At 66.1% G+C, this 57,671-nt stretch carries 45 protein-coding genes, 1 tRNA gene and 2 pseudogenes (1 of these 48 only partly in view); 20 read left to right on the top strand and 28 right to left on the bottom strand.

Annotation, left to right across the window (positions count from 1 at the left end):
- Positions 1-347, top strand: the 3' portion of a protein-coding gene (locus ABE472_RS08940) for an HIT family protein (RefSeq protein ID WP_313208942.1). Its footprint begins 76 nt before the window's first position; the window shows 347 of its 423 coding nt (coding positions 77-423); its start codon lies off the left edge, out of view; the stop codon is at positions 345-347.
- A gap of 15 nt (positions 348-362) precedes the next feature.
- Entirely contained in the window at positions 363-530 is a 168-nt protein-coding gene (locus ABE472_RS08935; RefSeq protein ID WP_019182647.1) for a DUF5668 domain-containing protein, read from the top strand.
- A gap of 257 nt (positions 531-787) precedes the next feature.
- On the opposite strand, the gene dcd is transcribed toward ABE472_RS08935, so the two are convergent.
- Both dcd and apbC read right to left on the bottom strand, forming a co-directional pair.
- Positions 788-1,360 (bottom strand): dCTP deaminase, encoded by a 573-nt coding sequence (gene dcd / locus ABE472_RS08930; RefSeq protein WP_019182646.1) that lies wholly within the window; start codon positions 1,358-1,360, stop codon positions 788-790.
- Between the two features lie 184 nt (positions 1,361-1,544).
- Complete coding sequence (gene apbC / locus ABE472_RS08925; protein ID WP_313219000.1) at positions 1,545-2,402, bottom strand: iron-sulfur cluster carrier protein ApbC; 858 nt, start codon at positions 2,400-2,402, stop codon at positions 1,545-1,547.
- A 205-nt stretch (positions 2,403-2,607) separates the two neighbouring features.
- Here apbC and ABE472_RS08920 point away from each other — a divergent pair, with 205 nt between their 5' ends.
- The 5 genes from ABE472_RS08920 (at position 2,608) to ABE472_RS08900 (ending at position 16,609) form a co-directional block, all read left to right on the top strand.
- The gene (locus ABE472_RS08920; protein ID WP_346462999.1) at positions 2,608-5,409 is read left to right on the top strand and encodes a TonB-dependent receptor; all 2,802 of its coding nucleotides are present in this window, start codon (positions 2,608-2,610) and stop codon (positions 5,407-5,409) included.
- Between the two features lie 530 nt (positions 5,410-5,939).
- Positions 5,940-8,753: a TonB-dependent receptor gene (locus ABE472_RS08915; RefSeq protein ID WP_313219001.1), complete on the top strand. Its 2,814-nt coding sequence runs from the start codon at positions 5,940-5,942 to the stop codon at positions 8,751-8,753.
- A 219-nt stretch (positions 8,754-8,972) separates the two neighbouring features.
- Positions 8,973-11,081, top strand: coding sequence for a M13-type metalloendopeptidase (locus ABE472_RS08910; protein ID WP_346463061.1), 2,109 nt, complete (start codon positions 8,973-8,975; stop codon positions 11,079-11,081).
- A gap of 222 nt (positions 11,082-11,303) precedes the next feature.
- Positions 11,304-14,396, top strand: coding sequence for a TonB-dependent receptor (locus ABE472_RS08905; RefSeq protein ID WP_313219003.1), 3,093 nt, complete (start codon positions 11,304-11,306; stop codon positions 14,394-14,396).
- A 200-nt stretch (positions 14,397-14,596) separates the two neighbouring features.
- Entirely contained in the window at positions 14,597-16,609 is a 2,013-nt protein-coding gene (locus tag ABE472_RS08900) for a M13 family metallopeptidase (protein ID WP_346463001.1), read from the top strand.
- Between the two features lie 444 nt (positions 16,610-17,053).
- Here the strand turns inward: ABE472_RS08900 and ABE472_RS08895 are convergent, their stop codons facing one another.
- Complete coding sequence (locus ABE472_RS08895) at positions 17,054-17,419, bottom strand: hypothetical protein (RefSeq protein WP_346466032.1); 366 nt, start codon at positions 17,417-17,419, stop codon at positions 17,054-17,056.
- 682 nt (positions 17,420-18,101) lie between these two features.
- On the opposite strand from ABE472_RS08895, the pseudogene ABE472_RS08890 reads away from it, so the two are divergent.
- A pseudogene (locus tag ABE472_RS08890) lies at positions 18,102-18,524 on the top strand (IS30 family transposase); the annotation flags it as partial.
- Between the two features lie 33 nt (positions 18,525-18,557).
- Here the strand turns inward: ABE472_RS08890 and ABE472_RS08885 are convergent.
- The 7 genes and pseudogenes from ABE472_RS08885 to ABE472_RS08855 all read right to left on the bottom strand — a co-directional run bounded on the left by ABE472_RS08885 (position 18,558) and on the right by ABE472_RS08855 (position 24,183).
- Positions 18,558-19,232 carry a rhomboid family intramembrane serine protease gene (locus ABE472_RS08885; protein ID WP_121038514.1) on the bottom strand — a complete coding sequence of 225 codons (675 nt, stop codon included), beginning with the start codon at positions 19,230-19,232 and terminating at the stop codon, positions 18,558-18,560.
- 89 nt (positions 19,233-19,321) lie between these two features.
- The gene (locus ABE472_RS08880) at positions 19,322-19,684 is read right to left on the bottom strand and encodes an MGMT family protein (RefSeq protein WP_226956722.1); all 363 of its coding nucleotides are present in this window, start codon (positions 19,682-19,684) and stop codon (positions 19,322-19,324) included.
- Positions 19,681-20,601 carry a DMT family transporter gene (locus ABE472_RS08875; RefSeq protein ID WP_123730604.1) on the bottom strand — a complete coding sequence of 307 codons (921 nt, stop codon included), beginning with the start codon at positions 20,599-20,601 and terminating at the stop codon, positions 19,681-19,683. The genes ABE472_RS08880 and ABE472_RS08875 overlap by 4 nt, the downstream gene beginning before the upstream one ends.
- A gap of 260 nt (positions 20,602-20,861) precedes the next feature.
- Positions 20,862-22,217 (bottom strand): glutathione-disulfide reductase, encoded by a 1,356-nt coding sequence (gene gorA / locus ABE472_RS08870; RefSeq protein ID WP_346463002.1) that lies wholly within the window; start codon positions 22,215-22,217, stop codon positions 20,862-20,864.
- Positions 22,214-22,357 (bottom strand): annotated as a pseudogene (locus ABE472_RS08865) (amino acid dehydrogenase); the annotation flags it as partial. The gene gorA and the pseudogene ABE472_RS08865, both read right to left, overlap by 4 nt.
- 15 nt (positions 22,358-22,372) lie before the next feature.
- Positions 22,373-23,620 carry a DUF418 domain-containing protein gene (locus ABE472_RS08860; protein ID WP_313219012.1) on the bottom strand — a complete coding sequence of 416 codons (1,248 nt, stop codon included), beginning with the start codon at positions 23,618-23,620 and terminating at the stop codon, positions 22,373-22,375.
- 83 nt (positions 23,621-23,703) lie between these two features.
- Positions 23,704-24,183: a peptidylprolyl isomerase gene (locus ABE472_RS08855; RefSeq protein ID WP_088433264.1), complete on the bottom strand. Its 480-nt coding sequence runs from the start codon at positions 24,181-24,183 to the stop codon at positions 23,704-23,706.
- A 111-nt stretch (positions 24,184-24,294) separates the two neighbouring features.
- Here ABE472_RS08855 and ABE472_RS08850 point away from each other — a divergent pair, with 111 nt between their 5' ends.
- From ABE472_RS08850 to ABE472_RS08840, 3 genes are all read left to right on the top strand, one after another.
- The gene (locus ABE472_RS08850; protein ID WP_346463003.1) at positions 24,295-24,834 is read left to right on the top strand and encodes a C40 family peptidase; all 540 of its coding nucleotides are present in this window, start codon (positions 24,295-24,297) and stop codon (positions 24,832-24,834) included.
- A 146-nt stretch (positions 24,835-24,980) separates the two neighbouring features.
- Positions 24,981-25,742 (top strand): C40 family peptidase, encoded by a 762-nt coding sequence (locus tag ABE472_RS08845; RefSeq protein ID WP_313209012.1) that lies wholly within the window; start codon positions 24,981-24,983, stop codon positions 25,740-25,742.
- Between the two features lie 245 nt (positions 25,743-25,987).
- On the top strand, positions 25,988-27,325 hold the full coding sequence (locus ABE472_RS08840) for a sigma-54 dependent transcriptional regulator (RefSeq protein ID WP_346463004.1): 1,338 nt from the start codon (positions 25,988-25,990) through the stop codon (positions 27,323-27,325).
- Between the two features lie 35 nt (positions 27,326-27,360).
- On the opposite strand, the gene ABE472_RS08835 is transcribed toward ABE472_RS08840, so the two are convergent.
- The 7 genes from ABE472_RS08835 to ABE472_RS08805 all read right to left on the bottom strand — a co-directional run bounded on the left by ABE472_RS08835 (position 27,361) and on the right by ABE472_RS08805 (position 34,789).
- Positions 27,361-28,677, bottom strand: coding sequence for a hypothetical protein (locus ABE472_RS08835; protein WP_121038531.1), 1,317 nt, complete (start codon positions 28,675-28,677; stop codon positions 27,361-27,363).
- A 48-nt stretch (positions 28,678-28,725) separates the two neighbouring features.
- A complete protein-coding gene (locus ABE472_RS08830; RefSeq protein WP_346466031.1) occupies positions 28,726-29,490 on the bottom strand; it encodes a hypothetical protein in 765 nt (254 codons plus the stop codon).
- Between the two features lie 9 nt (positions 29,491-29,499).
- Positions 29,500-30,186 carry a C39 family peptidase gene (locus ABE472_RS08825; protein ID WP_313209011.1) on the bottom strand — a complete coding sequence of 229 codons (687 nt, stop codon included), beginning with the start codon at positions 30,184-30,186 and terminating at the stop codon, positions 29,500-29,502.
- Between the two features lie 156 nt (positions 30,187-30,342).
- Complete coding sequence (locus ABE472_RS08820; protein WP_346463005.1) at positions 30,343-31,806, bottom strand: adhesin; 1,464 nt, start codon at positions 31,804-31,806, stop codon at positions 30,343-30,345.
- A 56-nt stretch (positions 31,807-31,862) separates the two neighbouring features.
- On the bottom strand, positions 31,863-32,501 hold the full coding sequence (locus ABE472_RS08815; protein ID WP_313219018.1) for a hypothetical protein: 639 nt from the start codon (positions 32,499-32,501) through the stop codon (positions 31,863-31,865).
- Complete coding sequence (locus ABE472_RS08810) at positions 32,498-33,028, bottom strand: hypothetical protein (RefSeq protein ID WP_346463006.1); 531 nt, start codon at positions 33,026-33,028, stop codon at positions 32,498-32,500. The genes ABE472_RS08815 and ABE472_RS08810 overlap by 4 nt, the downstream gene beginning before the upstream one ends.
- A gap of 432 nt (positions 33,029-33,460) precedes the next feature.
- Entirely contained in the window at positions 33,461-34,789 is a 1,329-nt protein-coding gene (locus tag ABE472_RS08805) for a dicarboxylate/amino acid:cation symporter (RefSeq protein WP_070470968.1), read from the bottom strand.
- A gap of 149 nt (positions 34,790-34,938) precedes the next feature.
- Between ABE472_RS08805 and ABE472_RS08800 the strand changes: the two genes are divergently transcribed.
- The 5 genes from ABE472_RS08800 to ABE472_RS08780 all read left to right on the top strand — a co-directional run bounded on the left by ABE472_RS08800 (position 34,939) and on the right by ABE472_RS08780 (position 39,732).
- Positions 34,939-36,651, top strand: a complete 1,713-nt coding sequence (locus ABE472_RS08800; RefSeq protein ID WP_346466030.1) for an alkaline phosphatase — start codon at positions 34,939-34,941, stop codon at positions 36,649-36,651.
- Positions 36,651-37,211 carry a WG repeat-containing protein gene (locus ABE472_RS08795; RefSeq protein ID WP_346463007.1) on the top strand — a complete coding sequence of 187 codons (561 nt, stop codon included), beginning with the start codon at positions 36,651-36,653 and terminating at the stop codon, positions 37,209-37,211. The genes ABE472_RS08800 and ABE472_RS08795 overlap by 1 nt, the downstream gene beginning before the upstream one ends.
- A 66-nt stretch (positions 37,212-37,277) precedes the next feature.
- Positions 37,278-38,567, top strand: coding sequence for a tRNA lysidine(34) synthetase TilS (tilS, locus tag ABE472_RS08790; RefSeq protein WP_346463008.1), 1,290 nt, complete (start codon positions 37,278-37,280; stop codon positions 38,565-38,567).
- Between the two features lie 36 nt (positions 38,568-38,603).
- The gene (locus ABE472_RS08785; RefSeq protein WP_313219023.1) at positions 38,604-38,864 is read left to right on the top strand and encodes an exodeoxyribonuclease VII small subunit; all 261 of its coding nucleotides are present in this window, start codon (positions 38,604-38,606) and stop codon (positions 38,862-38,864) included.
- Positions 38,854-39,732: a farnesyl diphosphate synthase gene (locus tag ABE472_RS08780; RefSeq protein ID WP_346463009.1), complete on the top strand. Its 879-nt coding sequence runs from the start codon at positions 38,854-38,856 to the stop codon at positions 39,730-39,732. The genes ABE472_RS08785 and ABE472_RS08780 overlap by 11 nt, the downstream gene beginning before the upstream one ends.
- Before the next feature lie 103 nt (positions 39,733-39,835).
- Here the strand turns inward: ABE472_RS08780 and ABE472_RS08775 are convergent, their stop codons facing one another.
- Positions 39,836-40,213: a DUF4870 domain-containing protein gene (locus ABE472_RS08775; RefSeq protein WP_313208923.1), complete on the bottom strand. Its 378-nt coding sequence runs from the start codon at positions 40,211-40,213 to the stop codon at positions 39,836-39,838.
- A 78-nt stretch (positions 40,214-40,291) separates the two neighbouring features.
- Entirely contained in the window at positions 40,292-41,659 is a 1,368-nt protein-coding gene (gene pmbA, locus ABE472_RS08770; RefSeq protein WP_313208922.1) for a metalloprotease PmbA, read from the bottom strand.
- A gap of 68 nt (positions 41,660-41,727) precedes the next feature.
- Here pmbA and yjgA point away from each other — a divergent pair, with 68 nt between their 5' ends.
- Positions 41,728-42,342 carry a ribosome biogenesis factor YjgA gene (yjgA, locus tag ABE472_RS08765; protein ID WP_313208921.1) on the top strand — a complete coding sequence of 205 codons (615 nt, stop codon included), beginning with the start codon at positions 41,728-41,730 and terminating at the stop codon, positions 42,340-42,342.
- Between the two features lie 78 nt (positions 42,343-42,420).
- Here the strand turns inward: yjgA and tldD are convergent, their stop codons facing one another.
- From tldD to ABE472_RS08745, 4 genes are read right to left on the bottom strand one after another with little or no spacing between them, the layout of a single operon-like run.
- Positions 42,421-43,866 (bottom strand): metalloprotease TldD, encoded by a 1,446-nt coding sequence (gene tldD, locus ABE472_RS08760; RefSeq protein ID WP_346466029.1) that lies wholly within the window; start codon positions 43,864-43,866, stop codon positions 42,421-42,423.
- Positions 43,867-43,920: 54 nt separating this feature from the next.
- Complete coding sequence (locus tag ABE472_RS08755; protein WP_346463010.1) at positions 43,921-47,781, bottom strand: YhdP family protein; 3,861 nt, start codon at positions 47,779-47,781, stop codon at positions 43,921-43,923.
- A gap of 30 nt (positions 47,782-47,811) precedes the next feature.
- On the bottom strand, positions 47,812-49,299 hold the full coding sequence (gene rng, locus ABE472_RS08750; protein WP_123730583.1) for a ribonuclease G: 1,488 nt from the start codon (positions 49,297-49,299) through the stop codon (positions 47,812-47,814).
- On the bottom strand, positions 49,292-49,873 hold the full coding sequence (locus tag ABE472_RS08745) for a Maf-like protein (RefSeq protein ID WP_313212549.1): 582 nt from the start codon (positions 49,871-49,873) through the stop codon (positions 49,292-49,294). The genes rng and ABE472_RS08745 overlap by 8 nt, the downstream gene beginning before the upstream one ends.
- A 130-nt stretch (positions 49,874-50,003) precedes the next feature.
- On the opposite strand from ABE472_RS08745, the gene ABE472_RS08740 reads away from it, so the two are divergent.
- The 3 genes from ABE472_RS08740 (at position 50,004) to ABE472_RS08730 (ending at position 54,639) form a co-directional block, all read left to right on the top strand.
- Positions 50,004-50,738: an SIMPL domain-containing protein gene (locus ABE472_RS08740; protein ID WP_313212546.1), complete on the top strand. Its 735-nt coding sequence runs from the start codon at positions 50,004-50,006 to the stop codon at positions 50,736-50,738.
- 232 nt (positions 50,739-50,970) lie between these two features.
- On the top strand, positions 50,971-51,627 hold the full coding sequence (locus ABE472_RS08735) for an energy transducer TonB (protein ID WP_313212545.1): 657 nt from the start codon (positions 50,971-50,973) through the stop codon (positions 51,625-51,627).
- Between the two features lie 177 nt (positions 51,628-51,804).
- Positions 51,805-54,639 carry a TonB-dependent receptor gene (locus ABE472_RS08730; protein ID WP_313212544.1) on the top strand — a complete coding sequence of 945 codons (2,835 nt, stop codon included), beginning with the start codon at positions 51,805-51,807 and terminating at the stop codon, positions 54,637-54,639.
- A 124-nt stretch (positions 54,640-54,763) separates the two neighbouring features.
- On the opposite strand, the gene ABE472_RS08725 is transcribed toward ABE472_RS08730, so the two are convergent.
- The 5 genes from ABE472_RS08725 to holA all read right to left on the bottom strand — a co-directional run bounded on the left by ABE472_RS08725 (position 54,764) and on the right by holA (position 57,650).
- Positions 54,764-54,840 (bottom strand) — tRNA-Asn (locus ABE472_RS08725).
- Between the two features lie 57 nt (positions 54,841-54,897).
- On the bottom strand, positions 54,898-55,368 hold the full coding sequence (gene rlmH / locus ABE472_RS08720) for a 23S rRNA (pseudouridine(1915)-N(3))-methyltransferase RlmH (RefSeq protein ID WP_346466028.1): 471 nt from the start codon (positions 55,366-55,368) through the stop codon (positions 54,898-54,900).
- A gap of 84 nt (positions 55,369-55,452) precedes the next feature.
- Positions 55,453-55,884: a ribosome silencing factor gene (gene rsfS / locus ABE472_RS08715; RefSeq protein WP_121038588.1), complete on the bottom strand. Its 432-nt coding sequence runs from the start codon at positions 55,882-55,884 to the stop codon at positions 55,453-55,455.
- Positions 55,885-55,942: 58 nt separating this feature from the next.
- Complete coding sequence (gene nadD / locus ABE472_RS08710; protein ID WP_346463011.1) at positions 55,943-56,608, bottom strand: nicotinate-nucleotide adenylyltransferase; 666 nt, start codon at positions 56,606-56,608, stop codon at positions 55,943-55,945.
- A gap of 4 nt (positions 56,609-56,612) precedes the next feature.
- Entirely contained in the window at positions 56,613-57,650 is a 1,038-nt protein-coding gene (holA, locus tag ABE472_RS08705; protein ID WP_123730577.1) for a DNA polymerase III subunit delta, read from the bottom strand.
- Between the last annotated feature and the right edge of the window lie 21 nt (positions 57,651-57,671).

Genomic DNA, 57,671 nt, shown 5'->3' with positions numbered 1-57,671 from the left:
GATTGATGAACGATGAAAGGTATCCCTGGCTGATCCTGGTGCCACGCCTGAGTGGCGTGACCGAATGGATCGACCTGGATGGCGAGCAGCAGGACAAGCTGCGGACCGAGTTGAACCGGGCGTGCAAGGCGCTCAAGGGCACCGATGGGGTCGAGAAGATCAACATCGGCTCGCTGGGCAACATCGTGCGCCAGCTGCATTTCCATGTGATCGGGCGCCATGTCGGCGATCCGGCATGGCCGGGCCCGGTCTGGGGCCAGGGGCAGGCACACCATTTTGATCCACAGGTGCTGGCCGAGCGTGTCGCACTCTGGAAGGAACGGCTAGGATATTCGCCCCAGCCCTAGCGGACCCTGCCCCTGATGCGCTCCAACCTTGTCGCCGCCATTGTCCTGATCCTCGTCGGCCTGTTCCTGCTGGCCAGCAATCTCGGCTGGACCAACATGAACATGGGGAAGCTGATCCTCACCTGGTGGCCGGTCGTGCTGGTAGCGGTGGGCATCGGCCTGCTGTTCGGCCGCGGCAAGTAGAGCGGACCGTTGGTCCGCTGCTGTTCGGTCCGCTGCTGTTCGGTCCGCTGCTTTTGGGTGCGCTGCTTTTGGTCACCACGCCGCACGTCGGACCAAGCCACAAAAAAAGCGCGGAGTACTCCGCGCTTTTTCTGTGGTCGCCCCTTGATGGGTAACGGTAACCACAGAAGCAGCCGACCAACGGTCGGCTCTACCAGGCGCGGACGCGGCAGCACGCCCGGGGATCGATCAGGTGCGCCGCGCCACCCGCGTGATCATCAGGTCCGCGGCAGGGTCACGCCGGTCTGGCCCTGGTACTTGCCACCGCGGTCCTTGTAGGACGTCTCGCAGATATCGTCCTTGTCGGCCTGGAAGAACAGCATCTGCGCCACGCCTTCATTGGCGTAGATGCGCGCCGGCAGCGGCGTCGTGTTGCTGAACTCCAGCGTGACGTGGCCTTCCCATTCCGGCTCCAGCGGGGTCACGTTGACGATGATGCCGCAGCGCGCGTAGGTGCTCTTGCCCAGGCAGACCACGAGCGTGTCGCGCGGGATGCGGAAGTACTCCACGGTGCGCGCCAGCGCGAAGCTGTTGGGCGGGATGATGCACTCATCACCCACGATGTCCACGAAGCTGCCCGGGTCGAAGTGCTTCGGGTCCACGATGGTGGAGTTGATGTTGGTGAACACCTTGAACTCGCGCGAGCAACGGACGTCGTAGCCGTAGCTGGAGGTGCCGTAGCTGACGATGCGCTGGCCGTTGGCCTGCTTGACCTGGCCAGCTTCGAACGGCTCGATCATGCCGTGCTGCTCGGCCATCTGACGGATCCAGCGGTCACTCTTGATGCTCATGGGGGGTCCTGGGTGCGGAAGGAACAACGGCACCGCCAATGGGCGCCCGGGTGTCGATTCTAAACAGCGGCCCCGGCCGCGACCAGCGTCGACGCCGTCGCGGCAACTGCCTGGCCATTGCGGCCTGGAAACGAACAGGCCCGGCGGGGGCCGGGCCTGGAGGATACGGGGGAGGTTTTCGCGCTCAGATCAGCGACGACAGGATCGGAATGCTGGCCCGCGGCCGCTTGGCCACTTCCTCGATCAGCCGCTCGGCCGCGCGCAGATAGGCCTGGGCCGCAGAAGACGCCGGCGCGGCGGCGGTGATCGGCGTACCGGCATCGCCCTGCTCGCGGATGCCGATCTCCAGCGGCAGCGACCCCAGCAGCGGCACCCCGTACTGGGCGGCCATGCGCTCGCCGCCGCCCTCGCCGAACAGATGCTCGACCTGGCCGCAGTTGCTGCAGGTGTGCACGGCCATGTTCTCGACGATACCCAGCACCGGCACTTCCACCTTCTCGAACATCTTCAGCGCCTTCTTCGCATCCAGCGTGGCGATGTCCTGCGGGGTGGTGACGATCACCGCCCCGGCCAGCGGGATCTTCTGGGTCAACGTCAGCTGGATGTCGCCCGTGCCCGGCGGCAGATCGATCAGCAGGTAGTCCAGGTCGTCCCACAACGTATCGTTGAAGAACTGCGTCATCGCCGAGGTCGCCATCGGGCCGCGCCAGATCATCGGCGTCTCGTCCTCGATCAGGTAACCGATCGACATGGTCTCCACCCCGAACGCGCGCATCGGTTCGATCGACTTGTTGTCCGGGCTCTCCGGGCGACCGCTCAGGCCGAGCATTGCCGGTACGCTGGGGCCGTAGATATCGGCATCCAGCAGGCCCACGCGCGCGCCGAGCGCGGCAAGTGCGACAGCCAGGTTGACCGCGGTGGTGGACTTGCCGACCCCGCCTTTGCCTGACCCCACCGCGATCACGTTGCGCACGCGCGGATGCGGTGACAACCCCTTCTGCACTTGACTGGCGTGGGGACGACGCGTCTGGCTGGCACTCACTGCGGGCACTCCGGAAACACAACAAGGGGACGCAACACTATACAACCTTGACTGCACCTGACTGAGAATCCCAGTTGCTACGAAACCATGCAATTTTCGTTAAGTTCATGTTACGGTCGAAACGCACTACGTTGAGCGTTTTCCGCGCGTTTCGGGAGGGAATCATTGGCGTCAGTGCTTTTCTGTTTTGTTCTATGGACTATCAATGAATTACAGCACCACCGCACGTCGCAACACGCTCGCCGCTGCATTGTTCTCCGCCCTGATCGCCACTGCAGCCGCTCCGGCCATGGCACAGGATAAAGCCACGACGCTGGACAAAGTCACCGTCACCGGCTCGCTGATTCCGCAGACCGATATCGAAACCCAGACCCCGGTGATGTCCATCACCGCGCAGGACATCCAGACCCGCGGCTTCACCAGCGTGGCCGAAGTCCTGCAGCAGTCCTCGCTGACCACCGGCGGCCTCCAGGGCGGCCAGACCTCGGCGTCCTTCACCCAGGGCGCGGAAGCCTCGGGCATGTTCGGCCTGAATCCGGGCTACACCAAGTACCTGATCAACGGCCGTCCGATGATGTCGTACCCGGCGCTGTACAACGGCGGCGATACGTTCAACAACATCAGCGGCATTCCGATCGACATCGTCGAGCGCATTGAAGTCCTGCCGGGCGGCCAGTCGTCGCTGTACGGTTCGGACGCCATCGCCGGCGTGGTCAACATCATCCTCAAGGAACGCATGGACGGCGGCAGCATCTCCGTCCGTGGCGGCACCTACACCGAAGGCGGCGGCAACAGCGTGCGCTTCAGCGGCGCGCATGGTTTCAGCGCGTTCGATGACCGCTTCAACGCACTGGTCAACGTGCAGATCGAGTCGAGCAACCCGATCTGGGGCTACCAGCGCGACCTGACCCGCACCACCAATGCCAACGGCTACACCGCGCAGCTGCCGAGCAATGATTTCGCCGTCATCGACGCCGATACCAACCGCCTGTACATGATGGACCCGAACAACTGCGCCAACGTGGCCAGCCAGTTCGGTGGCACCACGGTGCTGGGCAATCGCCCGACCGGCCAGTCGTGCGGCACCTACTTCGGCGCCGGCTACAAGACGCTGAAGAACGGCAAGGACAGCGGCCAGTTCTATTCGGCGATGACCTTCGACGTCAACGACAACCTGCAGCTGTTCGCCGACGTGCTCTACAGCAAGGAAAAGACCGAGTACACCTCCGGCTCGAGCTACCTGTGGTGGGGCACCAAGAGCGGGATGGGCGGCTTCTACGACCAGTCCTCGGGCAAGGTGGTGAACCTGCAGCGCGCGTTCGCCCCGGAAGACATCGGTGGCCAGGGCTACAACGACGTTCTCAACAGTGACGAGAGCCGCTCCTACCAGGTGACCCTGGGCGCGAAGGGCATGGCCGGCAACTGGGACTACAGCGCCAGCTTCACCCGCGGTGAGTACAAGCTCACCGAGAACAAGTTCATGCGTTGGAAGGACCCGATCAACAACTACTTCGCCGAACACGTGCTGGGCCCGCAGCTGGGCACCACGGCCGACGGCTGGGGCATCTACAACCCGAACTACGACGCGTTCTACTCGCCGATCTCGCCGGAAGATTTCGCCAGCTTCACCGGCTACGCGACGAACCGCAGCCGTACCTGGCAGAACCTGGGCCGCGTGCAGATCACCAATGGCTCGCTGTTCTCGCTGCCGGGCGGTGACGCCGGCTTCGCGGTCGTGGTCGAAGGTGGCAGCGAAGGCTGGGATTACTCGCCCGATCAGCGCCTGCTGGACGGCCAGGTGTGGGGCTCTTCGGCCGTGGCCGGCAATGGCCACCGCAGCAATTATGCGGTGACCTCCGAACTGCGCATGCCGGTGCTGGAGCAGGTCACGGTGACCGCTTCGGGTCGCTATGACGCGTTCAAGATCGCCGACAACACCGTCGACAAGGCCACCTACAGCCTGGGTCTGGAATACCGCCCGATCGACAGCCTGCTGTTCCGCGGCAAGTACGGCACGGCGTTCCGCGCACCGACCCTGTCCGATGCCTTCCAGGGCAAGAGCGGGTACTACGCGGCCAACTCGACCGACTACTACCGTTGCGGCACCCTGGGCTATGCACCGGGCAACACCGCCGACTGCCGTTACCACGACAACGTCTCGGTGTACTCCGAGCGCGCGGGCAACCCGGACCTGGAGCCGATCACGGCCGACGTCTGGAATGCAGGCGTGGTCTGGGCACCGATGCCGAACCTCTCCATCTCGGCCGACTACTACAACTGGAAGATCGAGAACGAAGTCGATACGGCCAGCACCGACCAGCTGCTGCTGGCCGAGTACTACTGCCGCAACGGCCTGCCCAACGGCTCTTCGGCCAGCTGCCAGAACGTGGCCGACTGGGTCGTGCGCGACGCCGCCGGCAACCTGAGCAGCCTGTACACCCCGAAGATGAACGTGGCTCGCCAGAACCTGCAGGCCGTGACGGTCGGCTTCAAGTATCTGCAGGACATCGGCCGCTTCGGCTCGCTGCAGTTCTCGGCCAACTACACCAACATGCTCAAGCGTGAAGTGCAGTCGCAGCCGGGCGAGGAGTTCCAGGATCTGCTGGGCAACCCGATCGCGATGTGGAACTACGACAACTTCGCCAAGGTCCGCAGCGATGCGTCCGTGGGCTGGTCGGTCGACAAGTTCACCACCACGCTGTACGCGAACTACATCGGCAAGACCCCGAACTACCTGGCCGGCATCAATGGCTATGACTACGTCCACCCGGCATCGGGCAAGGCCGCAGGCAAGTGGGGCTCGTACACCACGTACAACCTGAGCGTGAACTATCGCGCACAGGACGACCTGACGCTTTCGCTGATGGTCAACAACGTGTTCAACAAGATGCCCGACGGCCAGGCCTACAGCTACCTGGGCACCTCGGGTGCGCCGTACAACACCGGCCTGTACAACGCGTACGGCCGTGCCGTGTACGTCCAGGCCAAGTACGACTTCGGCAAGTAATCGCCGCAGGCAGCACCGGCGACCGTGCAGGGCCCTGCCCTGCCGGTTCGCCAACCGGAACGCCCCGAAAGGGGCGTTCCGCGTTTGTGCCCTTGCAACCGGCGTGATGCCCGTCCGCCGCCCTGAATGCAACGACACGCGTCGCCGCGAGAGAGGCATGTGCATGTCCGACGTTCTGATGGTGCGATGCGTCTATGGGACAGCCATACGCACACCGATCTCAGTTGTTAATTCCGCGCCATATTCAGCATTCACTCATTGACGAAACATAAATAAAATTTCATTTAGGCCCAGGCAATTGTTTTTCAACGCCTTTCAGTTTGCGTCAATGCACAGCCCTTATCGACGATGACCATTCAGCGTATTTCACGTTAAGCGTGTGTTACGTTCGCCGCACGCCGGTTTCAACTGAACGCAGAATGAAACTACCAAGGATGGCCGGCCAGGCCTGATACCGGCTCGCTGTTGAACGCAGTCAAGAAGTCCCACGGAAGGGAAAGCCACGACATCACCACTACATGGGGTTGCACATGTCTCGCCAAGGTAATTCGATCTCGCGTCATCCGCTTGCCGCCGCCGTCCTCACCGGCCTGCTGCTCACCAGCGCCACCGTCTTCGCACAGGACAACGCCGCCACCAATCTCGATCGTGTCACTGTCACCGGGTCCTTGATCCCGCAGACCGAGATCGAGAACCACACGCCGGTCCTGACTGTCACCGCCGAAGACATCCAGACCCGCGGCTTCACCAGCATCTCCGAAGTCCTGCAGCAGTCTTCGCTGACCACCGGTGGCCTGCAGGGCGGCCAGACCGCCGCCTCGTTCACCCAGGGCGCCGAAGCGGCCGGCATGTTCGGCCTGGACCCGGGCTACACCAAATACCTGATCAACGGCCGACCGATGCTGCAGTACCCGGCGCTGTACAACGGCAGCGACGCGTTCAACAACCTCAGCGGCATTCCGATCGACATCGTCGAGCGCATCGAGATCCTGCCCGGCGGCCAGTCCTCGCTGTACGGCTCGGATGCGATCGCCGGCGTGGTCAACATCATCCTGAAAGAACGCATGGACGGCGGCGTGCTCAACGTCCGCGGGGGCGCCACCACCGAAGGCGGCGGCAACAACATCCGCGTCAGCGGCGCCAGGGGCTTCAACAGCGCCGATGACCGCTTCAACGCACTGGTCAATGTGCAGTACGAAAAGAGCAACCCGATCTGGGGCTACCAGCGCGACCTGACCCGCACCAACAACCGCGTCGGTTACAGCGCGCAGGTGCCGGCCAATGATTTCCTGGTCTACCTGCCGGCGGACAACAACGCGTTCGTGATGATGGATCCGACCCGCTGCGCCAGCGTCGCCGGCCAGTTCGGCGGCACCACCGTGCTGGGCACCCGCGCGGCCGGCGAGTCCTGCGGTTCGGCCTACGGCGCCGGCTACCGCACCCTGAAGAACGACAAGGAGAGCAGCCAGTTCTACAGCTCGATGACGTTCGATGTGAACGACAACTTCACCCTGTTCGCCGATGCGCTGTACAGCCTGGAAGAGGTCAAGTACACCCCGGGTTCGGGCTATACGTTCTGGGGCAGCGACCTGAGTTTCGGCGCGTTCTATGACCAGGACACCGATCAGTACATGAACCTGCAGCGCGCGTTCGCGCCTGAAGACATCGGGCCGAACGGCTACAAGGACATCCTCAACACCGACCGCAACAAGGCCTACCAGGTCACCCTGGGCGGGCGTGGCACGTTCGGCAACTGGGACTACAGCGCCAGCTTCAGCCGCGGCGAGTACAAGCTCACCGAGCGCGGCTTCGTGCGCTGGGCCGATGACATCGACAGCTACTTCGAAGACCGCGTGCTCGGCCCGGTGCTGGGCACCACCGATGACGGCTACAACATCTACAGCCCGAACTGGGGCGCGTTCTATTCGCAGCTGCCGGCCGGTGATTTCCAGAGCTTCACCGGCTACACCTACAACCAGAGCAAGACCTGGCAGAACCTGGGCCGCTTCCAGATCACCAACGGCTCGTTGTTCACCCTGCCCGGTGGCGATGCAGGTTTCGCCGTGGTCGCCGAAGCCGGCAGCGAAGGCTGGGATTACCGCCCGGACGAGCGCTTGATGGATGGCAGCGTGTGGGGCACCACCTCGGTAGCCGGCAATGGCCATCGCAGCAACTACGCCGTCACCTCCGAGCTGCGCCTGCCGCTGATCGACTCGTTGACCGTCACCGGTTCGGGTCGCTATGACGCCTACAAGATCGCCGACAACACCATCGACAAGGCCACCTACAGCGTCGGCGTGGAGTTCCGTCCGATCGAAAGCCTGCTGTTCCGCGGCAAGTACGGCACTGCGTTCCGTGCACCGACCCTGCCCGATGCCTTCCAGGGCGAGAGCGGCTACTACGCCAACGGCGCAGTCGATTATTACCGTTGCGGCCAGCTCGGCTATGCTCCGGCCGATACCCTCGCCTGCCCCTACGGCAACGAATCGGTGTTCGGCGTGCAGGCCGGCAACACCGAGCTGGAACCGATCACCGCCGATGTCTGGAATGCCGGCGTGGTCTGGGCACCGATGAACAATCTGTCGATCTCGGTGGACTACTACAACTGGAAGATCGACAACGAAGTCGACACCCTGAGCTCGGACCAGCTGCTGCGCGCGGAATACTACTGCCGCAATGGCCAGGGCAACCCGACCTCGGCCAGCTGCGAGAACGTTGCGGACTGGATCACCCGCGATGCCGCCGGCAACATCGAGCAGATCTTCACGCCCAAGCTCAACGTCGCGCGCCAGAACCTGCAGGCACTGACGGCCAGCTTCAAGTACGTGCAGGACATCGGCCGCTTCGGCTCGCTGCAGTTCGCCAGCAACTACACCAACATCCTCAAGCGCGAGCTGCAGCCGCAACCGGGCGATGACTACCTGGATCTGCTGCGCGACCCGTATGCGATGTGGTACTACGATGCCTACGCCAAGGTCCGTACCGATGGTTCGGTGGGCTGGGCCAAGGACCGCTGGACCACCACGCTGTACTTCAACTACATCGGCAAGACGCCGAACTACATGTCCTACCTGGGCGAGAGCTTCGACTACGTCCACCCGTCCGGTTACAAGGCCGGCAAGTGGGGCTCGTACACCACCTACAACCTGAGCGTGAACTACCGGGCGTTGGACAACCTCACCCTCTCGGTGATGGTCAACAACGTGTTCAACAAGATGCCCGACGGCCAGGCCCACAGCTACGCCGGCAACATCGCCTCGCCGTACAACAGCAGCATCTACAACCCGTACGGCCGCGCGGTGTACGTGCAGGCCAAGTACGATTTCGGCACCAAGACCAACTAAGCCGCACCCGGGATGACACCCCCAAGCCCCGCCGCAAGGCGGGGCTTTTCCTTGGCCGCCCCGGGCCAGGGCCACGTCCGGAGTTGACCGGATCGGGCCTCTTGCCATCGGCCATGACCTTCGACACCCTTGCAGGCCGGGCCGGCGGCGTATCGTCTGGCCCACAGGCTCTTCGGGGCCATTCCTGCATGACTTTCCGGCCTGGAGGCCAATCACGTGATCGCTCGTACACCCAAACTGGTACTGCTGACCCTGGCCGTTTCGGCCGCGCTGGTCGGCTGCGGCAAGAACGAAACCCCGGCGACGGACAGCGCAGCCTCCACCGCCGCGCCGGCCGCCACGGCCGCCACCGAGTACAAGCTCGACGAGAGCAAGCTGCCGGCCTACAACGCCTTCCACCCGTCCGATCTGGACACCAGCATGGACGCCTGCGGTGCGTTCGGTGACTACGTCAACAGCAAGTGGCTGGCCGCCAACGAGATCCCGGCCGACCGTACCAGCTGGGGCGCCTTCACCATCCTGGACGAGCGCTCGGTCGCCGTGCAGCACCAGCTCGCCGAGCAGGTCGCGGCGGTCAAGAATCCGGCCGGCATCGAAAAGATCGTCGGCGACTTCTGGGCCACCGGCATGGACGAGGCCAAGATCAATGCCCAGGGCATCGAGCCGATCAAGGCCGACCTGACCGCCATCGACGGCCTGCAGGACAAGGACGCGATCGCCAACTACCTGCGCACCAGCGCGGCCAAGGGCGAAAACGTGCTGTTCGGCTTCGGTCCGGAAGCGGACTTCAAGAATTCCAGCATGAACCTGGCCTATGCCAGCCAGGGCGGCCTGGGCCTGCCGGACACCACCTATTACACCGACGCCAAGAACGCCGACAAACTCAAGGCCTACCAGGCCCACGTGGCCAAGGTGCTGGAACTGGCAGGCGTGGCCACGGCCGATGCCGAGAAGCAGGCCGCCGACGTGGTCAAGTTCGAAACGCGCCTGGCCAAGGCCTCCAAGTCCAGCGTCGAGCTCTCGCGCGATGTCTCGCTGTTCTACAACCCGGTCACCGTGGCCGATGCGGACAAGCTGACCCCGAACTTCAGCTGGACCGAGTTCTTCAAGGCCCAGGGCATCGCCGCCCCGGAGAAGTTCTCGCTGGCCATGCCGAGCTTCCACCAGGAAGTGAGCAAGGCACTGGGCGACACCGATCCGTCGGTGTGGCGTGCCTACCTGCGCTTCCACACCGTGGACGGCGCCTCGCCGTACCTGGCTGATGCGTTCGTCAATGAGAACTACAACTTCTACGGCAAGACCCTGAACGGTCAGAAGGAGCAGAAGCCGCGTTGGAAGCGCGTGCTGGGCACCATCGAAAACGATGCCGGTGATGCGTTCGGCCAGCTGTACGTCAAGGTCGCTTTCTCGCCGGAAGCCAAGGCCAAGATGGAAGAACTGGTCAAGAACCTGGCCGCCTCGCTCAAGGAGCGCATCCAGGGCCTGACCTGGATGAGCGACGAGACCAAGGCCAAGGCGATCGCCAAGTGGGAAACCTTCACCCCGAAGATCGGCTACCCGGACAAGTGGCGTGACTGGAGCGGCCTGACCACCGGCCGCGACAGCTACCTGGGCAACGTGCGCGCGGCGAACGCGTTCAATTACAAGTTCGCGCTGTCCAAGATCGGCCAGCCGGTGGACAAGACCGAATGGGGCATGACCCCGCAGACCGTCAATGCCTACTACAACCCGCTGCAGAACGAGATCGTGTTCCCGGCCGCCATCCTGCAGCCGCCGTTCTTCGACCCGAAGGCCGATGACGCGCTGAACTACGGCGGCATCGGTGCGGTGATCGGCCACGAAATGACCCACGGTTACGACGACCAGGGCAGCCGCTTCGGGCCGACCGGCAACTTCGAGAACTGGTGGACCGAGGCCGACACCAAGAACTTCAGCGGCCTGACCGGCAAGCTGATCAAGCAGTTCGATGGCTACAAGGTGGATGGCCAGCCGGTCAACGGCAAGCTGACCCTGGGCGAGAACATCGCCGACCTGGGTGGCCTGGCCACCGCCTACGATGCCCTGCAGAAGGCCTCGGCCGGCAAGGAAGACCCGAAGGTCGACGGCTTCACCCGTGACCAGCGCTTCTTCTTCAACTGGGCCACCGTGTGGCGCACCAAGTACACCCCGGAGAACATGAAGGTCCGTCTGGCGACCGACCCGCATGCCCCGGCGCAGTTCCGCGCGATGGGTGCCCCGTCGAACCTGCCGACCTTCGCCGCGGCGTTCCAGTGCAAGGCCGGTTCGCCGATGGTGCGCGCAGGAGACCAGCAGGTGGTGATCTGGTAACGACTGCCCTTCATTGAGCGTCTGACCATTCGAAGGCCCGGGGAAACCCGGGCCTTCGTCGTTCAGTGCCCTCACTTTTCAGGAAAGCAACAACTGGATCTGTGTGTCTCTGATGTAAAAACGAAATGACGGAATTATTGCAACGCGACCGTTTATTTGATATTCAGTTATCGGGGCTTCATTAAGCACCCGTTAATTCTTTCAATCAAATGGGGGAAGTTGATGATCAAGCAAGCCATGCCGCTTCGTCGGGCCACACTGACCATCGCGCTGGGCCTGTGCCTGGCCGGGGCAGCGCACGCGCAGTCCGTTACCGGCAACATCTACGGTACCGGCGAACCTGGCAGCACCATCAGCGTGCAGAACCTGGATACCGGTACCAGCCGTACCGTGACCGTCGACCGCAATGGTCGCTACCGTGCCAGCGATCTGCCGAACGGCAATTACAAGGTGACCGTGGAGAAAGAGGGCCAGGTGATCGCCGTCCGCGAACGGGTGCAGGTCGTGATCGCCAGCGGCACCGAGGTTTCCTTCTCCAGCACCGGGGTCCAGGAGCTGGACCGCATCGAGGTCAGGGCGACGGCCGTGCCCAAGATCGACGTCAGCCAGACCGACACCCGCACGGTGTTCACCTCCGAACAGTTGAAGCAGATCGCGGTCGGCCGTGATATCGCCAGCGTGGCACTGCTGGCGCCGAGCGTGATTTCCAACGCGAGCTACACCTCCGGTGGCGTCACGGTCCCCAGTTTCGGCGGTGCCGCATCGTCCGAAAACGCGTTCTACATCAATGGCTACGCGGTGACCAACCCGTTGTCGTCGATCGGCTCCACCACCCTGCCTTTCGATGCGATCTCGCAGCAGCAGATCCTGACCGGCGGCTACGGTGCCGAGTTTGGTCGCGCCACCGGTGGCGTGGTCAACATCGTCACCAAGCGCGGCACGAATGAATGGAGTGGCGGCGGCTACGCCTACTGGAGCCCGGAGGCACTGCGTGCAAACCCGCGCAACAGCTACTTTGCCGATACCGGCTTCTACGGTGCGGACAATCCTGATCCGACCAAGCGCACGGATGGCCAGCTGTACCAGCTGCGGAACAAGAACCAGAGCTGGACGCAGACCACCGGCGCGTATGTCGGCGGCCCCATCGTCAAGGACAAGCTGTTCATCTACGCCAACGTCGAGGTGACCAAGCGTGAGGGTGCCGGCGTGTCATCGACGAGCCAAGCCGCGGCAACGACCACCAACGCATGGCAGGAATACTCCTACGAGTATCCGCGTTGGGCAGCGAAGATCGATTGGAACATCACTGACAACCACCTGCTTGAGTTCACCGGCATCTCCGACGTCACCAAGTACGACAGCGCCGGCTATACCTTCAACTACGCCGATTTCACCCACGGCAACGAGCAGAACGCGGGCACGAACAACGAGGACAAGGCCAAACTGTACATCGGCAAGTACACCGGCTATCTGACCGATGACCTCACGGTGTCGGCGCTGTACGGCACCCAGAAGATCGATCACAGCCAGAATCCGTGGGGCTACGATCCGGCCTGCCCGCGCACGTCCGCCGCGGCCACCGCACGTGCACCCGGCATTCCCGCCGCCAACTATGCCGGCTGCTGGACGGCTGCCACGGTCAACGTCCCCGGCGCCTACGATGAAACCAAGGGCTGGCGCCTGGATGTCGGCTATCGCCTGGGCAACCATGACCTGCGCGCCGGCCTGGACGTCATGGAAGCGGAGTCGTTCACCGGCAGCGAGTACGGCGGCGGCTTCATCTGGGTCTACAGCCGTTCCAACAACGCCAATGCCGCCATCGATGCCTCACACGGCGTCGGTTCGCCGGCCTCGGCCGGTGGCCTGGGCAGCCAGGGCTACTACGTTCGCCAGCAGTACTACACCCAGATCGCCAAGGTGAAAACCGAACAGTCCGCGCAGTTCCTCGAGGACCGTTGGCAGGTCAGCGACAACGTCCTGCTGACGCTGGGCCTGCGCAACGAGACCTTCAAGAACTTCACCAGCGCCGATGAGGTGTACGTCAAGCAGGACAACCAGTGGGCACCGCGCCTGGGTGGCGTATGGGATGTCCATGGCGATGCCTCGTTGAAGCTGTTCGCCAACGCGGGACGTTATCACCTGGCCCTGCCCAACAACGTGGCCGTCCGCGCCGCGTCCGGCTCGCTGTATACGATGGAGTACTTCACGTATACCGGCGTTGCTGCGGACGGCACGCCGACCGGGCTGGTCAACGTTTCGGTCGACCCGAGCCTGGGATACACCTGCCCGGGCAACCCGAATGCCATCTCCTCCAACCTGGAGTGCGGCGATGCACCCGATCCGCGCACGGTTGCCGCGGTCGACCTGAAATCGCATTACCAGGATGAGTTCATCGTCGGTATGGAACAGGCCTGGGGCGAGAACGCCATCTGGGGGGCCAAGGTGACCTACCGCGACCTCAAGAGTGCGATCGATGACACCTGCACGCCGGCACTGGGGGGCGGCTGCTTCATCTTCAATCCGGGTGAAAGCAACACGTTCTGGGAGGAGCAGGCCGACGGTACGCTGGCCAAGCACACCTACTCCGCCGCTGAACTCGATCTGCCCAAGCTCAAGCGCCGGTACTACGCGCTTGACCTGTTCCTGGAAGGCTCGATAGGTGACAGGTTCTACGGCAAGGTGAACTACACCTTCGCACGCAACTACGGCAATACCGAAGGCCAGCTGGCATCGGATCTTGATACCGGCACGGGCGGTCAGACCGACGTTTCGGTGACCCAGGACTGGGATCTGCCGCAGCTGATGGTCGGCGCCAACGGTCCGCTGCCGAACCACCGTGCGCACCAGATCAAGGCCTACGGTTCTTACAGCATCACGCCCGAGTGGCGCGTCGGTGGTTCCCTGCTGATCGACTCCGGCCGCCCGCGCTCTTGCACCAGCTATTACCCGACTGCGGACCAGGGCCTGTACAACGGCGCGTACTACCACTTCTGCGGCCTGGCCGGCAGCGGCACCGCCCCGGGGAGCGCCGGTTACATCCCGCCTTCGGCTGACTACCGGTTCTCGCCACGCGGCGACAACGGCACCACGCCGTGGGGCTTCAACCTCAACCTGTCACTGGCCTATACGCCGAACTGGGCGGACAACAAGTTGAACCTGCAGGCGGACGTGCTGAACGTGCTCAATCGCCAGATTGCCGGGTCCTACTACAGCAATTACGCGACCGACCGGGTGACCCCGGATGCACGTTACAACCAGCCGCTGAACTACAGCTCGCCGCGCCAGGTTCGCCTGAGCGCTCGATACGACTTCTGATCCACCCTGCAGGGCCCGGCCATCTGGCCGGGCCCTGGTTGGCCTGCCCGTGCTCTCTCCTGCCCCGCTCCGGCGGGGCTTTTTTGTACCGGCGCCGCCCCGTGGCCCGCAGCGCCCTCCGCCCCCCCTTCCTGCATGCCGCCATGCGTCGCGGCTTGATACACTCGCGCGATCTTCAATCCTCGATGGATTTGCTTTACATGCCCAACTTCCGTCCGCTTGCCATCGCCCTGGGCATCAGCCTGGTCACCCTGGTCACTGCTCCCGATGCGCACGCCGCGCCGAAGAAGAAGGCCGCCGCCCGCGCGCCGGCCGTCAGCGCCCAGTGCAGCGACTTCTACGAGGCCACCAACGCGACCTGGCTGAAAGCCAATCCGGTGCCGCAGACCGGTGCCACCACCGCACTGGGCCAGCTGGCCGACCGCGCGCGCCAGCAGCAGCGTGAACTGCTGGATGGGGCGATGACCGCACCGCAGGGCAACGTGCAGAAGCTGCTCGGCGACTTCTGGGCCAGCGGCCTGGACGAGGCCGCGGTGGAAGCCGACGGTTCCAACCCGATCGCCCCGTTGCTGACCCGCATCAACGCGATCAAGAAGGCCAAGGACGTGCCGGCCTCGATCGCCGCGCTGCACCAGGTCGGCATTCCGGTGGCCTTCAACTTCGCCCCGGACGTCGACCTCAAGGCGCTGGACCGCCACATCGGCTACTTCATGCAGGGCGGCATGGGCCTGCCGGACCCGGCGTTCTATACCCGTACCGATGCCGACACCGTCGCGCTGATGGCGCGCTACCGCACTTACGTCAAGCAGGTGCTGGCGCTGACCGGTACCCCGGCTGACAAGCTCGATGCCGAATCGCAGTCGGTGATCGCGCTGGAGACCGAGCTGGCGCGCAATGCGCAGTCGCTGGCCGGCATCAACAATCCGTTCAACAACTACGCGCCGATCTCCACCAAGGAGCTCAACAGCCGTTACCGCAACCTGCAGCTGGAGGCCTTCCTGAAGGCACAGGGCGTCAATGACGACCTGGTCTCGCTGTCCGATCCGGCGCTGTTCAAGCAACTCGACGGCATGGTCACCCGGCTCAAGCCGGAACAGTGGAAGGTCTACCTGCGCTGGCGCGTGGGGGATGCGATGGCCCCGTACCTGTCCAAGGCCTACCGCGATGCCGAATTCGAATTCCGTGGCCGTGTGATGCGTGGCCAGACCCTGCCGCCGGCGCGCTGGGAGCAGGTTCTGGATGCGATCAACGTGGCTGCCGGCCCGATGGTCGGCCGCGAATATGCGGCCAAGCACCTGTCGGCCGACGACCGTCGCAAGGCAGCGCTGGTCGTGGACAAGATCCGCGAAGTGCAGATCGATGCGGTCAAGCGCAGCACCTGGATGAGCGATGAGGCCAAGACCGAAGCACAGGCCAAGCTGGCTGCGCTGAAGATCGAGATCGGCACCCCGCTGCGCGATCTGGACTACACGGTGCAGCCGATGGGCCGCGGCAGCTTCGGCGGCAACATGCTGATCGCCTCCACCTGGCGCCACCGCGAGGAAATGAAGCGCATCGGCAAGGGCAACGCCGACCGCCGCTGGGACGTGCTGCCGCAGCAGCCGGCACTGGCCTATGACATCGCGCAGAACCGCCTGATCGTCACCGCCGCCGTGCTGCAGGGCCCGGTGTTCAATGCCAAGGGCGATACCGCCGACCTGTTCGGCAGCTACGGCGCGCTCGTCGCGCACGAACTGACCCGTGCGATCGACGCCAAGGGCGCGCTGGTGGATGCCAAGGGCGAACTGCGCAGCTGGTGGACCCCGGCCGACAAGACCGCCTGGACCCTGTTCGGCAACCGCGTGGCCGCCCAGTACAGCGGCTACGACTACCCGGGCGTGAAGGGTGCCAAGGTCAATGGTGAACTCACCCGCGAAGAGAATCTGGCCGACCTGGCCGGTCTGGAACTGGCGTGGGAGGCTTACAAGGCTGTCGAACCGGCGGCCAAGCCGGCCGCCCAGCAGGGCTTCTTCCGTGCGTGGGCGAGCCTGTGGCCGCAGCAGCTGTCGCCGAACGTGGCCGCCCAGCGCGTGACCTCGGACATCCTGGCCCCGGGCCGCTGGCGCACCAATGGCCCGCTGTCCAACCTGCCGGCGTTCGGTGCCACGTTCACCTGCAAGCCCGGCCAGCCGATGCAGCGCGTGGACAACGACCAGATCAAGGTCTGGCGCTGAGTCCCCTGCCCGACCTGCGCTGAGCCGCAGCGGCTGACGAAGAAGGCGCCCCCGGGGCGCCTTTTTTGTGTCCATGACCCGTCCTGAATTCGTAAGCTCCCCCGTCAATCAGAACCTCCAGCTCTGTCCTCCATAACGGCAGTTCAAGTCTGAGCTCAACCTCGCTCCGCAATCGCGGAAAGTCCTCCAAAATTTAGGGGGTTCTAATGCTCTATTCCTATCGGATTGCGGAGCGATATTATTGTCTGACGTCTTGAATTTGCGGGTAAATGTCGTAGCTTCCCAAGCTACTGACATGGGATCGATTCCCCTCGCCCGCTCCAGCGTTCAGAACCCCGGTAACGGCTGCGCCGTTGCCGGGGTTTTTTATGGGCCAGGCACGGCGGCCCCATGCGATCTCCGGCGACCGCTGCTGCGTCGCCGGAGACGATGATGCTTGTGATTTCAGTCTGAGTACAAGCCCCGGCTCAACGGCCCGGGAAGCGTGGACTCCGGCCACGGCATCAGCGACGTACACGCTTCATACAACAAACAGAAGTCCCGCTTCAGGTCGGTGGGAACCCAACCTCCGTAGCCTACGTGCGTCGAGCTGCCCTCACAGGCGTAGGACACTTGGATCCATCGGGCATTGGTCCGCGAGGCAACTCCCTGATGCTGGGTGTTGGAATTGCAGTAACGCATGCTCTGGCCGATCAGATTGTTATTAGCGTCGAAGTAGAGGGTGGTGACTGCTGTAAGCGGAACAGCGTGTACGTCGGGTGCGCTCCCCAGCAGGCCAAACAGCAAAAACAGCGGAATTCCAATTCGCATCTGTTGTTCTCCTTGGAAAATGTTAGCCGGCCGTGTCCTGTTTATTGGCCTGCACGGGCATCGTCGCATAGCGCCTCGCGCCCGCAAGCGTGGCTATGCGCATGGCATCACAAATCCTGCATGTGTGGACGTGGCTATGCGCATGGCATCACAAATCCTGCATGTGTGGACGATGCCTCCGACAATCCAGCTCGACGTGACCGCCCGGACCCCACGAAGCTGGCACCGGGCTGCGCCACCTTCTGGTGCGCGACACCCGCACGCCTGAGGAACAGCTGGCCGCCTCGTTGAATGAGTTGTATAGGCGCAGGGGCAGGGGACGATCAAGGTGCTGGGAGAAGGGAAGCTAGCAAGTTGCTGTAAAGGTAGGGTTGGCGTTTATAGGTGACCCCAAACTGACCCCAAGGCAGAGGCAAGCCGTTGATTTCCGGAGGCTGCCATTGATCGCGGGTGATCGGCTCAGTCGTTGTTTCTGTTGATCTTCCGCGACCTTGATATAGCAGGGGTGTGCCGGGGCATGCTGGGGTGGGCTACGCAGGGAAGCGAATGAACATATGAACGCAAAAGATGGATCTCACAGCTTCGAACGGCTGAAGGAGCACATCCTCCCGCTATCCAGCGCGCCGACTTTTGACCTTGCGCGGCGGGAATGGAGCGTGGCTGGGATCGAGGTCAGCGAAGAATCGAACGAAAGACGCGCTTTGTGATCCTCCGCAAGATGGACGGCTGCACAGCGGAAGCGGCAATGGAGGATTTCAGTTGCCAACTGAAGAAGCTGCCCGAATCCATGCGCACCATTTTGACTTACGATCGAGGCACGGAGCTGACGTGCTACCCAGAGCTGATGGACCGCTTGGATATCCACGTGTGGTTTGCTGATCCACACGCGCCGTGGCAATGCGGCAGCAACGAGGACACCAACGGACTGCTTCAGCAGCTCCTGCCCAAGGGCATTGATCTGTCGAGCGCGAGCCAGGAGTATCTCAATCACGTTGCGATGCTCCTGAACACACGTCCGCGACAGACGCTGGGCTGGAAAACGCCCGCCGAAGTGATGGACAAAGAGATCGCCGAATTCAGATCACGTGTTGCGCTTGCTCCTTGAGACCGCCAAGGTGCATTGCACGAGTTTAAGGCCTCATTTAATGCTGCGCAGGTGGTTGGGACGCTTCGGTGGGCCCGGCGGACGTCGGTTGTTGAACGGTGGTTGGCCGCGCCAGTAGCGGATCAACAGCCAGCCGAACAGCATGCCGCCCAAGTGCGCGAAGTGGGCCACGCCAGGCTGCCAGCCGGTGGCGCCCAGCATCAGTTCCATCGCGCCGAACACGATCACGAAGGTACGTGCCTTCATCGGGATCGGCGGGAACAGCAGCATCACCCGCTGGTTGGGGAACAGCATGCCGTAGGCCAACAACAGGCCGAACACGCCACCCGAAGCGCCCAGCACCGTGGCCGGGTCGGCCAGCATCATGCCGACCAGCAGCTGGCACAGGCCGGCACCGGCGACGCACACCAGGTAATAGGTCAGGAAGCGTTTTTCGCCCCAGGTCTGTTCCAGCGGCGCACCGAACATGAAGAGCGCGAGCATGTTGAAGAACAGATGGCCGAAGCTGCCATGCAGGAAGCCATAGGTCAGCAGCTGCCAGGGCTGGAAATTGCCGCCCGGCGAGAACGGATCGAAGCCGCCCCCCAGAGGCTGCAGCATGAAGGGCTCGAACGTGGCATTGCCAAGCAGGAACGGCTGCTGCAGCAGGAACAGCAGGGCATTGGCGATCAGCAACGCTTTGGTGACAGTGGGCAGGCGCGGAAACATGAGGGCATCCTTTGGAACTGCGCCCATCATAGCCGCAGCACCCGGCCGCGATCTGCGCGCCAGCGCGGGCATTCAACGCGCAGGCAGCGTCAGCCCGGTCCCCACAGGGCGGCATCCAGATCATTGGCACCGGCCACCGGCATGCCCTTGACCCGCCCCCGCTCGATCGCCACGCCCTCGGCGCGCAGCCGCTGGCTCTGTTCTTTCCACCCGGCCGAGCCTTCCGGCATCGCGATGCGCCCGTCCGAGCGCAGCACGCGGTGCCACGGCAGTTCCGGGTCGTCATTCATGCCAAGCACGCGTGCGGTCAGCCGCGCCCTGCCCGGCAGCCCCGCCTTGGCGGCGACCTGGCCATAGCCCATCACCTGCCCGCGCGGGATCGCGCGGATCACTGCCAGAATCCGTGCACGCGCCTGCGCCGCCGGGTCATCGCCCACGGCGGCCGCGTTCACGCGCGGACCCGGCTGACCAGCAGCACGCCGAGCAGGACCAGGGCCGTGCCGAGGATCTGCCACGGCCCCATGGGTTCGTCGAGCAGCCATAGACTCATCACGATGGTGGAGACCGGACCGAGCATACCCACCTGGGCGGCCAGCGACGAGCCGATCCGCTTCACCGCCAGCATGATCGCCATCACCGGCAGCACCGTGCAGACCGTCGCATTGATCAGCGACAGCCAGTACACCGGCGTGGGCGCCTGGCCCAGCGCGGACATCGGGTGCAGCACAGCGAAGTGCAGCACGCACAGCACGCAGGCCACGCAGCTGGCATAGGCGGTCAGGCGGATCGCACCGATCCGCGCCACCACCTGGCCACTGCCGAACAGATACAGCGCATAGCTCAGCGCACTGGCGAACACCAGCGCACTGCCCAGCACGATGCGCCCGCCTTCCAGCTGCAGGTCATGGCCAAAGGCCAGCAGCACGCCGAGATAGCTGAGCACCAGTGCCGCCACCTGCCAGCGACCCGGGCGCTTTTTCAGCAGGACCAGGCTGATCAGCAGCACCAGGGTCGGGTTCAAGTACAGGATCAGGCGTTCCAGGGTGACGCTGATGTACTGCAGGCCCTGGAAGTCGAGCAGGCTGGACAAGTAATACCCGGTGAAGCCCAGCCACACCACGCGCCCGCGGTCGCCCCATGACAATGCCGGCGCGCGCCGCGCCGACCATACCGCCAGCACCGCGAACAGCGGAAACGCCATCAGCATCCGCAACGCCAGCAGTGTGGTGGCATCCACGCCATGCCGATACGCGAGTTTGACAATGACCGCCTTGCCCGAGGCCGCGATCGCGCCAATCGCGGCCAGTGCGATGCCGCCGGCGGCGATGCGGCTGGAGGACGTGGGCAGCGAGGAGGCGGGTGAAGTCATCAGGACGACGGACAGCCGCGCGGGGGCGGCTGGTCAGGTGGGGGGCGGCCATTGTCGCATGCGGTGCGGCGGGTGTTTTGCGCCGGCAGACACTGCGGGAACGGCGCTCCGATCCTGTTTCAACTGCGGAAAGGACAGCGCAGGCCGCCGAGCCGTTCGCCTGCGGAAGGGTGTGCCGCGCGGTGCGCGGTTGCCACGCATGGCGTGGCACCACCGGATCCCTGCCGAGGCTTCGGCGGCTGCACGCCGCTGATGCGCTTTCAGCGCATCAGTACGACTTCTTCTGCGGAGGTTGGATGGATTGCCACGGTGTCGTCGAACTGGGCCTTGGTCACGCCCATCTTCACTGCCAGTGCAAACCCCTGCAGGATTTCATCGGCAGACTCGCCCAGCAGGTGGACACCGACCACACGCTCCTCCTCGCCCACGCAGACCAGCTTGAACAGGCTGCGCTGGGTGCCATCGGCCAAGGCCTGCAGCATCGGGCGGAAGTTGCTGCGATACACGCGCACATCACCGTATCTCGCACAGGCCTCTTCTTCGCTCAGCCCCACCGCGCCCAAGGCCGGATGCGAGAACACCACACTGGCCACGTTCTCATAGTCCATCTTGGCCTGCGGCTGGCCACCGAACAGGCGGTCCATCAACTTGCGCGCCGCGGCGATCGCCACCGGGGTCAGGCCAACCTTGCCGGCAATGTCGCCCACTGCGTGCACGCTGGGTACCGCGGTGGTCTGCCACGCGTCGACCTCGACCTCGCCCTTGTCACCGATCACCACGCCGAGCGCTTCCAACCCCAGATCGGCACTGTTGCCGCGTCGCCCGGTGGCAAAGAACACCGCATCGAAATGACCGTCGGCCGGGCCATCATGGCCGAGCGCGACCACGGCATCGCCGTCACGCTGCAGCTCGCGCAGGCGGTAACCGAAATGGATCTGTACGCCTTGGTGGCGCAGGTTCTCGGCAAGCTGTGCGGTCAGTTCTGCATCGAAGCGCTCCAGCAGCCGCTCGCCACGTACCAGCAGCGTCACGCGGCTACCGAGCGCCTGCAGCAGCCCGGCCAGCTCCACCGCGATATAGCCACCGCCGACGATGGCCACGCGCTCCGGTGCGCCGCACAGGTTGAAGAAATCATCGGAGACCAGGCCCAGTTCGGCACCGGGAATGTCCGGGCGCTGGGGATGGGCACCGGTCGCGATCAGAATGTGCGCGGCGCTGATCCGTACACCATCGCTGCACTCCACGGTGTGCGCATCCACCAGGCGGCCACGACGCGGCACCCGCACCACCTTGTTTTCATCCAGGCGCTTGAGATAGCTGGCATGGATGTTGGCGATGTAGGCCTGACGATGCACCACCAGCTCTTTCCAATCCAGTGATGGGCGCACTGGCACGTCGAATCCCATCGCTGCAGCCAGGCCGATGCGTCCGGACAGATCGGCGGCGAGCCACATCGCCTTCTTCGGCACGCAGCCGACATTGACGCAGGTGCCGCCCAGTTCGCCCGGCTCCAGCATCGCCACGCGCTGGCCGTGCTGCGCCGCGCGGAAGGCCGCGGCGAGGCCGCCGGAACCACCGCCCAGCACGATCAGGTCATAGTCGTATTGCGTCGTCATTGGCATCGCTCAACTCGGTAAGGGGCAGGATCGATCGCCGGCGCGCGGCCGTTGATCAGGTCTGCCATCAACTGGCCGGAGCCGACGCTCATGCTCGTGCCCAGCATGCCACGACCGGCTGCGATCCAGACGTGAGGGTGCGTGGCACCGCCGTGTCAGGCCCGGCGCAGCGGCGGCCACTGCAGATAGGTCATCGCGCGCCAGATCCACTCCAGCGGCCCGAACCGGAAGTACCGCAGCCACGCATGGCTGATCGCCACCTGCAGCGCGAACAGGGCCAGCGCGAACGGAATCTGCCACAGGCGCGGCATCGTTTCGAACGCGCCCAGTCCATAGCCATAGAACACCCAGGTACAGACCAGCGACTGGCCGATGTAATGGGTCAGCGCCATCCGCCCCATTGGCGCCAGCACCTGCAGGCGTGCGCGCCAGTGCACGATCCAGGCCAGATAGCCCAGGCACATCAGCAGCCCGGCCAGCGCGCTGACCGCATACGCCACGCCGCCGCGCAGGTCCAGCGTGCCGGGCGCCTGATAGGGGTGCCAGATCGCGCTGCCCAGCATCAGCACCAGCCCGACCGGCAACGCGACCCAGCGCAGCCGTGCATACAGCCGCGCGAACCGCTCGGGCTCGGCCAGCGCGCCACTGCGCGCGAACCAGCTGCCGATCAGGAACATGCCCAGCACTTCCGGACCGATCACGAAGATGCCCGACAGCATCGCGCCGAGATCACGCAGGCGCTGTCCCACCGCCTGCCCCCAGCTGCCATGCGCGTACGCCTGGCGCTGCAGCTCGATCGTGCGTTGGGCCTGGGCGATGGCCTCGCGCAGCGGTTCCTGCGTGTGCTCCATGCTGGCCATCCAGCTCATCAACGCCCCCAGCACCAGCACCAGGGCGGCAGCGCCCAGATAGCTGGTCGCGCCCATCGCGGGCAGCCAACTGCGCGGCGCCTCGCGGCAGGCAAGCAACAGCATCGAGATCAACGCATAGATCACCAGGATGTCGCCGGACCACACCAGCAGCGCGTGGCACAGGCCGATCAGCAGCAGCGCCACGCTGCGGCGCAGATAGAACGGTGCGAATGCGCGCCCGGCCGCTTCGGCGCGCTGCGCCATGACCGAGAACCCCGCGCCGAACAGCAGCGAGAACAGGGTGAAGAACTTGCCCTGGACCAGCACGTAGATGGCCGCATCGGCCCAGTAGTCCGCGCCCTGCCAATGCGGATCGATGCCGGTGAAGGACAGGTCCAGCGGACCGCTGAACGCCTCCATGTTCATCAGCAGGATGCCCAGCAGCGCGAACCCGCGCAGGATGTCGATGACGGCGATGCGCTCGTGGGCACTCACCGGCTGCAAAGGAGAAGAAGCTGCGTTCACAGGCAATCCGCTGACCAGGGCCGCCATTATGCCGTGCGCACGAGGGCCTGCCGCACAAACGAAAACGGCCCGCCGAAGCGGGCCGTTGGATCAACCAGGGGTTGCAGCACTCAGTGCTGGTGGCCGCCGTCGCCGTGCACGTGGCCGTGCTCGATTTCTTCCTTGCTGGCTTCGCGCACGTCGACGATCTCGACGTTGAAGTGCAGGTCCTTGCCGGCCATCGGGTGGTTCAGGTCGACATCGACCACGCTCATGCCGACCTTCTCAACGGTGACCGCGCGCGGGCCGAAGTTGGTCTGCAGCACGACCTGCTGGCCCGGGACCAGCTTGCTGGTGCCGAAGTGCTTCTTGGGCACGCGCTGGGTAAGGCCTTCGCGGCGCTCGCCGTAGGCATCGGTCGCCTTGACGTCCACTTCGAAAGTGGCGCCGGCTTCCTTGTCCATCATGGCGTTTTCCAGGCCCGGGATGATGTTGCCGTGGCCGATCAGGATCGCCAGCGGATCACGGTCCTTGGAGCTCTCGATCGGCTCTTGGCCCTGCTCGGCGACGGTGTAATGGAAACGGACGACGCGGTCTTTTTCGATCTTCATGCGCAACTCTGGTCTGGAGACTGCCGAGGGCAGACGGGTGAGGCGGGTTGTGGCCTGCCGGATACGCCGCCATCATGACGGCCTTCTAAGGTCGCGCATTATCCGGACAACATGCACATGACGCCAGTTTCGCGCCTGACCCGCCTGCCCGGCCGCCTGGCCCTGCTGGCGATCATCGCCCTGCTGAGCGCCTGTGGCGGCGGCAAGACCACCCGCCCGGCCCCGCCGCCCGCCTCCCCCCAGGTATGGCCGAGCGTGACCCCGAACGACCCCCAGGCCGCCAACGCGGTGCTGATGCGCGCCATCGGACTCGTCGGCACCCCCTATCGCTATGGCGGCAACACCCCGGAGTCCGGCTTCGACTGCAGCGGCCTGGTGGCCTATGTCTATCGCGAGATGCTCGATCTGCGGCTGCCGCGCACCTCGCGCGATCTGGCCGCCGTGCAGGGGCCGAAGATCGATCCCAAGCGCCTGGCGCCGGGCGATCTGGTGTTTTTCGGCAACAAGGGCAACGTCTTCCATGTCGGCATCTATGTCGGTGAAGGCCGCTTCGTGCACGCCCCCAGCACCGGCGGCACGGTCCGTCTGGACTCGCTCGGCGGTCCCTATTGGAAGGACCACTACACCGGGGCGAAACGCGTCCTTGACTAACCTGAACAGGGGTAAGGTCCAAATTTGTGACGTACATCACATAGTTGTAAACGAAAAATTAACGGAATTTGTACCTAATCACTGCGCTTACACGGCATCATCACCCATCGTTTTTATTCAGTGACCGCCGCGTGACGACAGACGACCTGACGTGCAAAGGCCAGACCGCCGCCACCCGGCGACGCGCCCGCCCCGCTTTCCTCGCTGCAGCACTCTGCCTGGCCAGCCTTCCGGCCTGGGCGCAGTCCGCACCGACGACCGCTCCCGAGGTTGCTGCACCCCCCGTCACTGTCACCCCCGATTCTTCCGCGCCGGCCAAGCCCAAGGCTGATGCGCCGGCCCGCAGCAAGGCTGATGCCGCTGCCAGCGCCACCCTCGCCGCCCTGCTTCCGCACCTGGCGGCCAACGACACCATCCCGCTCATGGATCGCTCGGCGATGTTCGCCGGTGACCTGAGCCGCCTGCTCGCCAACTACGACGCCAGCACCGGCGCCATTACAGTGGCCGGCGACGCCGCCGAAAACGGCAAGGTCCAGTCCCTGCTGCGCCGTGCGATGACCCTGCTCGGCACCCCGTACCGCTGGGGCGGCACCTCGCCGGACAGTGGTTTCGACTGCAGCGGCCTGGTGGGCTATGTGTTCCGTACCGCGCTGGGCGTGGAGCTGCCGCGCGTGTCGCGCGAGATGGCCCATGACGGCGCTGCCGAACTGATCAATGACCGCAACGCCCTGGCGGCTGGCGACCTGGTGTTCTTCGGCCGCAAGGGCCGGGTCGACCACGTCGGCATCTATGTCGGCGAAGGTCGCTTCCTGCATGCCCCGAGCACCGGCAAGGACGTCCGCGTCGACAGCCTGGTCAGCGGCTACTGGGGCGGCAAGTTCATGCAGGCCCGCCGCGTCGATCTCTGACGGGCCCTGCTGAACGCATGGATCGAAGGCCGGTGCCCTGCAGCGGCCTTTTTTGTTGGGCCCGGCGATGGCCGCTGACCGGCCCAACCCGCGTTCCTTTCTCTGTCACCGCCTGTTTTCCAGCGGGCGACACGCCCGGCGCACGCGCGCCGCGGCGGGGGACGGACCCGGACGTGGGGCGGCACGTCCTGGGCAACCGATCAGGCAGCAGACACCGCCCGTGATCCTCGTCGACAAGGTGACGCATGGCGGCTGTCCCCGATTTTCCTGCCCGGTGTGTGATCTGGTTTGGGCAACCCCTCGCGCTTGAACGCGCGACGCTGGCTGCGGCCGGCTGGCAGGTGCGCGGCGTCGCCCCCGAGCAGTGCGCCGGCATCGGCATGCGCGGCAGCGACCAGGTCGTCGGCCTGCTGGACCTGCGTACCGTGGTCCCGGCCAATCTGGCCCACCTGCAGCAGCTGCTGGTCGACCACCGCCACATGAGCCTGCTGGCGTTGTTGCCGGCGGCTCCGCTGCGCGCCTCGCCGGTGCTGGATGCGCTGCTTGCCGCCTGTGTGGATACCTATACCGCCCCGATCGATCTGCCGCGCGTCGTACAGCGGCTGCAGCAGCTGGCGGGCGCCGACTCCCTGCCCGCGCCCCATGGCCCGCAGTCCCTGATCGGCGACAGCGCGGTCCTGCAGGTCACCCGCGCGGCCATCCGCAAGTACGCACCGGTAGACCTGCCGGTACTGATCACCGGCGAAACCGGCACCGGCAAGGAACTCGCGGCGCAGGCGCTGCACGCACTGTCCGCGCGCCACGCGCGTCCCTTCCTGGCGGTGAACTGCGGCGCCATCCCGGCCGCGCTGGTCCAGTCCGAGCTGTTCGGCCACGAGCGGGGCGCCTTCACCGGTGCGGCAACGCGGCGCCTGGGCCTGTTCGAATCGGCCAGTGGCGGCACCGTATTCCTGGACGAGATCGGCGACCTGCCGCTGGATGCGCAGACCAATCTGCTGCGTGTACTGCAGGAAGGCACCGTCGAACGCGTCGGCAGCAACCGGCCGCTGGCGGTGGATGTGCGCGTGTTGGCAGCCACTCACGTCGATCTTGAAGCCGCGGTCGAACAGGGCCACTTCCGGCGCGATCTGTTCTATCGGCTCAACGTGCTGCGCCTGCCCCTGCCACCGCTGCGCGAGCGCGGCACGGATATCGCGATGCTGGCCCACCATTTTCTCGCCAGCTTCCGGCATCGCCACGTCACCCGGGCGCGCGGCTTCACCGCCGATGCCGTCCAGGCGCTGGAGCGCTTTGCATGGCCGGGCAATGTGCGCGAGCTGCTCAACCGGGTGCAGCGTGCAGCGATCGTCAGCGATGCCGAACTGATCACCGCCGCGGACCTGGAGTTGAGCCAGCCGCTGCTGCCCATCACCGCGCACGGCCTGCACGGCGCAAAGCAGGTCGCCGAACGCGAAACCCTGCTGCATGCCCTGCGCCAGAACGACTTCAACATCACCGCCTGCGCCCGCCACATGCAGGTCTCGCGGGTGACCGTTTACCGGCTGTGCCGCAAGCACCAGCTGGCGCTTCCCGAACTGCGCTGACCTTCAGCGGTGGCGTCGCAGCCTCCGCAGCGCGCCTACAAGCTGTACGGCACCTTGAACGCCAGAGTGAAGTCCGGTGCATCCGGGGTCAGGCCGATACCCAGCAGGCTCACCAAGGTGGTCTTCTGGTTGAGGGCGTAGGTGATGCCCAGGTTCAGCGTGCCCGCGTTGGCGTCACTGCCGATCACCTTCAGCCACTGGCCGTTCTTGTAGCGCGTGGACGCGCGCGCGCTCAGCTTGTCGCTGAAGGAGATGCTCAGGCTGGTGCGCTCGTTGAAGGCGAACGCCACGCCGGCACCGAAGTAGTACGAGCCGCCCAGCTTCACATCCCCCGGGTTGGTGGTATCCGGGTTGGCGTCGATGTCATCGAAGCTGCGCGGGAAGGAATGGATGTAACCGATGTTGGCGAACAGGATCGCCGGATCGGCGGTCTTCACTGCGGAAAGCCCGACGTTGGCCTGCCACACCCCGTTGCCGGTGGGCTGCTGCTCGGGCACGGCGAAGCGGATGAAGTCATCGTCATCGCGCTCGAGCACCTTCCAGTCCAGCCCATACGGCGCACGCCCGGTCGGCGCGGTCGCGCCCACGGTCAACACGGTTTCCGGCAGCCGCCCCCGCTCGGCGAACAGCCGGTAGTTGGCGCTCACGCCAACATCGCCGATGCCGTTGCCGGTCGTCTCTTCCTGCGCGATGGCCGCGGCAGATCCGCCGGCGCCGCCCTTCTGGAACACGGTCTTGCGAGCCAGGTAGGGCACATCCAGGTTCAAGGTAAGGCGCGGACTGACCCCCCAGCGCGCGGCCAGGTTGTAGGTCAGCGTGTCCGACTCGACGTTCTCGATGGCGATGTTGCCCAGGAAGATCGCGTCCAGCGCCAGGAAGCCGTTGAGGCTGAGCTGCTTGCGGTCATAGCGCGCGTAGGACAGGCTGTTTTCGATCGTGAAGCGGCGACTGAACAGCGCAGCCTGCTGTTGTTTGACGTCATCCACGCTGCGCCGCGATTCCTGTTTGGCCTGCTGCGCTTCGGCCGCCGAGCTGGCGTAACCGTCGGCGCTGGCCGGCGCTGCAGGCGTGCCAGCCGGCAAGGCCTGTTGAGGTGGAGGTGCGGCACCGGCGACGGGCGCGGTCTTGCCGGTCAGCCGCGCCTGCATGGCCTGCACCTGCATGTCCAGCTCGCGCAGGCGCCGTACTTCCTGCGCGTAATTGGCTTTCAGGCTTTCCAGCTGCGCCATCAAGGCCTTGACGTCGGCTGCGTCATCGGGCGCCGGCTGTTGTGCCTGTGCCTGGGCGGACGCAGCCGCCATGAGTGCCAGCGCCGCCAGCGCCAGCGGTGTTGCGCGGATCATCGTGTGCATTGCCTTGGCCCACTGTTGTGTTGTCGCTCCCCCTGCCGGGCCGATGGATCACTGGCCCGGCCCCATGCCTACGCCGCGTACCAGCGTCATCGCCTGCGCCACGTTCTGGTTGAGCGGAACGTTGTTGGCCAGCGATTGCCTCACGAGGTCGATCTGCAGCCGGTTGGTGACCGACTGTCCATCACTGCCCAGCGCGATGCTCTGGCCGACGCTGCCATTGCGGATCCATTGCTGGACCGCACCGACACCCTCGATCTGCAACTGCACCTTGGCCGTGTTGCCTTCCAGCTGGGCCAGCGCACTGACACCGCCCTGCTGCACGCTGGCCAGGTTCACGCCCTCGCCGGTGGGCGTGGGTGCCACGCCATCGCGCACGGTCAGCTGGGTGGCGTTGCTGGCGAGGTTGCCGTCGCCGGCCACCTGGATGCTCTGGCTGAGGCCGGCCACGTTCTGCAGGCCACTGGAGTCCACACTGCGCCCCGGTGTCACCGGCAGCGGTGCATCGGCAGCGGTCACGCTCACGCTCGGTGCGAAGCTGATCTTCGGTATGCTGCCGCCGTGGCTGAAGTCCATGCCCAGCTTCAGCGCGCTCTGTGCCGACTGCCCGCCGGCGGTCTGCCATTGCGAGACCATGGTGACGCCGAACCACGCCACGGTGTTGCCACCGACGGTGTAGCGGCCCCGCATGAGGTTCAATTCCGGATCGGGGATTTCGCTCAATCCCTTGCCGGGCCGGCTCTCGTCGGCATGCGCCGGCGCAATGCCCAGCAGGGCGAGCAACACGATGCCGGGCGTCCAGGTTGCGATGTTCATGGTGCCTCCTTAAAACAGATCGGCATGGGTGAATCCGAAATCGACCAGTTCCGCATCGGTGATCGGCCCCTGCCTGGCGTACAGCGAACGGGCACTCGGCCGTTCACCGGGCTGCAGCAACGCCGTGTTGCGATCGAAGTCACTGCCGATCACGACAAACACGGCGCGCGACGGCCACGCCTGGAGAAATTCGCTGACGGGAATGCTGCGGTTGCCCAGAATCGGGTCGGCCACATCCACCAGATCGCCACGGACCTGTTTGAGGACCACGAAGTGGCGGAAGCCCCGCACATCCATCAGCACCAGCCCGGGCACGCGCAGTGAGCGCAGGCGCTCTTCATTGACGCGGTAGCCGCGCCCACGCATGCCCATCGATTCGACGTAACGCTTGATGTCCAGCAGCGAGAAACCCCGCTGGTGGACCAGTTGTGGATCCGAGACCCCCATCATCCCTTCGATCACCGTGCTCTCATCGGCCTCCAGGTGGTAGGCGTAGCGCAGGATCGTGGCCAGGGCAGCTGCGCCACAGCTGTAATCGGTGTGTTGCCGTACGACATTGCGGAAGCGCCGTTCCTGCATGCTTTCCACGCGTTGGGTGAGGACCGCCCCGTTGGGCAGCACACCACTGAAGCCGACGTCGCCGGCACGCACGATGCCCATCGGCATCATCAGCACCGACAAGGCCCACACCAGCATCCACGTGCGCATACGACTGGACATGTAGTACTCCGGCTCAGGAAGGAGCCCCTGCCCCAAGGGGGAGAAGGGACAGGGGCTCCCGGGGAGCCCGGTCATTGGCGGATGACCGGGTTTGTTGCGCTCAACGCGTACTGCTTGCGAAAACGGACAACCTTACTGTTCCGGACCGCCGCCACCGCCACCGCCGCCGGTGGAGGGCTGCGCAACCGCCAGGGCCAGACTGTTGGCCTGCAGGTTGCCGGTACCGGAGGCCACGTTCACCCCGATGTTGCCGGAGGCGCCGGAGAACGCACTGCCGGACAGCGCCGCGGTGTTGGTCGCATCCACGTTCACCCAACGGGTGGTGGAGACGGTGCCGCTCAGGCTCGCGTAGAGATCGGCCACGCCCAGTTCAACGAACTGGCTGGTGCCGCGCTCATCGGTATCGAACGCGATGCCGCCCACGCCCGGACGATTCGGGTTGGCGGTGGCATTCTGGATATCGCTATCCATGTCGATATGACCGGTTTCGCTGCCGCTCGGGTGATCCAGCGCGCCGCTCCAGGTATCCAGGTAGTAGTTGTCTTTCTGGTAGGCACTACCCGTGCCGCTGTAACGGCCCGCACCCACGGCCAATGTGGCACCGGCAACGCGACCACTCAGGTTCACGTCCACGGTGTCGGTCATCGACTGCAGGTAGCCGGCGTTGCTGACGGTGTTGCCGGAGGACACCTGGTTGGAGCTGATGCTCGAGGTCGCATAGGCGCTGGTGGCGACCGAGGCGGCGAGCGCGTTCTTCTGCTCGTTGTTGTTGCCCGAGGCGACGTTGGCACCGATGTTGCCGGACGCGCCGCTGAAGGCATTGCCACCCAGGCCCGCGGCGTTGGTCACGCCGGAGTTGAGGGTGGTGTTGCCACCGCCGAACTGGTTGACGAAGACTTCCGCATCGGCCATGCCGAAGCTGAAGGACGCATCGGCCGCGGACAGCGACGCCGCATTGTCCTGGGCGTTGTTGTCACCGGCGGCGACGTTGAAGCCCAGGTTGCCCGAGGCATCGGCACCGACGTCGTCGGCGATCGAGGCGCTGTTGGTCACCAGGGTGTTGCCGGCCAGATTGTTGGTGACCGACTGGCGGTTGTCGATGACGGCGATGGCGGCCGAATCGATGTCGATCGAACCGGTGATTTCCGGATCACCCGAGAAGCTGATGTCCGAGCTCAGGCGCAGGTCCTTTTCGATGTTCACGTCAACGCCGTGATTGTTCTTTTCCTGGCGTTCGTCGGCCTGGATGTTGCTGGTCTTGCTGACGTTCTCGGTGACGTTGCGGTTGCTGGTCACGTCGCGGTTGCTGGTGACGTTGGTGTTGCTCGTCACGTTGTCGTTGATGGTGGTGTTGGTGGTGCTGTTGTTGTTGCGGGTGTTGTTCCAGGTCCGGTTCCAGGTGCGCGAATCGGTATCGGTGTTGGTGGTGGTATTGGTTTCGGTGTTGGTATCGGTATTGGTGCGCGTTTCAGCCACATTGTGCAGGTGGTTGATGTTGGCGCTCTGGTTCTGGTTGTCGCGGTCATTGCCCCAGCCATTGGCGCCGGCGGAGGCGGATGCAGCGGCGACGGCGATGGCCAGTACGGTCCGTTTCATGTTGGTGTTCATGGTGCCCTCTCTCTCATCACAGACAATCGGGTGGATGTGACTACTCACGGGGTGGACTGCACCGAAATGCTCAGTTGGTTTGCGGTGGCGTTGCCGGATCCCGCGATCTGATTGAGTTGCAGGACGCCGTCGAATCCCTGCAGCGCGGAGGCTTCGACCGCCACCCTGCGAGTTCCGGCCGACCGACCGCTGTTGACGGCCCCCTGCCCCCCTGCTGACGCGAGTGCGCCCGACGCGGCCAAAGCCTCGTCGTTCGTTTCGCGTATGCCCTGTTGCGCCAGCGTGGCGGTGACGACGTTGAGCGTCGCGTTGCCATTGCCGCTGGCCTGGTTGATTGATGCGACGCCACTGGCGCCGTTCAGTGCCTGGCCACCGAGCGTGGCGCTGGCGTCCATGGCGGTGTCGCCGAGGCTGACGTTGTTGGACTGCTGCTGGCGTGCATCCACCTGGATATGGGCGTTGCGGCCGTTGGCGATGCCCATCAGGTTGGCCTGCTGGTTCAGGTCACCGGCAGCCATGTTGACGGTGATGGCGCCATCGGCGCCGGCCAGGGTGCGGCCGTCGATGCGGCTCTGGTTGAGATAGGAGAGCATCGCGGCGTAGTCGTTGCCCTGCTGGGCGTGTGCAGCCCAGGGAGCCAGCACCAGGCTGGTCAACAGTGCCATGCGCAGGACGGTGTTCATTTGCCGGGCCCGCCTGCGGGCTGGCCGAGCGGGAACTGGGCGAGTGCGCCACGCACCTGGTCGCCAATGCCGCGGGTGGCGTTGCCGACGGCGCCCATGGGGCCGCCGATGGTGTTGCTGAACTGGCCGCTGGAGAGCATGCCGCTGTCGGTCACTTTGCCGAGCGTGCCGTTGACCGTATGGCCGGTGACGCGTTCGATGGTGGTGGCGTTGCGGGGAATGCCGGCGCCGGTGTTGGAGCCCAGCGAGGCGTAATCGTCATCGCTGAGTTCATCCATGCCGGTGGAGGTGTCGAGGGCATGGCCGATTTCGCGGCGCGGTGAGGGGTCTGCGATAAGCGCCATGCCGGGGGGCGCAGGACGGTACGCAGGCCGTGCGGAGACGTCACGCAGGAGGACAATTTCGCCGGGTTGTGCTTTGACGCCCTGGCGTGCGCCGGAGGCGTTGGCGGCGGCCGGCAGGATGAGTGCGGCGGCGAGCAGCCAGAGTGTGGTGTGTCGTGTGCGGTGTGCGGCAACGCTGTCCATGGCGACCTCCCGATTACATGCGGAGGGTTGGAGCAGCATTCGTGCCAAGTTCCCAATGGCCGTGTTTCCGGGGTTTTCGTGCGGCGCGGGTTAATCGCACGCAACATTGCTGTTACAGCGGCGTTAGCGTTTGTGCGTATGAATAGGTTTGGCGATGGACGGCGTTGCGCTGAGAGGCAAGCGGGGTGCGGGTGTATCACGGGTGTTACACCGGGTGATACAGGGGGTTACGGTGCGGATTCAGGCTCGCCCCGGGTTTGCTTGTAAAGCCTCAGCCAGTCGCTTTGTCGTGAGGGCCGGCGATGCCAAGCCTCGCCAGCCCGCCAGACATCTGCCTGTTCGGCAGGAAGAAGCGACGATGCGAAAGCAGTTGCACACAAGCAAAAAAAGACCGGCTCTCGCCGGTCTTTGGGTGCTGCGTCCGTGCCTGCATCAGGACGTTCGTTCTTCGCCTTCATCCACGCCGAGGTTGGTGGATGGGTTGTCGTAGATCTCGCGGTCGAGCAGGCCGGTTTCCTTGGCGACGATGACCGGGACCAGCATCTGGCCGGTGACGTTGGTCATGGTGCGCATCATGTCGAGGATGCGGTCGATGGCGTAGAGGTAGCCGATGGTTTCCAGCGGAAGGTTGGCGGCGCTGAGGACGACGGTGGCCATCACGACGGCGGTGCCGGGGACGCCGGCGGTGCCGAAGCTGCCCAGGACCGAGGCGATCAGGACCACGATGTACTGCTCGGGGGTGAGCGGCACGCCGGTGTACTGGGCGATGAAGACGGCGCACAGGGCCGGATAGATCGCCCCGCAGCCGTCCATCTTGATGCTGGCGCCGAGGGGGACGGCGAAGGAGGCGTAGTCCTTGTTGACGCCGAGGTTGTGGGTGATCGAGCGCATCGCGGCGGGCATGGCGGCGAAGCTGGAAGAGCTGACGAAGGCGACCTGCATGCCGGGGGCGGCGCCGCGGAAGAACTTGAGCGGGTTCAGGCCGTGCATGAGCAGCAGGCTGCCGTAGACCACGACGATGTGCAGGGCGCAGGCGATGTACAGGGCGAGCACGAAGTTGCCGAGCGGCAGCAGTTTCTCAAAGCCGTAGCTGCCGACCAGGCCGGCGATCAGGCCGAAGGTGCCCAGCGGGGTGATCTCCAGCACGAAGCGGGTCACCTGGATCATGATCTCGCTCATCTGCCCGGTCAGCTTGCGTGCCTCGCTGACCTTGTCGCCGAGCTTGACCATGGCAAAGCCGAGCAGGCCGGCGAAGAAGATCACCGGGAGGATCGAGCCGCGGCCCGCGGCCAGCACGGTTTCACCGGCGCCATTGATACGGGTGCCGATGCCGGTCAACGCGTAGAAGACGTTGGAGGGCACGACATCCATCAGCACCTTGATCACGCTGGGTACTTCGCGCGGGGTGTAGCCGTGGTCCATGCTCAGGCTGAGCGCGCCGCTGCCCGGCTGCATGAGGGTGCCGACACCCAGGCCCACGCACACGGCCAGGGCAGCGGTGATGATGAACCACAGGAAGGTGCGCCCGCCCAGGGCCGCCACAGACTTCTGCCCGTGCAGCGAGGAAATGGCGTTGATCACGGCGAAGAACACCAGCGGCACCGCGATCATCTTGATCAGGGTGACGTAGAGATCGCCGAGCGGGCCGAACCAGGTTTCGGCCGCCGGGCCGAGCAGCCAGCCGGCCAGTGCGCCCAGCACGAAGCCGCCGAGGACCCGTTGCCAGAAGGGGATCCGCAGCCAGGCAGAGACCAGCTTCATGTGCGTTCCAGAGATGATTTGACAGCTAGGCACCTTAGCCCAAGCGGGGCCGTGGCACGAGGCGTACACGGAAAATCAGCGTGTCATCGGCGTGCCTTGCGGCGTTCTGCATAATGAACGCCCGTTTCACATGTGAGATGCATTCATCCATGTCCCGTTTCACGCCTCTGGTGGCTGCCGTCACCACCCTGCTGCTTGGCGCCTGCGCCACTACCGCTCCCTCCTCCAGCGCCTCTGCCGGCGCGGTCCAGGTCGATGTGCCGGCCATTGCCCACCCCGCCGGGGAGACCCCGCAGTGGTGGTACCGCAGCGGTGCGGCGCGCGCGGCCAGCACAGGTGCGATGGACGGCAAGGCCAAGAACGTCATCCTGTTCCTGGGTGACGGCATGAGCCTGACCACGGTGGCCGCGGCGCGCATCTTCGAGGGGCAGCGCAACGGGCATCCGGGCGAGGAGAACCTGTTGTCCTGGGAGCGCTTCCCGGCCACGGCGTTCAGCAAGACCTACAACACCGATTCGCAGACGCCGGATTCGGCCGGCACCATGACCGCGATCACCACCGGCGTGAAGACCCACATGGGCGCGATCGGCGTCAGTGCCGGCACCCGCAACGACTGCGCCGACAGCCTGAACAAGGGGCTGCTGACCTGGCTGCAGCTGGCTGACAGCGCCGGCATGGCGACCGGGGTGGTCTCCACCGCGCGCCTGACCCATGCCACCCCGGCGGCGACCTATGCACACTCGCCGGAGCGCAACTGGGAAAACGACACCGACGTGCCGGACGAGGCCAAGGCCGCCGGCTGCCGCGATATCGCCCAGCAGCTGTTGTCGACCTCGCGCTTCGGGCGCGGCCCGCTGGTCGCCCTCGGCGGCGGCCGCGGTGAATTCACCACGGTCGAAGAACGCGATCCGGAGTATGACGACAAGGTCGGCCAGCGCCTGGACGGGCGCAGCCTGGTGACCGAGTGGCAGCAGGCGCACCCGCAGGGTGCCTATGTGTGGAACGCCAGACAGCTGCAGGCCGCCGCGAACGCCCCGGCGATCCTCGGCCTGTTCGAGCCGGACCACATGCGTTACGAGGCCGAGCGCAAGGACGACCCGGCCGGTGAGCCGAGCCTGGCCGAGCTGACCCAGGCGGCGATCGCCAACCTGTCGCGCCACCAGGAAGGCTACGTGCTGATGGTGGAAGGCGCGCGCATCGATCACGCCAACCACAGCGGCAACGCCTACCGCGCACTGACCGATACGGTGGCGATGTCCGATGCGGTGCGCGCGGCCGTCGAGGCGACCTCCGACCAGGACACGCTGATCATCGTCACCGCCGACCATTCGCACACGCTGAACTTCGTCGGTTACCCGGCACGTGGCAACCCGATCCTGGGCAAGGTCAAGGACAAGGGCGGCGAAGACGGTGCCGGCAAGCTGGACCTGGCCCGCGATGGCCTGGGCCTGCCCTACACCACCCTGACCTACGCCAACGGCCCGGGCTACACCGGTGCCACCAACCAGCAGCCGGTCGGCCCGAAACGGTACCCGCACAACCCGAGCAGCTTCGATCCGAGCACCGGCCGGCCGGACCTGACCGCGGTGGATACCGAGCATCCTGATTACATGCAGGAAGCGCTGGTACCCGCCAAGAGCGAATCGCATGGCGGCGAAGACGTCGGCATCTGGGCACGTGGCCCGGGCAGCAGGGCAGTGCGCGGCACGATGGAGCAGAACGCGATCTACCACATGATCGTGCAGGCCACCCCGCGCCTGCGCCAGCGCCTGTGCGAGGCCGGCACCTGCGACGCCAAGGGCGTGCCGGTCGAGCTGCCCAAGCCGACCGCGTTCGAGCGCCAGGCCGGCGACAGCAAGTAATGCGTCTGCCGACCTGCAACACGACGAAGAGGGGCCGCTACGTGCGGCTCCTGCTGCTGGCAGCCGGCCTGCTGGCCTCCGCCATGGCGTGGGGCACCGGCGGCGCGTGCACCGTGCTTACCGAGGAAGATGGCCTGCAACCGCTGGCCGGTTGCCAGTGGCGCGATGGGCGTCTGGCGCTGGATGCCACGGCGCTGGCGGCGTTGCCCTACGACCAGGACGGGTTGGCTGCCGTCTACGCCGGCGGTGGCTTCCACTATGTCCGTGCCGATGGCCGCCAGTTGCCGGTGATCATCTTCGACAACGGCCCGGACTACGTGGTGGAAGGGCTGGTGCGCGGCCGCGTGGGCGCGCGCATCGGCTACTTCGATACCCAGCTGCGCCAGGTGTTCCCGGCGACCTTCGATTTCGGCTGGGCGTTCGATGACGGGGTGGCCCGGGTCTGCCAAGGCTGCCGACCAGGCACGCCGGACGATCATGGCCACATTGCGATGGTCGGTGGCACCTGGTACCGCATCGATCGGCAGGGGCGTCCGGCGATGGATGCCGACGCGCCGTGATCCCCGCGCGTGGCATCGTTGCCACGCAGCACCGATACTGCCGGTCTGCCTGAGATCGCACTGCCCATGACGTCCCTGCTGCCGCCACCGCCCTCTGTCGTCCGCCCCGTGCTGGTGGGCTTCAGCGGCGGGCTCGATTCGACCGTCCTGCTGCACTGGCTGGCCACCTCGGCGGCCCAGCGCACCGCGGGGCTGCGCGCCATCCATGTCCATCATGGCCTGCAGGAGCAGGCCGATGCCTGGACCGTGCACTGCACGCAGGTGTGTGCGCGCTGGAACATTCCGCTGCGGGTGCTCCGTGTCCAGGTGCAACGCAACCAGGGACAAGGGCCGGAAGCTGCCGCGCGGCATGCACGCCGTGAGGCGTTCGCCTCGCAGCTGCTTCCGGGCGAACAGTTGGCGCTGGCCCACCATCGCGACGACCAGGCCGAGACCTTCCTGCTGCGGGCGCTGCGTGGCTCCGGGGTGGATGGATTGGCGTCCATGCAGGTCACCAGCGCATTTGGTGCCGGCACCGTATGGCGGCCGTTGCTGGAGGTTCCGCGCAGCACCCTGCGTGCGCATGCCCAGGCCGAAGGCCTGGAGTGGATCGAAGACCCCAGCAACGCCAGTGACGATGCCGACCGCAATTTCCTGCGCCTGCAGGTACTGCCGCAGCTTCGCCGGCGCTGGGCGCAGGCCGATGCCGCCTTCGCGCGCAGCGCGGCGTTGTGCGCGCAGTCCCAGCATCTGCTCGACAGTGCCGACCGCGACGCGCTGGAACGCTGCAGCGTCGGCCCCGGCGTGATCGACTGCGCGCGGCTGATGCGCCAGCCGGTGGAACGACGTGCGCGCCTGCTGCGCCATTGGGTGCGCGGCAGTGGCCTGCCACCGCTGCCAGCCGCCGGGGTCGAGGCGGTCGAGCGCGAACTGTTGCCGGCTGCGCACCATGCCGATGCCCAGTTCGCCTGGCAGGGTGCGCGTATCCGCCGTTGGCGCGGGCAGCTGCACCTGCTCTCGGCCAGCCTGGCCCTGCCAGCCGACTGGAGCGTGCATTGGGATGGCCGCGCGCCGCTGGCATTGCCCGATGGGGGCGAGCTGCGCCTGCTCGGCACGGACGCCGGTTTCGATAGCCCCGTGCAGATCCGCGCGCGCCGCGGCGGCGAACGCATCCAGCTGCCCGGGCGCACACATTCCCATGCGCTCAAGGACCTGCTGCAACAGCAGGGCCTGCCGCCGTGGCAGCGCCGTCAGCTGCCGCTCCTGTTCGACGAAGACACCCTGCTGGCCGCAGGCGACCGGGTCATCGGGGCGGCATTGCAACCGTGGTTGCAGGCCCATCATGCGCAGTTGCAGTGGACCCCGGGCGCGGCGTGAATTGACCCCGCCGGGCCAGCAGCCCACACTTGGCGCATGGCAAAGAAGTCCCCCAATGAAACCTCCCCGGTCGCCCACTTCGAGCAGTCGCTGGAAGAGCTTGAGCAGCTGGTGGAGAAGATGGAAACCGGCGAACTGAGCCTGGAACAATCGCTCAGCGCCTACGAACGTGGCGTCGGCCTGTACCGCCAGTGCCAGCAGGCGCTGGAACAGGCCGAACTGCGCGTGCGCCTGCTCAGCGATCCGGCCCAGCCCGACACCGCCGTACCGTTCGACCCGCCCAGCCATGACGGTTGAGGCCACGTTCGCGCGTTGGCGCGACCGTATCGAAAGCGAACTCGACGCCAGCCTGCCTTCCCCGTCCGATGCCCCGCGCGGGCTGCATCAGGCGATGCGTTATGCGGTGCTCGGGGGTGGCAAGCGCATGCGGCCGTTGCTGGTGTATGCCGGCGGCCGGATCTTCGGCGCCGACGAAAACGCACTGGATGCACCGGCAATGGCGGTGGAGCTGATCCATGCGTATTCGCTGGTGCACGATGATCTGCCGGCGATGGACGATGACGCCTTGCGGCGCGGCCGGCCGACCACGCATATCGCCTTCGATGAAGCCACCGCGATCCTCGCCGGCGATGCCCTGCAGACGCGCGCGTTCAGCCTGATCGCCGACGCGGCGTTGCCGGCGCAGCTGCGCGTGGATTGCCTGCAGACCCTGGCGCACGCCTCCGGCGCGGCCGGCATGTGCGGCGGCCAGGCCTTGGATATCGACGCCACTGGCCATCAGCAGCCGTTGCAGGCGCTGGAACGCATGCATGCGCTCAAGACCGGCGCGCTGATCCGCGCCGCGGTGCGCATGGGCGCGCTGTGTGGCCAGGCACCTGCCGCGGATCTGGCGACGCTGGATACGGTGGCCTCGGCGCTGGGCCTGGCCTTCCAGGTGCGCGATGACATCCTCGATGTCGAAGCCAGTTCCGAACAGCTCGGCAAGACCGCCGGCAAAGACGAAGCACAGGCCAAATCGACCTTCCCGGCGCTGCTGGGCATGGACGGTGCCAAGGCGCATCTGCGCACGCTGAGCGAGCAGATGTTCGACGGTCTGGCCGGCTATGGCGAGGCGGCCGATGCACTGCGTGCGCTGGCCAGGCTGGCGGTTGAGCGGGATCACTGAGCGATAGTGCAGTCAGCCACGCATGGCGTGGCTCTACAGCGCCAGCACACAAAAAAACGCCCGGGAATCCCGGGCGTTTTTTCGTTCCAGCGCTGCGGATCGATTACTTGATCAGGCGCAGTGCGAACGGGTAGCGGTAGGCTTCGCCGTTGTTGGCCTTGACCGCTGCGATGATGCAGAAGATCACGTTGAGCAGGCCGACGATCGGTGCCAGCAGGCCACCGATGATGACGATGGTCAGCACGATGCAGATCAGCATCGCGATGGTGATCGTGATCTGGAAGTTCAGCGCTTCCTTGGCCTGATCGGTGACGAAGCGCTTGCTGCTGTCGTCTTTGTTGATCAGCCAGATGATCAGCGGGCCGAGGAACCAGGTGAAGATACCCAGCAGGTGGGCCACCAGGGCCATGGTGCGCTGTTCGGCCGGGGCCGGTGCGCTCACCGGCGGCGGCGGGGTGGTGACGTTATCGAAATCGCTCACGTGAAACTCCTTGTTCGAGGTAATGGGTATTGCACGCGGCAGGCTCCCCGCCTGCCAGGGCAGCCTCCATAGAATACGTCAATCGTTACCGGCAACGGTCATTCGTCCTACAAGGATCGAACCGGTGTGCACGTGCGAGCGCGTGTCGATGTCGGTGCCCACCGCTTCGATGCTGGCGAACATGTCCTTGAGGTTGCCGGCAATGGTGATGCCGTCCACCGGGTAGCTGATCTCGCCGTTCTCCACGCGGAAGCCGCCGGCACCACGCGAGTAATCACCGGTGACGCTGTTGACGCCCTGCCCCATCAGTTCGGTGACCAGCAGTCCATTGCCCATCTGCCGGGCAATGGAGACCAGATCACCCGCGTTGGCGGTGACCTTGAGGTTGTGCACGCCACCGGCGTTGGCGGTGGTCGGCAGGCCGAGCTTGCGTGCCGAGTAGCTGCCCAGGATGTAGCGCTCCAGCACGCCATCGCGGATCAGCGCAGAATTGCGGGTGGCCACGCCATCGCCATCGAAGGCTGCCGAGCGCAGCCCACGGCGCAGCAGCGGCAGCTCTTCGATGCCGAACCAGTCCGGGAACAGGCGCGTGCCGACGCTGTCGAGCAGGAAGCTGGCGCGGCGGTACAACGCTCCGCCGGACACGGCACCGAGCAGATGGCCGATCAGCGAGCGGGCCACCTCCGGCGAATACAGCACCGGCATCTGCGCCGTGGTCATCGAGCGCGGGTCCAGGCGGGCCACGGTACGCTCGGCGGCGCGGCGGCCGATCGAGGCGGCATCGTCCAGATCTTCGCGGGCCAGTGCGCTGCTGTACCAACCGTCGCGCTGCATGCCATCGCCCTGCCCGGCGATCAGCGCGCAGCCGATCGAGTGGTGGCTGCTGCGCTCGCGGCCGATGAAGCCGTGCGAGTTGGCATACACCGACAGGCTCTGCGCGGTCGCCGCCGAGGCACCGTCGGAATTGCTGATGCGGGTGTCGGCCTCACGGCCGGCCGCTTCGCAGGCCAGGGCCAGATCCAGCGCCGCATCGGCGCTGAGTTCCCAAGGGTGCCAGCCGTCCAGATCCGGGAATTCACGGGCCATCAGGGCCGCCTCGGCCAGGCCGGCCGCCTCATCATCCTCGGTGTGGCGGGCGATCGCGCAGGCCTGGGCCACGGTCGACTCCAGGCTGCTCTCGCGCAGGTCGGCGGTGCTGGCGCTGCCCTTGCGCTGGCCGAAGTAGACGGTCACGGCGATGCCGCGGTCGCGGGTGGACTCGACCGTCTCGACCTCGCCCAGGCGCACGTTCACATCCAGGCCGCGCTCATCGCTGCAGCTGACCTCGGCCTGGCTGGCGCCCAGGGCCTTGGCCCGCTCCAGCAGGCGCTGGGAGATGTCGGCCAGCTGCTCCAGGCGCTGCAGGCTGTCGTCGGCCGGGGAGACTTCAGGGGAGATCACGTTCAATGCTTTATCCTGTACAGGTGAGTGCCCGGCGCGACGCCGGCACAGTTTACGGATGTGGAAATAAGACGATGCGCGGACGCGACGAAGAAACCGGTGAATTCCTTGATATCAGCCGCAGCCAGAACCGCCGGGCGGCGCTGGACGTGCTGGCCCTGGGCGAGAAGCTGGTCTCGCTGACCCCGGCCCAGCTGGCGCGCCTGCCGGTGCCCGAGGATCTGCTGCCGCACATCGCCGAGGCCAAGCGCATCACCGCGCATATCGCCCACAAGCGCCAGCTGGCGTTCCTGGCCAAGCACATGCGTCGCGAAGACGACGCCGTGCTGGATGCGATCCGCGATGCGCTGGATGCCAACAGCGAGACCTCGCGCCGTGAAGTGGCGACCATGCACCGCGTGGAAGACTGGCGCGAACGCCTGCTCAAGGACGGCGACAAGGCGCTGGGCGCGCTGCTGGACGAATACCCGCATGCCGACCGCCAGGAGCTTCGCACGCTGGTCCGCAACGCCCAGGCCGAAAAGGCCAAGAACAAGCCGCCGCGCGCCTACCGCGAGATCTTCCAGGTCCTGCGTACGCTGCTGCTGCCGGCCGCGCTCGGTCTGGAAGGCGTGAATGCCGCCTCCGAAGACGCGCTGGACGACGCGGTCGACACGGACACCGACAGCGACGAGAACGCCGAGGACTGAGTCCCGGCGCTCGCGCGGCGGCGCCAGCACCCTGCTGGCGGCCGCATGATCAGGCAGCGCAGGCGAATGCATCCCGGCTCAGGCCTGGGTGCCGCCCACGGTGATGCCATCGATCAGCAGGGACGGCTGGCCCACGCCGACCGGCACGCTCTGGCCATCCTTGCCGCAGATGCCCACGCCCTCGTCCAGGGCCAGATCGTTGCCGATCATGCGCACTTTCTGCATGGTTTCCGGCCCATTGCCGATCAGGGTGGCGCCCTTCACCGGCGCGGTGATTTTTCCGTCTTCGATCAGGTAGGCCTCGGTGGCCGAGAACACGTATTTGCCGCTGGTGATGTCGACCTGGCCACCACCGAAGTTGACGGCGTACAGGCCACGCTTGACCGAGCGGATCATTTCTTCCGGATCGTGCTGGCCGGCGCGCATGTAGGTGTTGGTCATGCGCGGCATGGTCATGTGCGCGAACGATTCACGGCGGCCGTTACCCGTGGGGGCCACGCCCATCAGGCGCGCATTGAGCGAATCCTGCATGTAGCCGACCAGGATGCCGTCCTCGATCAGGGTGGTGCACTGGGTCGGGTGGCCCTCGTCATCGATGTTCAGCGAGCCGCGGCGTCCGTCCAGGGTGCCGTCGTCAACGATGGTCACGCCCGGCGCGGCCACGCGCTCGCCGATCCGGCCGGCGTAGACGCTGGTGCCCTTGCGGTTGAAGTCGCCTTCCAGGCCATGGCCGACCGCTTCATGCAGCAGCACGCCGGGCCAGCCCGGGCCGAGCACCACGGTCATCACCCCGGCCGGGGCCGGGATCGCCTCCAGGTTCACCAGCGCCTGGCGCAGGGCCTCGCGCGCGAAGCCTTCCGGGCGCCCCTCGGCAAACAGTTCTTCATAGCTGTAGCGGCCGCCGCCACCGGAGTAACCGGACTCGCGCCGGCCATGCTGCTCGACGATCACCTGCACGTTCAAGCGCACCAGCGGGCGGATGTCGGCCGCAAGCACGCCATCGCTGCGCGCGATCAAAACCGTATCCACGCCGCCGGACAGGCTGACCATCACCTGCTGCACGCGCGGGTCGGCGGCGCGCAGGTAGCGGTCCAGCCGCTTGAGCATCTCGACCTTGGCCTCGTTGCCCATGCCATCGATGGGGTCCAGTGCCGGGTACAGCGCGCGGCCACTGCCCCGCACCAGCGAGCGGGCCGACTGCGCCCCACCCTCGCGGGAGATGGCGCGGGCCGAGTTGGCCGCGGCCAGCAGCGCGTCGCTGTGGATGTCGTCGGAGTAGGCGAAGCCGGTCTTCTCACCGGCGATGGCGCGTACGCCCACGCCCTGCTCGATCGAATGCGCCCCGTCCTTGACGATGCCGTCCTCCACGCTCCAGCTCTCGCGGCGCGTGTGCTGGAAATAGAGATCCCCGAAATCGATGCCCGGGCCCAACAGGGTGCCGAACGTGCGTTCCAGACCGTTCGCATCCAGCCCGGCGGGCAGCAGCAGACGGTCGGTGGCCAGCGAAAGTGCGTTGTTGTTCATGCTCTTTGATCTGTGGGCGCCGGGCGCAATCGCAACCCGGGCGCGGGAAAGGGATCAGCGCGCCGGCGGTGCGGCCGGGGCCGGCTTGGGCGCTGCGTCGCGGTCGATCACATCGACCTTGGGTTCGGCCCAGGGGCCGGTCACGCGGTAGGTCTTGGCGCCGATCTCGCCCAGCGGCTTGGACAGCACCGCATTGGCGGCCGCGCCGACCGCCGCCCCCACCGGGCCGCCGGCGACCGCGCCGACCACCGTCAGCAGGTTGCCCGCACGCGGGTTGACGTCGATGGTCTGATCGAAGCGTTGTTGGCGCAGGTCGGTCTTGCCGCGGATGGTGATGTTCGCCGCCGGGCCTTCGATCAGCACCTTGTCGGTGGTGGCCATGCCATCGGCGAACGCCACGCTGCCCTCGACCTGGTTGAAGGCGAAGCCCTTGGAGAAGAAATCGCGGAAATCGAACATCAACCGGCGCGGCAGCTGGGTCACGCTGAGCAGGCCGAGCACGCGCCCGGCACCGGGTTCGAGTTCCAGCAACTGGCCGTTGCGGGCCTGCACGTCGAGCTGGCCCTGCAGCGCACCGAGCTGGAAGTCGGATGGGCCGCCCTGCCAGCCGGCGCTCATGGTCAGCTGGCCCTGGCCGCCACGCAGCTGGCCGCCATAGTCCAGATTCTGCATCAGCCCGCCCAGGTCCTCGCTCTTGACCTGCACGTTGAACTGGCTGCGCGCGGCCTCGCCCATGCCCATCCAGCGGCCATTGACGTCGATCGCCTGCTTGGGCGCGCGGAACTGCAGCTGATCCACGCTCAGGCCGTTGGCCATGGGCCGCGTGCGCAATACCGCCTGGCCGAGCTTGGCCTTGCCGAACTGGAGGTCATCGATATCCAGCGACAGCGGCGGGATCTTGGCCGGATTGGTGTCATTGGCACTGGCCTGGACCCGCGCCGGCAGGGCCACGTCCGGTGGCAGCAGGATCGGGGCGCCATCGCTGGGCGCCTTGACGGGCGTCGGCAGCGACTGCCAGTGCACCCGGCTGAGCTTGCCGACGATGGTGCCGCCTTCGGCATTGGGCACGGTCAGGCCGCCCACCAGCGAGGGGCCGTCCAGGCGCACGTCCACGCTGCTGCTGGTCGGCCGCAGTTGCAGCCGGGTCTGCGGGAATACGCCACCGGCGAGCAGCAGCTGGCCGACCTGCACGTCCACATGCCGCAGCGGCATCGGGTCCTTGCCGTCGCCGCCGTCCGGCGAGCGGGCCAGCGCGATCCACTCCAGCGCATCCAGCGAGCCGCTGCGCCCGTTCACGACCAGCCCACTGGCCGGCGGATCACGATCCACGCGGTCGCTGCCGAGGGTGACCTGCACCCCGGTCTGGTTGTCATGCGTGCGCGCGGCCAGGGCCAGGCGCTGGCCGAAGGCGACATCAACGCGTCCGCTGCCCATCGGCAGCTGTGCGGTGACGTCCGTCGCCAACGGCGTAGCGGCGGGCTTGTCCAGCGGCGCCGGCAGTTCCAGGGTGGTGCCGACCAGATCCGAATGCAGCTTGAGCACGGTGGGCGGCTCGACCTTGCTGCCGGCCGCGACCTTGGGCAGGGTCACCCCGATGGTCCAACGCGAGGTGCCCTGGATGTAAGGCTTGAGCCAGTTCAATTCCGGGGCGCGGTCCAACAGCGCCCCCGCCTCCAGCGAGGCGGTCAGTTCGGATTCGAAGGCCTGCTGCGGATCGCGCACGAACTCACCGGCGCGCAGGCTGAGCAGCCCGTCCTGGCCCTGGTGACGTACCGCCAGGTGCTCCGCATCGAAGCCGCCATGGCCATAACGGGCCGTACCGCGCATGTTGTCGAAGACCAGGTCGAAGCGCTTCTCGGTGAGGGTCGCGCCATTGAGATCGACCGTGCCCTGCAGGTGACCGCGGCCTTCGTCGTGGTGCAGCGGCTGCAGCAGGTCGAAGGTGACCGCGGCCGGTCCCTTCGCGGTGAGATTGTCCAGCGTCTCGCCATAGGTGGCCTGCAACGGGCTCTGCTTGAGCATGGCCAGCAGTGCACCGGCATCGCTGCGGCTGCTGGCCTTGACGTACAGATCGGTCTCGCCGAAATCAGGAATGCCGGCATCGAAGTGGTCCACCGCCACCCCGGCCAGGTCGCCCTTGCCATGCAGTTCGAAGCCCGGGCCGATGAAGGCGATATCGGCATCGACCTTGTTCATCGCCGGCCAGTCGTGCTGGAAGCGGATACTGCCGGCGTCGATGTGGCCGGTCGCCTCGAAGCGGCCGTTGTTCTTGTCGAACGGCCAGTCTTCCAGATCCCCGGTCACCAGGCCCACCCCGCCACGCACCTGCCCGGAGACCAGGGCAGCATCCAGCCAATCGGTGGCGGCCTTGCTCATCTTGGAGTGGATCCAGAAACGCTTGGCGGCGGTCATTGGCACATCGTCGATCTTGGCCGCCAGTTCCAGCCAGGGGCGCGTGCCGTTGTTCTGGAACCAGATGCCGCCGCGCACATCGGCGGCGTAATCGGTGCCCTGCACGCGCAGCGCCGGGGTCCCGATCCGCCAGCCGCCGGCCTCGTCGCGCCAGCCCACCAGTCGGCCGGCCAGGCGCACGTCGTGGCGCTCGCCAAAGCCGCTCGGCCAATCGAACTGCATCACCTGCTGCGGTTGCAGATCCAGGGTGAAGCCATCGGCATCGCCGTTGAAGCGCCCGCCCACACCGCTGAGCCCGGGCGAATGCCCGACCGCCGCGAAGCGGATGTCTTCCAGATCCCCCTCGACCGACAGCGGGCCGCCCTGCTCGCCTGCCACCCGCACGCGGGTCATGCGCACCTGCGGTGCGGCCTCATGCAGCCACTCGCGCAGGCCGGGATCGATCCGGTCGGTCAGCGCCAGCCCCCGCAGCAGCGCGGTGGCATCGATGTTGTCGCCAGCCAGCGCGAAGTGCTGCCCGCCGGCCAGCAGCAGCCCGTCCAATTGCTGGGTGCTGCCTTCCATGCCAATCCGCAACCGTGGCGCATCGGCGCGCCAGCCCCCCTGCACCCAGCGCCAGCGTGCACGCAGTTCCAGCGTGTCCAACGCCAGCTGCGGGTGGGTGCCGTCGGCCAGCGTCACGCCGCGCACCTGTACGTTCTGAAGGTCCGCATCGGTGGTGACCATCACCACCCGGTGATCGCGCAGGTCCACCCAGGCATTGAACTCACCGGTGCCCTGCTGCAGGCCGATGCCGCCGAACTGCAGCAGCGAGGCCCACGCCCGGAAGTCGGCCGGGGCGGCCGAGAACCAGGCCTGACCATCGCCGCGCTTGCGCTCGAATTCCAGCACCGCCGTCAGCGGCTGTGCGGACGGGTCGGCCCACGCACGCGCCCCAACCCGCAGGCGCTGGCCGTTGACGCGCAGACGCAGGTCGATCCGCGGCAGCACGGCGTTCACGCCCAACGAGGGCGCATCCACCTTCAAGCGGCCACCGATCACCTGCAGCTCGCCCAGGCGGCGCAGTGTTTCCAGCGGGTCACCTGCACTGGACTGCGGCAGGCCCTGCACGGACCAGCGGCCATCGTCGGCGCGCTGCAGTACCAGCGCCACGCCACGCAGGCGCAGCTCGGTCAGCGAGTGGCCCGGCAGCAGGCCGGCATACATGGACACCAGCACTTCGGCCTCGCCGATGCGCAGGCCCTGCCCTTCACCGATGCGCAGCCCTTTGAGCTGCAGCAGCGGGCCGCGCCGTGTCCAGGCAGTATCCAATGCATCGAAACGCACCGGCTGGCCTGCGCGCGCGCTCAACCACGCCGCCACCTTGTCCGGGTGACGCTCGGCCAGCGGCAGCAGCTGGCTGGCAGTGCCGACCAGCAGGGCCACGCCCACGAGCAGGATCGCCACCGCATACACAGCATGGCGGCGGATCCGGCGCAGGCGCAGGCGGAGCGGTGTGCTCATCGGAACGTGGGGATGCCGGACCGGCCGCGATCAGAGCAGCACGACATCGAACTGCTCCTGCAGGTATTGCTCATCCGCCTGGAAGCGGATGCTCTTGCCCAGGAACTCCTCCAGTTCGGCCACCGCCGAGGATTCCTCGTCGGTGATGCGCGCGACCACCTTCGAGGAGGCGATCACCAGCAGGCGCGCCGCATCGAACTGACGCACCGCCCGGGTGATTTCGCGGAAGATCTCGTACGTCACCGTTTCGGCGGTCTTGATCGAACCCCGCCCGCTGCACTCCGGGCACGGCTCGGACAGCTGGCGCTCCAGGCTTTCCACGGTGCGCTTGCGGGTCATCTCGACCAGGCCCAGCGGCGAGAAGTCGTAGACGGTGGTCTTGGCGTGGTCGCGGGCCAGCGCCTTCTCCAACGTGCGAAGGACCTGGCGGCGGTGCTCGGCATCGTCCATATCGATGAAGTCGATGATGATGATGCCGCCCAGGTTGCGCAGCCGCAGCTGGCGTGCCACGGCCTGCGCGGCCTCCAGATTGGTGCGGAACACGGTCTCTTCGAGGTTGCGCTGGCCCAGGAACGAACCGGTGTTCACATCGATCGTGGTCATCGCCTCGGTCTGGTCGATCACCAGATAGCCGCCCGACTTCAGCGGGACCTGCTTGTCCAGCGCGCGGCCGATTTCATCCTCGACCCCGAACATGTCGAAGATCGGGCGATCACCGCTGTACAGCTCCAGTTTCTCGGCCAGCACTGGCATGTACTTGGCCACGAACGCCTGCAACTGGTTGAAGGTCTCCTTGGAATCCACCTTGACCTTGTCCACGTCCTTGCGGATCAGATCGCGCACCGAGCGCAGCGGCAGGCTCAGGTCTTCATAGATCACGCTGAGCGGGGCGGCATCGCGGCCACGGCGCTCCACCACGTTCCAGACCCGCGACAGGTAGGCCACGTCTTCGGCGATCGCCTCGGCCGGCTGGCCTTCGGCATTGGTGCGCACGATGTAGCCGTAGCCGCCGTGCTGGGCCGACAGTTCGGTCACCAGGGTTTTCAGGCGGGCGCGCTCGGCCTCGTCCTCGATCCGGGCCGACACGCCCACCACCTTGGACTGCGGCAGCAGCACCATGTAGCGCGAGGGAATGCTGATCTGGGTGGTCAGCCGCGCGCCCTTGGTCCCGATCGGGTCCTTGACCACCTGCACCACGATGTCCTGGCCGTCGCGCAGCAGCTCGACGATAGGCACCGAGGACGGTGGCGGCAACGTGGTGCCTTCGGTATCCGGACTGGCCACCGGGGCCGGGCGGATCACATCGTTGGCGTGCAGGAACGCCGCGCGCTCCAGCCCGACCTCGACAAAGGCCGCCTGCATGCCCGGCATGACCCGCTGCACCTTGCCCTTGTAGATGTTGCCGACCACGCCACGGCGCCAGCCACGTTCGATATGCAGTTCCTGCAGCATGCCGTTCTCGATGACGGCGACGCGGGTTTCCCGCGGGGTGACATTGACCAGGATTTCTTCAGACATGGGCGACTCCCTTCAGTTCAAACGTCTGCAGCAACTGCTCGGTCTGTTGCAGGGGCAAACCCATCACACCCGAATAGCTTCCCGCCAGATGGCGGATATATCGTTCAGCGCCCCCCTGGATCGCATAGGCACCGGCTTTGTCCATCGGCTCGCCACTGGCCACGTAGGCGGCGATCCGATCCTCATCGATCGCCGCGAACGTCACCTCCGAGACCACCAGCACGCCCTGTTCCCGGCCAGCAGCGACCAGCGCCACGGCGGTCATCACCTGGTGGGTGCGCCCGGCCAACGCACGCAGCATCGCGCAGGCGTCGGCCGCATCGGCCGGTTTACCGAACACGCGCCCGTCGAGCACGACTTCGGTGTCCGAGCCCAGCACCACCGCCTCGGGGTCATGGGCGACAAGCGCCCACCCGGCGCGCGCCTTGTCGGCGGCGACCCGCTGCACGTAATCGGCGGCGGATTCTTCGGGCGCACGGACTTCGGGCACGTCAAGCTCAAGCGCCTGGAACGGTCGTTCCAGGCGCGCAAGCAGTTCGTTTCGTCGGGGGGATCGAGAGGCAAGATAAAGCATCGAGGAAGCATAACCTGAGCCTACTGTCTGAATCGCGAGCAACACGCTTGAATCGTGCTCAACCCCATCAAACCTCACGACGCGTTCATCGCCCCGACACCAACCTCAACGTCTTCACAAGGAGATGTACATGCGCCGCCCGTCCCTGTCCCCGTTGCTGCTCGCCCTGTCCCTTGCCCTGGGAGCTTCGATGACCGCCCACGCCCAGTCCCAGCCCACCATCGCCGTGCCGGCTGACGGCACCCTGCTCAACATCTCGGCCAATGCCGAGGCCAAGCGCGTGCCGGACGTGGCCACGCTCTCGGCCGGTGTGGTGACCCAGGCCGTGGACGGCAACAGCGCCATGCGCCAGAACGCCGAGCAGATGACCAAGGTGCTCGCCGCGATCAAGGCCGCCGGCATCGCCGAGCGGGATGTGCAGACCAGCGGGGTCAACCTGAGCCCGCAGTATCGCTACGCCGACAACGAAGCGCCGAAGATCACCGGCTACCAGGCCAGCAATACGGTCAGCCTGAAGGTGCGCGACATCGCCAAGCTCGGCAAAGTGCTTGATGCACTGGCCGCCCAGGGCGCCAACCAGATCAACGGCCCGCAGTTCGAGATCGACCAGCCCGAGCCGGTTTACGACGAAGCCCGCCTGGCCGCGCTGAAGAAGGCCCAGGCCCGCGCCGAAACGTATGCCAAGTCGCTGGGCCTGCGCGTGCGCCGGATCGTGAGCATCTCCGAAAGCGGTGGCGGCAACTTCCGCCCGGTGATGATGCGTGCGGCGGCCGCGCCGATGGCTGCTGATGTATCCACGCCGGTGTCGCCGGGCGAATCGACCGTGTCGGTCAACCTGGACGTGGTGTTCGATCTGGGCCGGTAACACTTCGCAGCAGAGCGGACCAGCCGTCCGCTCCTGCCAAGACATGACGGCGCCTGCGGGCGCCGTCATGCTGTTCGCCGCCGGATCCTGACTGCCAGCCAACTCCCCACCCTGCCCCTGACTTCCGGCCCGTGCCGGGCTCGGGTATTGCTGTCATTGCGCGGCCCCGCCTGACCCCACGCGGCGCGCAGGCACGTTGATGTTCCCGCACATCTGGCAAGGAGAGTGGAGCATGGTCCGTACCCCGTCCCCGGTTGTCCCGCTGCCTATCGAAGCGTCCCGCGTGCTCGGGTGGAGCACTGCCATCGCGGTCCACGCGCTGGCCCTGATGCTGTTGTTGATCCCGGCTACCCAGCCCCTGATCAAGGCACCGCGCGAACGCATGCAGGTGACCTGGGTACTGCCTCCGCCGCCGCCGGAGATCATCCGTCATCCGCCGGCAGACCCACCGCGGCTCCCCCCGGTGGTGCCCGTGACCACGCAACGCGCGCCGGCACCGCTGCCGAGCCCCACCGCCACCCTCGACGAGGCGCCCGCAGTGGCATCGATGCCCGCCAGCGAGACCGCCGCACCGGCGCTGGAACCGGCCCCGGCCACGCCGTCGCCCGCCGCCGGGGCCCAACTGCAGTACCGCAGCGCGCCGCCGCCACCGTATCCGGTCGCGGCGATCCGCCTGGGCCAGCAGGGGACGGTCCTGCTGCGTATCCGGGTCGACAGCCAGGGCAACCCGGTTGCGGCCAGTATCGAGAAGAGCAGTGGCTCGCGCGTGCTCGACCAGGCCGCACGCCAGCAGGTGCTGCGTCACTGGCGTTTCGTGCCAGCCCTCGTCGATGGGCAGGCCGTCGCCGCCGATGGCCTGGTTCCGGTCGATTTTTCGTTACCGCGCTGAGTGAATGGGAGCCCCGTCAGGGGGCTCCCCATTCACAAACTGAGACGCACAGCATCTTTTCCCAATTAAGCAATTTTTCACTCTTGCGTCACACGACGGAAACCTAGATTGGCGCCGTTGCCACCGTTCTGGTGTCGACTTATTGACATCTAGGTTTTCCCAGTCAGGAGAGAAGCTGTGAAACACCCGACCCAACGCCGCGACGACAGCCGCCGCAATACCCTGGCCCATTCCATTTCCACGATCCTGACCAGCGGCGCGCTGCTGCTGGTAGGGGCCATGGCGTCGTCCTCCGCGTTCGCGCAGGAGCAGGCGACCAACCTTGACCGGATCACCGTCACCGGGTCGAACATCCCCCGCACGAACACCGAAACCCCCTCCCCCGTCCAGGTGGTCACCCGCCAGGAAATCGACCGTACCGGCAAGACCACGGTCGCCGAGTATCTGCAGACCCTGACCGCGGACGGGTCGGGCTCCATTCCCAAGACCTTCGGCAACGGCTTTGCCGGCGGTGGCGCAGGCATCTCGCTGCGCGGCCTGGGCGCCGGCTCCACGCTGGTCCTGTTGAACGGCCGCCGCATGGCGACCTATGGCCTGGCCGATGACGGCCAGAAGGTCTTCACCGATCTGAGCACCATTCCGCTGGATGCGGTCGAGCGCATTGAAGTCCTCAAGGACGGCGCTTCTGCGATCTACGGCTCGGACGCCATCGCCGGCGTGGTCAACATCATCCTGCGCAGCGACTTCAATGGCGCGATCCTGCGCGCCTCCTACGGCCTGTCCGGTGATAGCGATGGCGACGCCAAGAAGGCCACGCTGACCGCCGGTACCGGCGACCTGGCCACCGATGGCTGGAACGCGTTCTTCAGTTTGGACGTGGGCAAGACCGACGCGATCAAGATCAGCGACCGCAAGAACCGCAAGTGGATCGGCACCGGTGATATCCGCCCGTGGGGCTATGGCAACAACGCCCAGTTCCTGGGTGGCGCCGCGCTCTCTGGCGGTACCCGTGGCGGTGTGGGTCCGAACGGTTCGGTGTTCGACGACCGTGCGGTGACGGATGACGATCCGGCCTTCCTCGTCGCGCTGCCAGGCTGCGCCGGCTTGACCACCATCCCCGGCCAGAACGATGTCACTGCCCAGCAGCAGGGCTGCCTGTGGGATCCGGCCCAGCTGTACCGTGACCTGACCCCGGAAGAGAAGTACGTCAACGTGTTTGGTCGCGCCAGCTTCGCCTTCGGCGAGGGCGGTGAGATCTACACCGAAATCGGCTACTCCAAGAAGGAAACCACCTTCAGCAACACGCCCTCCGGCGTATCCGGTGGCTGGGGCTATCCCGGCGGCCCGGTCAACGCCAACAGCGGCGACGGTGCCACGGTGCTCAGCCCGACCCACCCGGACAACCCGATCCCGGGCCAGGCCTCGCGCCTGCGTTACTCGGCCTGGGATGTCGGCCCGCGTGTGACCGAGAACACCAACGAGTTCAACCGCTTCCTGGTGGGCGTCAAGGGCAACTGGGGCGAGTGGAGCTACGACACGGCCTACCTGCATTCGGGCACCGACCTGGTCAACAAGCGTACCGGCTTCCTGAACTACGACGCCGTGCGTTGCGTGCTCGGCAATCCGGCCTGCCCGGCAGGCGTGTGGCGCATCGGCGACAACGCGGGGCTGAACTCACAGGCCCTGTATGACTACATCTCGCCGGACATCAGCGCACGCGCCAAATCCAGCCTGGACATGTTCGACTTCACCGTGTCGCGCAGCCTGATGGACCTGAAGGGTGGCCCGCTCGGCCTGGCGCTGGGTACCGAATGGCGCAAGACCAGCAACAGCCTGACCCCGCAGACGTTCACCGACCAGGGCCAGATCATCGGGCTGGGCTACTCGGCCTACGACGGTACGCAGAACGTCTACGCCGGCTATGTCGAACTGTCCGCCCCGGTGCTGGAGCAGTTGGAACTGTCCGGCGCGGTCCGCTACGACAAGTATGAGAGCGGCGAAGGCAAGGCGACGCCGAAGGTCGGCATCAAGTGGACCCCGGCCGACTGGATCGCAGTCCGCGGCAGCTATGCCGAAGGCTTCCGTGCCCCCAACCCGGCCGAGAACGGCGACGGCGGCCTGGCAGCGTTCTCCAATGCTGCCGATCCCGTGCGCTGCCCCGGCGGCAACCCGGCGCCGGGCGCGAACGATGACGATTGCGGCGCACTGCCGGTCGCCATCATCACCCGCCCCAATGCCGACCTGAAGCCGGAAGAGTCCAAGAGCTACTCGGTGGGTCTGGTGCTGCAGCCGACCTCCAGCACCTCGATGACGGTGGATGCCTGGCAGATCAAGCGCACCAACGAAATCGCCCAGGGCAGTACTGCCGAAGCGATTGCCGCGGGCAACGTGTTGCGTGACAACAACCTGCTCAACGGTGTTCCCGGTACCGGCAGCATCCTGGCGGTCAATACGCAGTACATCAATGCTGCATCGACCCGCGTCCGCGGTATCGATACCGACATCCGCCAGACCTTCGACATCGGTCCGGGCCAGCTGGAGATGGACCTGCAGTGGAGCCATGTGCTCAAGTTCGAGCGCACCGATGCCGATGTGACCGTCGACTATGCCGGCACGCACGGCAACTGCGACGTCACCAACTGCATCGGCACCCCGAAGGACCGCGTCAACTTCGGCACCACCTGGAAGCAGGGTCCGTGGAGCGTCAGCGGCGTGGCCAACTACATCTCCAAGATGGAGAACACCGACTTCCGCGGTCCCGATGGCTCGTATCAGTTCGCCTACGCCGACGGTACCGACGTCGAGAAGATCTCCTCGTTCACCACCTTCGACCTGTCCGGTCGCTGGAACATCACCGAGGCCTTCGAGTTGAACGCATCGGTGCAGAACCTGTTCGACCGCATCGCTCCGCTGGATCCGACCACCTACGGTGGCGTGAACTACAACCCGCTGCACTTCAGTGGCGCGATCGGCCGTTACTTCACCGTCGGTGCCAAGTACACCTTCGAATGAGGTAGCCGCACTTGGGGAACAAGGAGCCCGGGCAGTGCCCGGGCTTTTTGTTTGGATCGCGGCACGCGGGTAAATCGCAGACAAAAAAAAGCCCCGCATCGCTGCGAGGCTTTTTTTCAAATCTTGGCGCCCGAAGTTGGACTCGAACCAACGACCCCCTGATTAACAGTCAAGTGCTCTAACCGGCTGAGCTATTCGGGCGGGGTGCGCATTGTAGCCCGTTTTTCGCGAGATGTAACCCGTCTGGCGACAACTATTTCACGCGCGGTGATACGGATGGTTGGCCAGCATCGCCGCGGCGCGGTACAGCTGCTCGGCCACCACCAGGCGCACCAGCATATGCGGCAGGGTCAGCGGGCCGATCGACCATTTCTCGTCGGCCATCGCCGACACCTCGGCCGAATGCCCTTCCGGCCCACCGATCAGGAAGGCCAGGTCCCTGCCCTGCCTGCGCCAATGTTCCAGGCGCTGCGCCAGCTGTTCGGAACTGAGCTGGCGTCCGGGCACATCCAGCGCGACCACATACGCATTTTTCGGCAATGCGGCGATCACGCGCTTGCCTTCGTCATCGGTCGCGCGGCGCGCATCGCGGCCTTTGCCGCGCAGGCCGGGCTCGATCTCGACCAGCTCGAACGGCAACCAGTGCGAGAGCCGCTTCTGGTACTCGGCAAAGCCCTGCGCAACCCAGGAGGGCGCGCGCTCACCGGTGGCGATCAGCCTGGCTTTCATGTCTGTCCTCCGCAGCCACCACAGGCGGCGCCGCAAAAGACAACGGCGCCATCGGCGCCGTTGTCGTGACCGGGCACGCTGCGATCAGCGCGCGTCGTAGTCGTCGTCCGCATCGTCGAGCAGTTCGATCGGCGGCTGGTCGCCCACGGTCCACAGGCGCTCGAGCGCGTAGAACTCACGCACGCGCGGCAGCATCACGTGAACGATCACGTCGCCCAGGTCGACCAGCACCCACTCGGCTTCGCGCTCGCCTTCCACACCCAGCGGCATCACGCCCAGCTTCTTGGCGAACTTCACCACTTCGTCGGCGATCGACTTGACGTGACGGCTGGAGGTGCCCGACGCGATCACCATGTAATCGGCGACGCTGGAGCGGCCGATGACGTCGATCTCAACGAGATCCTTGGCCTTCAGTTCTTCGGTGGCCCCGCGCACGCACTCGAGCAGCTGCAGAACGGAGGGCGCCGGATTGGGCAGTTGGACCTTGATGGTCTGGGGCTGGGCTTGGTTGCTCAAAGCGGGTCAACTCGATAAATGTGGGGCCGATTATACGGGGCGGCGCGCCCGCGCGTATTCACGACGGTGTCGCGCCGTACAGGCGGTGGTCGATGATGTAGCCCGCGACAGCCTCAGGCAGCAGTGGCTGCCAAGGCCCGGCGGCGGCGATCTGCGCGCGCACCGCGGTGGCCGATTCCTCGCGCAATGGGGCCTGCAGGCGCATCAGGCGCCCGGCCGGCGCGCTGAACAGCTCACGCTCGTGACTGGCCCAGCGCCCTTCCAGGGCCTGCGCCAGCACCGGGTCGCAAGCGGCGGCCAGGGGACTGCCGGGGCGATCGGCGACGATGAAATGCGCCAGCTCGAACAGCGCCTCCCATTCGTGCCAGCTGGGCAGGGCCAACAGGCTGTCGGCACCGACCAGCCAGGCGATCGGCTGGCGCGGGCCCAGCTCGGCGCGCAGCTCGCGCAGGGTATCGACGGTATAGGACGGCACACCGGGCTGGCGCTCGGCCCGGTCCAGCTCGCGCCGGTCCAGCAGCAGGCCGGGCTCATCGCCGATGGCCAGGGCCAGCATGGCCAGGCGCTGCGCGGCATCGGCGCCGGGGGCGGCACGGTGCGGTGGATCGGCGGCGGGCAGCAGGCGGACGGCGACCTGCAACTGGTCGCGTGCGGCGCGGGCAATGGCCAGATGGCCCAGATGGACGGGATCGAAGGTCCCGCCGTAATAGATGCGCAGCCCCATGGGCTCAGGCCCGGGCGAGCAGGCGCACGGCGCGGGCTTCGGACACGGCGATCAGAAGCCGTTCCAGCGCCAGCCAGGCATCGCCGTCAGCGCGCCCCTTGGCAATGCGGTCCACCAGCCCGGCCTCGGCCACGAAGCGCTCCCAGCGCTTGACCTCGGGATGGCGCTGCAGCGCGCGCTTGAACGGCGCCTGCCGCGATTCCCAGATGCCGCGGCTTTTCATCTCCGCGGCCAGGTTGCCGCCCCGCGCCTGTACCCGCGCCAGACCGGCGGTGGAGAGCAGCTCGCGGATCACGATCGGCGTCAGCGCCGCCACCGCTTCACCTTCGGCACGCAGGCCGGCGATCATGCGCAGCACGGCCGCAGGCTGGCCCGAGAAGGTCGCCTCGACCAGACGGAACACGTCATAACGGGCGGCATCGGCCACCAGCGATTCCATGGTGTCCACATCCAGGGTCTGGCCGTCGGCCAGCAGCGCCAGCTTGTCGATCTCCTGGGCGGCGGCCAGCAGATTGCCTTCCACCCGTTCGGCCAGGCGCTGCACGGCCTGCGGGTCGGCGCGCAGGCCCTTGCCACGCAGCCGGCGTTCGATCCATTCGGTCAGCTCGTGCGGCTTGATCGCCCAGGCTACCGAGATCACCCCGGCGCGGCCAACGGCATCGGCCCACTTGGTCTGGTGCGCCTTGCTCCATTCATTGCAGGTGATCAGCAGGATCACGTCCGGCGCCGGGTTGGCACAGAACTGACTGATCACTTCGGCGCCTTCCTTGCCCGGCTTGCCACTGGGCAGGCGCAGTTCCATCAGGCGACGTGCACTGAACAGGCTGGGCGCGTTGAAGCTGGCATCGAGCTGGTGCCAGTCGAAGTCACGGCCATCGGCATCGAAGACTTCACGCTCGTTGACGCCATCGGCGCGTGCCCGCGCCCGCACCGCATCGGCCGCTTCCAGCACGCGCAGCGTTTCCGGACCGGCGATCAGGTAGACCGGGGCCAACGGCTGGCTGGCCGGTTGGCTGGCAAGCTGTTCGGGGCGCAGTTCCATCCGGGCAGGCCGATCCGCAGG

It is taken from the genome of Stenotrophomonas sp. TWI809 (genome assembly GCF_039673205.1).
Taxonomy (GTDB): Bacteria; Pseudomonadota; Gammaproteobacteria; order Xanthomonadales; family Xanthomonadaceae; genus Stenotrophomonas.
Note: the sequence above shows the minus strand (reverse complement) of the source record. Positions and strands in the feature narration are given on the sequence as shown.

Coding starts and splice junctions, on each gene's coding strand:
- ABE472_RS08935 (WP_019182647.1), top strand. CDS start 363: ATGCGCTCCAACCTTGTCGCCGCCATTGTCCTGATCCTCGTCGGCCTG.
- dcd (WP_019182646.1), bottom strand. CDS start 1,360: ATGAGCATCAAGAGTGACCGCTGGATCCGTCAGATGGCCGAGCAGCAC.
- ABE472_RS08920 (WP_346462999.1), top strand. CDS start 2,608: ATGAATTACAGCACCACCGCACGTCGCAACACGCTCGCCGCTGCATTG.
- ABE472_RS08915 (WP_313219001.1), top strand. CDS start 5,940: ATGTCTCGCCAAGGTAATTCGATCTCGCGTCATCCGCTTGCCGCCGCC.
- ABE472_RS08905 (WP_313219003.1), top strand. CDS start 11,304: ATGATCAAGCAAGCCATGCCGCTTCGTCGGGCCACACTGACCATCGCG.
- ABE472_RS08900 (WP_346463001.1), top strand. CDS start 14,597: ATGCCCAACTTCCGTCCGCTTGCCATCGCCCTGGGCATCAGCCTGGTC.
- ABE472_RS08895 (WP_346466032.1), bottom strand. CDS start 17,419: ATGCGAATTGGAATTCCGCTGTTTTTGCTGTTTGGCCTGCTGGGGAGC.
- ABE472_RS08885 (WP_121038514.1), bottom strand. CDS start 19,232: ATGTTTCCGCGCCTGCCCACTGTCACCAAAGCGTTGCTGATCGCCAAT.
- ABE472_RS08875 (WP_123730604.1), bottom strand. CDS start 20,601: ATGACTTCACCCGCCTCCTCGCTGCCCACGTCCTCCAGCCGCATCGCC.
- gorA (WP_346463002.1), bottom strand. CDS start 22,217: ATGACGACGCAATACGACTATGACCTGATCGTGCTGGGCGGTGGTTCC.
- ABE472_RS08860 (WP_313219012.1), bottom strand. CDS start 23,620: ATGGCGGCCCTGGTCAGCGGATTGCCTGTGAACGCAGCTTCTTCTCCT.
- ABE472_RS08855 (WP_088433264.1), bottom strand. CDS start 24,183: ATGAAGATCGAAAAAGACCGCGTCGTCCGTTTCCATTACACCGTCGCC.
- ABE472_RS08850 (WP_346463003.1), top strand. CDS start 24,295: ATGCACATGACGCCAGTTTCGCGCCTGACCCGCCTGCCCGGCCGCCTG.
- ABE472_RS08840 (WP_346463004.1), top strand. CDS start 25,988: ATGGCGGCTGTCCCCGATTTTCCTGCCCGGTGTGTGATCTGGTTTGGG.
- ABE472_RS08835 (WP_121038531.1), bottom strand. CDS start 28,677: ATGCACACGATGATCCGCGCAACACCGCTGGCGCTGGCGGCGCTGGCA.
- ABE472_RS08830 (WP_346466031.1), bottom strand. CDS start 29,490: ATGAACATCGCAACCTGGACGCCCGGCATCGTGTTGCTCGCCCTGCTG.
- ABE472_RS08825 (WP_313209011.1), bottom strand. CDS start 30,186: ATGCTGGTGTGGGCCTTGTCGGTGCTGATGATGCCGATGGGCATCGTG.
- ABE472_RS08820 (WP_346463005.1), bottom strand. CDS start 31,806: ATGAAACGGACCGTACTGGCCATCGCCGTCGCCGCTGCATCCGCCTCC.
- ABE472_RS08815 (WP_313219018.1), bottom strand. CDS start 32,501: ATGAACACCGTCCTGCGCATGGCACTGTTGACCAGCCTGGTGCTGGCT.
- ABE472_RS08810 (WP_346463006.1), bottom strand. CDS start 33,028: ATGGACAGCGTTGCCGCACACCGCACACGACACACCACACTCTGGCTG.
- ABE472_RS08805 (WP_070470968.1), bottom strand. CDS start 34,789: ATGAAGCTGGTCTCTGCCTGGCTGCGGATCCCCTTCTGGCAACGGGTC.
- ABE472_RS08800 (WP_346466030.1), top strand. CDS start 34,939: ATGTCCCGTTTCACGCCTCTGGTGGCTGCCGTCACCACCCTGCTGCTT.
- ABE472_RS08795 (WP_346463007.1), top strand. CDS start 36,651: ATGCGTCTGCCGACCTGCAACACGACGAAGAGGGGCCGCTACGTGCGG.
- tilS (WP_346463008.1), top strand. CDS start 37,278: ATGACGTCCCTGCTGCCGCCACCGCCCTCTGTCGTCCGCCCCGTGCTG.
- ABE472_RS08785 (WP_313219023.1), top strand. CDS start 38,604: ATGGCAAAGAAGTCCCCCAATGAAACCTCCCCGGTCGCCCACTTCGAG.
- ABE472_RS08780 (WP_346463009.1), top strand. CDS start 38,854: ATGACGGTTGAGGCCACGTTCGCGCGTTGGCGCGACCGTATCGAAAGC.
- yjgA (WP_313208921.1), top strand. CDS start 41,728: ATGCGCGGACGCGACGAAGAAACCGGTGAATTCCTTGATATCAGCCGC.
- tldD (WP_346466029.1), bottom strand. CDS start 43,866: ATGAACAACAACGCACTTTCGCTGGCCACCGACCGTCTGCTGCTGCCC.
- ABE472_RS08755 (WP_346463010.1), bottom strand. CDS start 47,781: ATGAGCACACCGCTCCGCCTGCGCCTGCGCCGGATCCGCCGCCATGCT.
- rng (WP_123730583.1), bottom strand. CDS start 49,299: ATGTCTGAAGAAATCCTGGTCAATGTCACCCCGCGGGAAACCCGCGTC.
- ABE472_RS08745 (WP_313212549.1), bottom strand. CDS start 49,873: ATGCTTTATCTTGCCTCTCGATCCCCCCGACGAAACGAACTGCTTGCG.
- ABE472_RS08740 (WP_313212546.1), top strand. CDS start 50,004: ATGCGCCGCCCGTCCCTGTCCCCGTTGCTGCTCGCCCTGTCCCTTGCC.
- ABE472_RS08735 (WP_313212545.1), top strand. CDS start 50,971: ATGGTCCGTACCCCGTCCCCGGTTGTCCCGCTGCCTATCGAAGCGTCC.
- rlmH (WP_346466028.1), bottom strand. CDS start 55,368: ATGAAAGCCAGGCTGATCGCCACCGGTGAGCGCGCGCCCTCCTGGGTT.
- nadD (WP_346463011.1), bottom strand. CDS start 56,608: ATGGGGCTGCGCATCTATTACGGCGGGACCTTCGATCCCGTCCATCTG.
- holA (WP_123730577.1), bottom strand. CDS start 57,650: ATGGAACTGCGCCCCGAACAGCTTGCCAGCCAACCGGCCAGCCAGCCG.